The organism is Candidatus Nitrosotenuis chungbukensis, from assembly GCF_000685395.1.
GTDB classification, from domain to species: domain Archaea; phylum Thermoproteota; class Nitrososphaeria; order Nitrososphaerales; family Nitrosopumilaceae; genus Nitrosotenuis; species Nitrosotenuis chungbukensis.
Genome location: NZ_AVSQ01000015.1, coordinates 1 through 56,438 on the forward strand (window position 1 = coordinate 1; position 56,438 = coordinate 56,438).

Genomic DNA, 56,438 nt, shown 5'->3' on the forward strand with positions numbered 1-56,438 from the left:
CCTTCTGGCGTCCATTCTTAAGGTATTGAATTCAATAATGTGGAATTTAGAGATTGATCTCTGATACTAATAGACCAGTTGATCACACTGACAGATCTGTCAATAAAACTGACACGAATGTAAGCGCGACTTAATAACAATACCAACATCAGATTGTTAGTGTTAACTATTACAATGAAAAAAATTCTTCTACTACCGGTGCTCGTCGCCATGATTTCTATTGCGTTTTTCTCTATCCAAACTGTCACTGCAGCTGGTCCACTAGACCTTACCGGACTAGATAACTTTGGTATTCTTGCTAATACATATACCAACTCCATCAATCCAAATACTCTTACTGGCGATCTTGGATATACTGTACCAAACGCAACTCCACTTACAACACATAATGGTGTGACCTATGTGGGTACTGATGCTATCTATATTAACGCATTAGTAAAACAAGCCGCTCTTTATACGGCCGGCTGGAGCTCAGGACAATCTGGAGCTTGTACAACAACAACGGCTGGAGCAACTGTCTTGGATAATGTAATACCTACTGGCGGATCCATCCCTGGAACTCTAATACCTGGGGTCTATTGTATCAATGGTGCCGCTACTATAGGCACAGCAGGAATCACTCTTAGCGGAAATGGAGTTTACATCTTTAGAATAAACGGCACGTTGGGTACTACCCTCAACTCACAAGTTACACTACTCGGCGCAAATGCTAATGATGTATTCTGGCTACCAATAGGTGGAACAACACTTGCAAGTAACACTGGTTTTGCAGGTAACATAGTGACTCATGCAGCTACTACCTTGGGTGGCACTGTGACTATGAATGGAAGAATCCTGTCCAATGACGCAGTTACTACAACCGGACCAAATGTTGTAATTACAACTCCAACTGCAAGTTCAGTGCCAGTACCAACCATAATTACGAGCAACGACTGTACGTTTGACTGTTTTCCACCGACAATAGGAGTTGGCAGCAATAATGAGGACTTCGTGGATCAAGGATTTTCATATAACGGAATCACATCAGATGTTGATACATTTTCGACATCATATCCAGTATTAACAACCAAAGTTGGAGTTGTCAACAAGGCAGTTTTCAAGATATATGAGGACGGCGGACCTGACGAAGTAAGGCATCTTGAATTGGCCTTTGGTTTGGCTCCAGGACAAATATTTGGCGATAGCGAGGTTGTAGTGGAATGGGACAAGACTTGGAATGGAATAGAGACAACCAAAGTAAAGGATCCAAAAAATGCCTTGAAAGATGTTAGTGTAGTGACATCGGAAGGACCATGCAAGCCAAACTCTATCAAAAATGATTGCCTGATTGTAACGATTTACCACACATTCGAAAAACCACTTGCGTTTAACGGCGTTGCAGTGAACGTATGGGATGACAGTCGAAATGCATGGCAAAACAGACTTACTAATGGCGTCCTAATACTAGGAGACACAACCAGACCAGCTGCTAAACACGTTGTAGCCGATTCAGCAGGACATGTGAGCGTAATAACTGAATTAACTTCACACATCGCAGTTGACAAACTTGGTAAATATTGGAGTTTAGACAAGAATGGATTTTGGGTTAGCGCATTTGTAGCAGATAAGAATCCAAGCGTTTTGTCGTATTGGAGCGGTTATGATAGAAACGATCTGGTGTCATTTGCACAGATGAAGAAAGGTCAAGCATTGATAGCAAAGGGTTCATGGGACAGCTCTAAAATTCAAACCAGCCCGCTTCACATAATCGATAGAATACAAAATTTTGTCGATGATAGAGACACCATAAACTTTGACAATCTGAAGAAAAGTCAAAATCTGTTAGCAAAGAAAAAGTGGGACAGCTCTGCAATCCAAAACCAAGGGCCTGGCATAACAGACAAGACGTATACCGATAAAAGAGACACTCTGGCGTTTGAAAATCTAAAGAAAGCCCAAGCATTGAAAGCAAAGGGATACTTTGACAGCTCTGAAATTCAAAACCTAGGTACTCCAGAAAAATCTGTAAGCCCTGCAACCATGCACTGCCTTGATAACGGCGGAAAAATAAAGGTGCAAGGGACTGGCAAGTTCATGCAAAGCATCTGCGTGTTTCCAAACGGTTCACAGTGTGAAGAAGGGAAATACTTTAGAGGCGAATGCAGTCCAAAGAAGTCTCAATAATCAAGAATTTTTTATTTTTCTAAAAATTATCTAGCACAACAAACTGCCGTTTGTTTTTCTCGCTTATTAGAAAAAACAGTGATGCCTGATGATGACCAAATTATAAAATAATTATTTTTGCCATTCTGCAAAGTCATCACGTGGGAATTTAAAACAAGGTGTGGTCCCGAGTGAAGGAGTTGAACCTTCGACAACCCGGTTTCTGTGTATGCCTAGGTAGGCTGACTTCGGTTAGCCGATGGCCAACCACTACAGCCGGAAGCTCTACCAGGCTGAGCTAACTCGGGACAAAAAATGTCGGAGCATTACTATTAAATAATTATCGATGTGGCGCCGTTCCAAGTGGAAATCCACAAATCTAGTGTTTGTGTGTCTTGATGCAAGAACTGCAAAATTCATCCCCGCATTTGTCGCATGATACCAGCTGACCTGGTCTGTAGCCTGTAAAACACTTGTCGCAACTAGTGCCGTTCAACACTCAGTCACAAAACACGGATCTTTTATCTTGATCGATGATCATGGGATCAAAAAAATATTAAATAATCTAGGCAAATCAAATTCTACATGTCCGAGGCCTTGCTTGATGGGTATGCCTGTATCCCATACACGCACGACCACAAATCCATCGAAATCAAGGATTCTTGGCAGGCCTCCAAAAACGTGGAAAACATGTACTTTGTAACTGCCACCTTTTCTCAGGACAGCAAACCCTATTTCCCGTCACACGCAAACCATTATCTCCTTGTCAAATTTGCCAATGATGCAAAAATCGTCAAGGAGCTAGAAAAACGCCAGCAGGACAAAACCTCGTTTGTCTTTAACATGGACAGCGAATTTTTCGAGCGAGAGGTGGATGGAAACATGAATTTTGTATCTGTATATTATCTGGAATATTCAAAATCCGACGACGATATGACTGATCTGGCGTCTGTGGTTTCAAAGAATGATCGAGTAAAAAAAGCGTCTAGTGGGAGCATGACTGCCTATTCTAACGCGCCGCCAAAGTTTACCTTCCCATACAGCAACAGTATAGTGGTGTTAGAAGTATCTAGCCAGAAGAGCCATCAGAGCGTAAACAAGTACTGTGAACAAACGCGCCGCAACGTGTGTCGAAAGGGCATCACGATGATAAATCTCGTCGGACTCTCAATCCTTGAAAAATTAAAGTAAAAAAGATCCTAGATCCGACAAGCCGTCATAAATCTTAAATATTGAACAAAAATTGGTTTTGATATGAGTAAACCCGCAGAATTGGGATCGTTGAAAATCGGCTCATACATTCTACTGCCAGTTGGGGATCAACCGACCGGTGAGCCATGCAGAATTTCAGAATACGATACAAGCAAACCTGGAAAGCACGGAGCTGCAAAAGCAAGAATTGTAGGAGTGGGGGTTTTTGATAATCAAAAGCGTCCACATGTTGGCCCAGTTAGCATGCAGGTACACGTTCCACTGATCGACAAGAGAGGCGGTCAAATCATCTCCATCACCGGAGACCAGATACAGCTTATGGATAGCGAGACATTTGAAACAATTGATGCACAAATGATAGATGACGAAGTCCAGGGCAAACTAGAACAAGGCCAAACTGTCGAATACTGGAATGTAATGGGCAGAACTAAAATAATGCGCATCAAGTCTTAATTCGGATGCTGATGATGAGTGGAAAAGCCATCTGATTTTTGATGACGATTATGAGTATTGAGGCATCCACTCTTTAATTATACCGGACGCCAAATCCATACCAAATGAATCTTGCCGCATTGTTTTCTGGGGGAAAAGACAGCACCTATTCTGTATTTGAGGCGCAAAACAGAGGGCACGCAGTAAAATGCTTGGTGACAATACTTGCAAGTTCTGACGACAGCCATCTACTGCATCACCCAAATATCGGACTTGCCAGCCTGCAGGCAAAATCCATGAAAATCCCTCAAATCACAATTGCCGCAAAATCAAGTAACACCGAATCCGAACTTGAAAGCCTCAGAGAGGCGCTGTCCACTGCAAAAAAAGATTACCAAATTGAAGGAATCGTACACGGCGGAATACTTAGTGAGTTCCAAAAAACAAAATTCGAAGGCGTAGCAAAGGACTTGGGACTGCACGTCATATCGCCGCTCTGGAAGAAAAACCAGACGCAATACATGCACCTGCTGCTTGATTCTGGGTTTGAATTCATAATAACTTCGGTTTCTGCTGACGGCCTTGACAAATCGTGGCTCGGCAAAAAAATAACGAAGGACGATCTTGGCAAACTAGAACAGCTGTCTGAAAAACACAAGTTCAATCTGAGTTTTGAAGGTGGCGAAGCTGAAACGTTTGTAGTGAACTGTCCTCTGTTTTCAGGCCCAATCGAAATTCAGGATTCTTCAATATTCTGGGATGGATACCGAGGAAGGTTTGAAATAGTGCGTGCAAAAATAAAAGACAATGCTGGATAACCTAAAGACTAGCCTTCGTGCAGCAATCAAGAAAATCGTAAACTCTTCTGGAATAGATGAGCAGTTAATCAACGAGCTATCACGCGACGTGCAAAAGGCTTTGCTTCAAGCAGACGTAAATGTAAAACTTGTACTGCAGATAACGGAGAACCTAAAACACCGCTCGCTAAACGAGACCCCTCCGCCTGGACTGTCCAGAAAGGATCACATCGTAAAAATACTATACGATGAACTGGCAAGCCTCCTTGGCAAGGAAAACGAGTTTTCCTTCAAGCCCGGCAAGCTAAACAAGGTGCTGATGCTTGGAATCCAGGGCAGCGGAAAGACCACCATATCGTCCAAGCTGGCAAAATTCCTGACAAAACAAGGCTACAAGGTGGGAGTAATCGGGGCCGACACGTTTCGACCTGGGGCATTGGTTCAGCTCAGAACAATGTGCGAAAAGGCAAACGTCGAGGTATATGGCGAGGAAAACAACCGAGACTCGCCTGCAATTGTAAAGGCAGGACTGAAGCATTTTGAGAATTCAAATCTTGATATCATACTAATAGATACTGCGGGGCGACACAAAGAAGAAAAAGACCTGCTTGATGAAATGCGAGAGATTGGCAAAATTGCAGACCCTGATCTTGCATTGCTGGTAATTGATGGAACAATAGGGCAGCAGTGCTACAGTCAGGCAGAGTCGTTCCACAAAACGGTGCCTGTTGGCGGAATCGTAATCACAAAGCTTGACAGCTCTGCAAAGGGAGGAGGCGCACTGGCAGCGTCTGCTGCAACGGGTGCCAAGATAATGTATGTCGGAACTGGAGAGAGAATAGACGACCTGGAGATATTTTCCCCGACTAGGTTTGTCGGGAGGCTGCTTGGCATGGGGGACATACAAGCGCTGCTTGATCTTGCAAAGAGGCTTGAAAACGAGGCAGACGATGTTAGGCTCAAACGAATCTCTAGCGGGAAAATGAACATGGATGACTTTTACTATCAGCTAGAAGAGGTGACCAAGGTTGGCTCGCTAAAGGGATTTTTGGATAACATGCCGGGACTGTCTGGAATGGTAAAAGATGATCAGCTAGACCAAATGGAAGGCAGAATCTCAAAGTGGAGGTTCATCATACAGAGCATGACAAAACAGGAAAAGGCAGACCCTGATCTACTAAACGCATCTAGGATCAAAAGAATAGCGCGCGGTTCTGGCTGGCCTGAACACGAAGTAAAGGAGCTCTTGAAGAACTACAAAAATTCCAAAAGCATGATGAAGGCATCAAAAGGAAGGCAGATGCAGGGATTCCTCCGCAAAATGGGTATGGGCTAAGCGCCGTACCAGTAAATTACTAATAGCATGATTGCCGATTTTTTTCTGTGGGAAAAAACAGCAAGCCGTTTGAAGGCGTACTGCGATTATCGCAAAAAATACTAAAAGAATACGATCTGTGCGACGTGTGCCTTGGGAGGCTGTTTGCAAAAAAGCTCGGCCTTGCATCAAATAAAAAGCTGGGAGAAAAGATTCACCGCGCCCTAAAAATAAAAAGCGCAAAATGCTACGTCTGTAAAAACATCTTTGACGGCGTTAGCTCGCAGGTGGCAAAAATGCTTGACGCCTCCTCTGACTATGATTTTGCGACATTTCTTGTCGGCACCAAGCTAAAGCCGTCCATTCTTGACAGGGACGATCACATGCGCTCAAGATTTAGGCTAAGGGGAATTGACGGAATAAAGACAAACATTACTCGGGAGCTGGCAAAGCAGTTCTCTCGCAAGGCAAAAAAGAAAGCCGAGTCGTCTGAGCCGGACCTTGTCTTCATGATTGACTTTAAGGCAGACTCGTGCACCCTCCAGACAAAGCCCGTCTTTCTTTGGGGGAGGTACACAAAGTCTGAGCGTAACATCCCACAAAAACAAAAACCGTGCGCCACATGTCTTGGCAAGGGGTGCATTGACTGCAATCATCACGGCATATCTGAATTTGATAGTGTGGAGGGGCTGATGAGCAAATACCTCTTTGAGAAATTTGACGCGCTGCAAACAAAAATAACGTGGATTGGGGGCGAGGACAGCACAAGTCTGGTTCTTGGCTCGGGGCGCCCGTTCTTTGTAAAACTGCTCAATCCAAAAAAGCGCTACCTGAGGCTGCCAAAAAAAATAGTACTTGGGAAAATCACAATACATGATCTAAAGCCTATCGGCAAAACGCCGTCAGGCCCTGTACAGTTTACCTCAAAAGTAAAGCTATACATCACATGCGAAAACAAAATCGAACCAAGTTCCCTCTCAAAACTTGATCAACTTGAGAATAACACGATCGCAGTTTATGAAAAATCGGGAAGAAGAACGGAAAAACTAATCCGCAACGTGCGGTACAAGCCATCTGCTGAGAACTCTTTTTACCTTTCAATGACTGCAGGCGGGGGCCTGCCGCTCAAACGATTTGTCAGCGGCGATGATGCGTTTCCGAACATCTCGGACATTTTGGAAAACAAGTGCAGGTGCGAGACGTTTGATTTTGAGGCAGTAAAAATCACACACTGACTTGGCCTGAGTCTAAACTAACATTTTTTACACCTAGCTTGAAGAGATAATTCCGTTGGATCATCTGGTAAAAGTACGAGAGGCGCACGAAAAAGGACTTTTGCCGCAAGACATGCTTGATCTGATCAAAGAAAGATTCAATCTGGTGGAATCTGGAATAAAGAGAATCGAAGCTGCGTCTGGAACTCCTTACCCAATATCATACGTGGAGCCGTCTGCCATCTTGTCAAATTCTGGCAACATGTCATTTGAGTACGGCGTGCTTTTTGCAAGAACGCTTCCGGTGTTCTTTGAAGAAAAGTTCCAAGTCGTAATTCAGATTTCTGCACCGCTTGTGGCCTTTGGACTCAAGGGTACCATTCACGCAATACTTGCACACGAGTTTCTCCATTATCTGGAACTTGTAAGAAAGATATCTAAAATGGAACTCTTATCTGACGAAATATCTGGAAACCTTTTTGAAAATGTGTATGCCGACAGTACGCGGCTCTTTGAGCCGCGCGCAGTGTTTGACGACAAGACCCTTCTGACGCACATTACGAAAAAATTCCCGACTGGCTTTAAGGACTATAAGCTTGAGGACAAAACCGAAAAGCTCTGGATAGCACGGGGCCTGCCTGTCACAAACATCACACTTGACACAAACACGGTAAAACTTTCCGCCGAGTCATTATCAAAGGTAGTCTTGGATCCTGCACTGCTGGGAAAAATAAAAGAATTCGAAGAAAGAGAATCTAAGCTGAGAAAAAGAAAACTCTACTGATTAAATTCAGTCAGGCCGCACTTGCCGCACGTTCGTCTGTTTTTGTGCTCTGACATAAAGACGCCTTTGCCGCATCGCGAGCACAGTCTGTGAAGTCTTGTTATTTTATCGCCAGTTATCTTGTAGTATTTGTGGATTGAATCCGACGCCTTTGCCGCTGCCTTTTTTCCTGCCATTATGCTGCAGGCTCCTCTTTGGTCTCCGGAGGCGGTGCGTTTGCAGCCTTTGCCTTGTCAAGTCTTGTAAAAATAACTGGATTGACCTGTCTTTTTGCCAAACCTTCGTCGTCATATATGTAGAAGACTCCCGTGATTTCTGGTCTGCCGCTGTGGTTTTTCATGTTTATTGGAATTACCACTTTGCCGTCAAGCTTGAACTGTTTTGAAATCATGTCTACTGCCTCTAGTTTCTTGAGCTTTCCGCCAAGACCTTTGAACGTGCATGTTATCTCCCTTCTTGAGAGAAACGTGTTGTTTACATCGCTTAGTGTTTCAATCATTGACATGTATTCCAACTCGTTTTTCTTTTTCATATAAACTTTGATTGCCATGGTACTGTGTAATCTAAGAGACCTAAACCTAAGATGTCATTCCGAGGTCAACATTCAACACAACGGATCGTTTTAATCCTAAAATCAACCATATGTTCCCATTGCCTGTCAAGTCAGTGCGGCAAAACTTTGATCCTAATTCAGAACTACTATCGATGATGGAGGTATTCCGCCAGATGGTGAATCACTGCATAAGAATCGGTCTTGGAAACAACTGCTATGCGCTAAAAAGACTATCCAATCTATCATACCGCACTGCAGGATTATGACATAATGTCGTACTACAAGCTGACTGTAATCTCACAAGCATGCGGAAGACTGTCCCAGATGAAAAGGGACATCAAAAAAGGCAAAAATCCGAAATCACCGTTTGTGCAAAAACCATATCTCGTATCGTGCTATGGATTCAAGGTCAACGGAATGCTGCTATCGTTTCCAGTACGTAACAGGGAATTTGCAAACATTCTGCTAAATGAACACACAGTCAAAATTTTATCCGACCAGTCCGTCACGCCGAGATCGTTTACCATGACGCCCCAATCCATATCAATATCGATTGCCAAGGATGTTGAGCCAATCCAGACGGAATCCGCAATAGGAGTCGACAGGAACCTGAGAAACATCACATTCGGGAACGGCAAAGAAATAATCCAGGTAAACACGTCTGAGATGCTCAAAATCAAGGAAAACTATTCCCATGTCAAATCTACATGCACACGAAACGATCATAGGATCAGAAAAAAGGTTTACGGCAAACTTGGAAAAAGGCAGACAGACAGGATAAAGCAGAGAATCCACAGAATGTCAAAATCATTAGTAAACTATGCCAAGAAAAACAAAGCTGCGATAATATTTGAGGATCTAAACGGAATCAGAAAATTATACCAAAGAGGGAACGGCCAGGGAAACAGATACCGAAGAAAGCTAAACTCGTGGTCTCATTACGAACTGGAAAGGCAGGTATCATACAAGGCAGCATGGGATGGAGTTCCGTTCTATAAGGAAGACCCAAGGCGCACCAGCACGCTCTGTCCTATATGCGGAGGGGGACTCCAAGGGGACAGGCAGAGACATCGGGATTTGTGGTGCGGTATTTGCAAGCGATGGTACGACAGGGATGTCGTTGCCGCAATGAATATCGCCTGCAAGGGGTTGCACAGGTTTTGCAATCCTCAAGGTGATGCAGGTGAAGCGATGAGGGGGAACCTGAATCCAGCAATCCTCAGAGTCGATGTGTCAAAGTTGGTCACGGACTGGAGCGATGCGTGCATTGTTCAGGTCTCATAGATTACACAGAACCAGAAGGGATTTAAGAAAAAAGACCCGCCGACAAACTGTGGACAGATTCATGCTGCATTTGAAAAACACTAGATTTGTACCAGAAGACTCGGGTCATTTGCTTGCAAAGGCAAGGCAAGTCTGCGTTGGGACAAATACCGTGATCCGAGACTCGCGGGTTTCAAGCAAGTATGTTGAATTTGATGTCTCCATTGACAAGTCAAAGCTGGACGAATTGGTGTCTCACCTAAATCCGATTGCCCCACTAGATCACGCAAAACACGTAGTGGAAGAGCACATGGAAAAAGAAGACGCAATCAAGCTTGGAATTTCATATTTTAATGACGAGCGCTTTTGGGAGTGCCACGAGGTCCTCGAAGGCGTGTGGAAAAAATGCTACGAGGGGGAACGCGACCTAGTCCAGGGGATAATCCTGGTTGCGGCCGCACTCGTCCATTATCAAAAGTTCGAAAATAACATCTGCCTTTCAGTGCTAGGCCGGGGGCTGGACAAGCTTGCCAAGTCAAGTGGGATGTATCACGGCATAGACATAGATGCGCTAAGAAACAAGGTCCAAATGATAATAAACTCTGGAAAAATTTCGCGATTTACTATTTGATTAGCTGTATGGCAGTCTTCAACACCTGGGCCCCCTCTAAAAGCCCGATGCTTCCTATCTTTGCATTCATTTCGGTATATCTGATGCTTCCGTCCTTTTTTACCGAGTCTCCGGAAACAAGAACCGGCACTGGATCATCACTGTGCCCTTTGTTGATGCACGGTGTGGAGTGATCAGCTGACACCACGACTGCCACCTTGCCAGTGTCTATGTTGTCCAGAATTGTCCCAAAGAATCTCCTGTCTATCTCCTCGATGTTTTTCATTTTCCCAATTGCGTCCCCGTCATGACCAAATTCGTCGGGGCCCTTGAGGTGCACGTATATGGCGTTTTCAGTTTCCATCGCCCTTGCCGCGACCTGCGCCTTTTCCTCATAGTCTGTCAGCCCGCCTGCGTTAAACGTCTTCATTTTTAGAATTTCCGCAATTCCGATTTCAACTGGCATGTCAACGATGCATGAAAATCTCATGGAATACAGGTCGTTTATTGGAACTACCTTCGGGTAGTGGTTTCCGGCGTCGCGCAAAAGGATGCTGTTTAGCAACTTTTTTCCATCCTGTTTTCTCTTCTGGTTGGTCGCACTTTCCTTCATTATTTTCAGGGACTGCTCTGTGAACTCGTTTACCAGTGTTGCGGTAAGTGCCGCATTTGGAATGTCTTTTAGCGGCAGGCAGCGTTCTATCTTAAAGTAATCCCCGACTGCCTTTGCAATTCCCATTCCGTCAACACGCGCATATGCCGGGTCGGTATTTGTGATTTCAGAAGAAAGCGACTTTCCCTCGCACCGTATTCTGACGACAACTCTGTGGCCTATTGTCGGCGCCACCACTACTGATACGCCCGGCTCTGAAAACTTTACCTTGTTTTCAATTTCCTTTGATATTGCAAGTGCGTCTTCTTTCTCTATTTTCCTTCCGGCCCTTCGGTCTACGATGATTCCAGAATCATCCAATGTGGCAAAGTTTCCTCGCAGGGCCAAATCCCCGTCCTTAAAATCAATGCCCGTTCCTATGGCCTCAATTACTCCGCGCCCCGCATATTCTGCGTGCTGGAACTTGTATCCTAGCATGTTAAAGACCGCAATGTCTGATTCTGGCGCTATTCCCTTTCCTACGGAAATCACCTCTCCCATCGCCCCGTTCTTTGTCATCTTGTCAAGGTTTGGGGTGTGGGCAAAATCAAGCGGGGTCTTTCCATTTAGATCCGGATGCGGAAGATCTCCTACTCCGTCAAGTAAAACATAGATAATTTTCACATTGCTGCCAGCTATTGTAATCCCCTTGTCTTGGTGCTGATCCAGATCACTTTAAACTTTGCATGATGTGATCGAACCCTGTTGTCAAAATCGCGATCGTTGAAAAGGTTTTAACTCGCACATATTCATAATATCGATTATGGGGAGCATGAGAAAAGACTATGTCTCAGAAAGATTTGTCATCGTCTCCCAAAATGAAGAGCAAAACGAAGAGTCAAAAAAATGCCCCTTCTGTCCTGGCAACGAAGCCATGACAAACCCGTCGCTGCTGTCCCTTGTTGCAAAGGACGGCATGCTGCAAAGACTGCAGGACAGCGAGGACAATTACGTGAAGGATTGGACAGTCAGGGTTTTTGAAAGCAAGGTCCCGGCAGTGTCAGTTTCTGCGGAAAACTCGTACTCTGACAGGCCGCTTTACAGCGAGCCGGCATACGGGTACCATTATGTCGTTGTCGCATCCGAGCGGCACAAGGATTCGCTGTCGACCATCTCGTCTGAGCAGTGGTCAAACATACTTGTGGTGATTCAGGACAGGCTCAGGTGGCTCTACACGCAAAGGGGCGTCACGTACGTGTCTATCTACATAAACAACGGAAAAGACGCCGGAAGCCTCGTATCTCATCCTCACATCAACATGGTTACGTTTTCTACGATTCCTCCGCTAATAGAGCAAGAAGCCGAATCGTCGCACAGGATTGTCAATGAAAAAGGCGCATGCCCGCTGTGCCAGACAGTAAATACCGAGACTGGGGGGCCAAGGCAAGTGCTGCAAACCGAGGGCTTTTTGGCGTTTTGCCCGTGGGCCCCGTCGTACCCGTACGAGTTTTGGATTTGTCCAAAAAAACACACGACTAGTTTTTCCAAAATAACACAAAAAGAAATCAACGATCTGTCATTGATTCTGCGAGCTACGCTTGGGGGCCTGACAAACAGCCTAAAGAACGTCTCTTACAATTTGGTTTTCCACCTGTCACCTGAAAAGAAAAACAGCAGACAGATTCACTGGCACATCGAAGTCTACCCTCTGACCTCTGCATGGTCCGGGCTGGAACGCGGATATGGGATATTTCTCAACTCAATTCCTCCAGAAAAGGCAGCAGAGCAGCTTGGCGCCGCGTGCCGAAAGGAACTTGCAGGCCTTGTCGGCATAATTTAGCATTGCGTCAGACGCGATAAAAAGCCGGCTTTCATACCGTTTATTTATCTAAAACTAGTCGTGTAGTTTGTGGCAGTTGAAAAATATCTGGCAGTTGCAAGCCTTGGGCTGTTTGTCATGTTTAGCGCGGAGATCATTACCTTTTACACTTTCCTGACTGCGCCGGTAATCGAGGTGGAGCCAGAGCCGCAAATTCTAATGTACATCTCAATTGGCGTTGCACCTGCAATGTGCATTGCGGGAACTGTCTTCATTTTGTCAAAAAGATACGGCTCAAGGCCTGTTGGCAGCATCATAATAGCCGGCGGCGTAGTCTTGCTAATTGGAATGTTTTACGCGCACACACTGATTCCAAAAATAGACAAAAACTATTTGGTGTTTGCAGTAACGACGGTGCCGCAACTGTTCATGGCAGTGTCGATCCCAATCATGGCAACTGGCGCATTTCTGCTTAGGACAAAAAAAAGACCAATCAAGGAATATTTCTAATGGTCAAACCTCATTCCGTTTGAGTGTCGCTTAAAGCCGAGCCTTTCATAAAACGGCTTGACCTTGTCATCGCAGTCCAAAATTGTCTTGTAGCATCCCTGGGCCCTGGCGTATTCTAGGGCAGCCTGCATTATTTTAAAGCCGATTCCCCTTCCCTCGTGCTCCTTTGAGACAACCACGTCCTCAATGTGCCCTACCAGCCCGCCGTCGTGGATGAATTTCTGCTCTATGAGAATTGTGGTGGATCCAACTATCCTGCCATTTAGCACTGCGACAAAAATCACGTGATCCGGGTTTGCCTTTATCTTTTTTAGGATTTCTTTTGCCTTTTCGCTGCTCAGGCTGCTTGCTGTTTTTAGGCTATCAAGTGACTCTAAAAAACCGCTGCCCAGATCACCTTCCTCGATTTTTCTAATTGTGATATCTGTCATTTGCTCTAGATCTTGCCGAGTTTTTCTCTGAATTCCTGGTATGCTTTTTTGTATGAGGCCTTGTCGCCTATGTCGATAAAGCCGTTCTTTATTATGAAGCTGTTGACCTCTTTCTTTTTTGCAAGCGCTTTTTTGATTACGTCGTCCATTCCATACGGGACGTTGCTTGGAATGAGCCCGAACACCTGGGGCTCCATCACATAGCATCCGATGTTTATGTTTGCGCTGATCTCCGGCTTTTCGTTCCACGCCGTCACCCTGCCGCTTTTTGACGTCTCGATGACGCCGTACTTTATTGTAGTCTTGTACTGGTGCAGGCTCATTGTGATAAATGATTTTTTTGCCTTGTGCTGGTTTACCATCTTTCTCAAGTTGAAATTGAAAATAGAATCGCCGTATATGCAAACAAACGTGTCGTCGATGAGTGACTCGGCAGTCTTGAGCTGGCCTGCAGTAGCAAGAGGTCTGTTTGCCACCGCATACTCTATTTTTACTCCCAGTCTGCTGCCGTCCTCGAAATAGTCCTCGATTGTTTTTCTCAGATAGCTCACACAAAGAACAATGTCTGTTATTTTGTTGCTTCTTACCCAATCTATTAGGTGTTCAAGCAGGGGCTTCTCGCCAAGTGGGAGCATCGGCTTTGGAAGAAACGTGGTGTATGGTTGCAACCTTGTGCCAAGGCCGCCGGCAAGTATTACTGCCTTCATGCCTTTAATTGAAAATATAGAGTATTTATGTTGATTTACGAAATCTTTCTGTTCGTTTTATAGAATCTTGGAAATTTTTGCCACTACTTGTTTTGGGTTTTTTCCAAATACGATTATCATTGGCTCTTTTCCGATGTCGCCAGTATGGTATATGGCGTCTGGCGCTGATCTTAAATTCCTAATGGCACGCTCCACCCCCCAGGAAATCGAAGAGTTCTCCTTGTTCTTTGTAGATGCGGGCTCGTCTGTTCTGTCATAGCTTGAAATTTTGTTTTTTGCTCTTTGAAGTTTTTCAACCGTATTTTGATCATACTTGATGTTTATCGCAGCCCTGATTTTTGGGAATTTTTTTTGCATTGTAAGGACTGCAGTTGCAACATGCTTGGAGCCGCCGTACTCCAAGTCTCCTGCAACGACTAGCCTTCTTCCGGCCTTTACGATTCTGCCTGAAACGCCCAAAACATCTGAGACTGACTTTGGGTCCTGCTTTGAATATACGAAATTTGTCTGGCACTCTGGAATCAGCCCGTACGAGTCCCTGAGATTCCCGAACTCTGCAATGGCAGAGCTCAGGTCTTTTCTAATTCTGTCATGTCCTGGATTTGTGATCTTGACTCCGCGCCCTGATTTCTGGGAGTTTTCTATGGACTGATACGTAAAGTGCTTTGCAAATTTCACCGCGCCATCAAACGTGTTTTTTGAGGCAACTGCGTACGCTAGTGCAAAAGAAAAAGTGCAGCCGCTCCCGTGGGTCTCGTAGTTTATTCTGTCTCCTGAAATGGTCCGGCCTTTCTTATTTTCAAAAATAAAGTCAGAAATTTTGTTTTTGGCAAATTTGTGGCCTGTTATCACTATTTTTTTTGCGCCAAGACTGGACAGTTTCCTTGCAGCGCGTGCAAGGTCTGACTCTTTTGCGATCCTGACTCCGGACAATGCCTCCGCCTCGGACACGTTTGGGGTAATGGCGTGGCACAACGGAATGAGCAGTTTTCTAAATGGCTCTAGTGCGGATTTTTTTAGCAAGACCCCGCCGGTTGTGGACTCTATGACTGGGTCTAGTATGATTGGAATTTTTTCCCCCCTCAGCTTTGAGTGGATGGCCCGTATCGTGTCTGAATCGTAAACCATTCCTATCGTGATGGCGTCAATCTTGAAGTCAGAAAGTATGGCATCAATTTGCATTTCAATCGTTTTTGGAGAAACCGGTTCGACCCCTAAAAACTTGGCAGAGTTTTGACTCGTTATTGCGGTAATTGCGCTAAAACAGTTCACTCCAAGTGCCGATGCCGCCCTGACGTCTCCCTGAACTCCTGCACCCGATGACGGATCAGATCCCCCAATTGAGAGTATGTTCACGGTATGTCTAGGCAAGTATGTCGTAATAGTGTTTTTGCAAAATTATCCGTTCCAATGATTTTCTATTTAATGAAATTCCCAAGCGCTGATTGCTTTTCTGCTATTGTTTAAATCTGGATACGGCGTACTAGAACGCATGGGAACGCAAATGAGTGCTGCAAGACGTGGCATGATAACTGACGAGATGAAACAAGTTGCTCGCGATGAGGATGTCTCACTTGACTGGCTACGATCAAAAATTGCAAGCGGCTCTATCATAATCCCAAGCAATAATGTCCGGCCGCAAAAGGTACACCGCGTCGGAATAGGAAAGGGGCTGAAAACAAAGGTAAACGTGAACATTGGCACGTCTACACTCAAGGTGGACCTGAACGAGGAAATCGAAAAGGCCCAAGTTGCAGTAAAGCATCATGCTGATACCATAATGGACCTAAGTGATGGCGGTGACGTTGGCGCAATAAGGAGGGCATTGCTTGAGGCGGCGCCGATAACGTTTGGCACGGTCCCGATTTACGAGGCATACAACCACGGAGTTGAAAAGCACAAAAACCCGCTGGACATAACGGAGGACGACTTTCTAAACGCGTTTGAAAACAATGCAAAGGACGGCGTCGATTACACCACGATTCACTCTGGCATATCAAAGGAAATAGCAAAAAGAATTCTCAAGGTGCAGCGATACGGGGGAGTGGTAAGCAAGGGCGGGACAATCACTGCCGCATGGATGCTAAAATACGACAAGGAAAACCCCTACATTACTCATTATGATTATCTGATGGAAATTGCAAAAAAATACGACGTTACGTTTAGTCTTGGCGACGCGCTAAGGCCTGGCTCAATTCTTGACTCTCACGACGAACTCCAAGTCCAAGAAATGATAAACATATCGAGGCTGACAAAGCAGGCGCATGAAAAAGACATCCAAGTGATGGTTGAAGGACCTGGGCACGTGCCGCTAAACGAGGTAGCCGCAAATGTAAGGCTTGCCAAGTCTCTGATTGGCGATGTTCCGTACTATGTACTAGGACCGCTTGTCACCGATATTGCGTCAGGCTATGATCACATTTCAAGCGCTATAGGAGCTGCGATTGCGGCAAGCGAGGGGGTTGACCTACTGTGCTATCTTACACCTGCCGAACACCTGGCCCTTCCAAACGCGGCAGAGGTGCGGGCAGGACTTGTTGCGTATAGGATTGCAGCGCATGCTGGCGACCTGGTGAAACTAAGGGAAAAGGCCATAGTCTGGGACATGAAAATGACAGAGGCCAGGCGCACACTTGACTGGGAAAGACAGATAGCGCTGTCAATAGATCCAGAAGAAGCAGCTAGGATCCACAACCGAACCGGACAGCGGGACGGAAACAACGTCCCGTGTACGATGTGCGGAGGCGCATGCGTCTATGTGATGCTGCCTCAGCAAAGAAAGTATGTAAAAGAAAACGAGAACCTACAGCAGGTTGAATAACACGTCAGACAATCTAGGGACTGTCTCGTACCTGTGAATTTCCTGAGGCTCTATCCACACGTATGACGAGTTCTCCCAGTTTAGCGAAATTTTTTGCTCCCTTGTCGAAAACAGAAACGGAAACACCGTCCACTGGTGATCCGGGTACTGCGGCGAAGAGATTGTCATTTCCCGGCCTGCCTTTAACAGCTGGATCTGGCTGCTTTCTATGCCTATCTCCTCAAAAATTTCGATTTCTGCCCGCCTGAGTGGCTCTTCTCCCTTCTCGATAATTCCGCTTACTGCCCCCCAGAGGCCCCTCATGCTCTTTACGCGCTCGCTTCTCTTTAGGAGAAGAAGTTTATCGCTGCTTGTTACAAACGATGTTACAATTTTTGTGGAACGCATGACTGGTTATTTTTCAATTGCGTTTATCATCACGTTGAGCTTTTTGTAAGAGTCTTCCAAGTTTACGTTCTTTGCCAGTCCTTGTTGGACCGTTCTGATGTAGTTTGTAATGTCTTCTGACTTGTTCTCCTGTATGTCTGTTAGCAGTCTTCCTATGTCCTTCCATAGCTCCTCTGCGGCCCTTCTGATTTCTGGATTTGCGATTATTGTTTCAATTAGCTCAGTAGACTCTGTCATTATGCTTTCTGCCAGTATTTTTTGGATCTTAAAAGTAGTGCCGGACATTCGCTCTGTCAGTGAAATCTTGTCGTCCTTTGCAAGTATGTTTGCAAATGCCAAGTTGACAAGATGCGTTAATCCCAAAATGATTGCAATCTTTTTGTCGTGCTCGATTGCATCAATTGTGACAAAGTTAGCTCCTTCGAAAAGCGTTTTTACCAAATTAAGCTCTTTTTTTGCATCCTTGATTGGAATTGAAATTATGTTCTGACCCTTGATCTTCTTTGCTCCTGGGCCGAACATCGGATGGATGCAAACCGGGTTTATCTTTGCCGGAATTTTGAGCAGGGCTGCGGCCGTCTTTGCCTTTTGTGAAGAGATCTCGATTAGATATGATCCGCGCTTCATCTCCTTTGCAATTAGTCTGATTATTTCTGGAGTGCGTCTAGTTGGCGTGCACAACAAAACGATGTCTGCACTCAAAACTGCGCCAACGAGGGATTCTGACTTTTTCACCGTCTTGTCAGTTATCGGCACCTCGGAATCATAGCCCATCACCTGATGGCCATTTGAGGTAAAATACTTGGCAAACCACTGCCCCATCTTGCCTCCAGCTCCGATTATTGTGATACTTTCTTTCATTTTGACTTGTTCAGAACCTCATCTAATATCTTCATTCCGTCCATTAGTTTCTTTTCGTCCTGGCAGGCAGAAATGCGGATAAATCCCTTATAATTGCCAAATCCGTCGCCTGGGGCGACTGCAACCCCGTGATCAAGTAACAGGTTGGAGAACTCTACCCCGTCAAACCCCTGCTTGTTTACCCTTGCAAATAGATACATCGCGCCGTCCGGGACGGCAAACTCCAAACCCATCTTCCTTGCCTCGTTGACCACGGTGTCGATTTTTGATCTAACGTTTTTTGCATTTGGTGTGACGTCTGCATCAAGTGCCTTTAATGCCGCATACTGGATCGGCTCTGCCACGTTTGTCAAACAAAGGGCCTGAAGCTTTGCCATTTTTTCAATTATCTTTGGGTCAGCTACGGCGTACCCGATTCTAAACCCTGTCATTGCGTGGGACTTTGAAAACGACTGCGTTACGATGCTTTTCTTGTATCTGTATGACAGAACGCTCTTCCAGTCTGAAAATGAATACGATGAGTAAATTTCATCGCTTAGCACGTAGAGATCATTTTTTTCTGCAATTCTGATTATTTCCTCCTGGAGTTTTGGGGGGAGAATTTTTCCCGTAGGATTGTTTGGGTAGTTTAGGATGATCATCTTTGTGTTTTCGTTTATTGTCTTTTCAATCTGTGAGACGGTCGGCTCCCACCTGGACTCTAGCGTTGTCGGAATGGTTCTGACCTTGACTCCTGCATTTATTGCGCAGTCCCTGTATGCTGGCCATGCCGGCTCTATTACGATCATCTCATCACCCGGGTTGAGGAGTGTGTTGATTGCAAGATAAATTGAAAATCGAGCGCCAGGTGACACCAGTATGTTTTCAGGCGTTATCGCCGCTCCGAATTTTTCTGTCGCGTACTTTGCAAGCGCTGATCTGAACTGCGGTATGCCAGCTGCCGGCCCGTACCTTACAAACCCCTTGTCAAATGCCTCGCCTAGGGCGTCCCTGACTGTTTTTGGCGGAGCAAAGTCTGGCTCGCCTACCTCCATGTGAATTATTTTTTTCCCCTGCTGCTCGAGGCTTTTTGCTTTCAAAAACACCGTGAGGTGTGTCTGCTTCCCGTCTGACTGGACTTTTATGGACTCGTTTAAGAGAAAGTTTAGGAGTTTTTTCCCAAGCGATTCGTCAAGCCCCGTGCGCTTGCAAAACTCGCTTACCTCCTTTCTGAGCTGCTCCTCTCTGGCTTCGTCAGTTACGTTAAGCCCGCTGCTCTTTTTTAGTTCGCCAATCTGCTTTGCGATGTCGGTTCTTTCTTTTAGAAGCGTGAGCATCTCCAGTGTGATGCTGTCTATTTTGTTTCGTAACTGATCTATGTTTGACATTTTACAGTGTTGGTTTTATGAAACCGCCCAAGAGTGCATGATCTGCAAGTACTAGTGAAACAAGTGAATCTACTACCGGCGGCGCTCGCGGGACCACGCATGGATCGTGCCTCCCGTGTACCTGTAGCGTGACTGGCCTTTTTGTCTTGATGTCAATAGTGGTTTGTTTTTTTGCAATCGACGATGCCGGCTTGAACGCGACTCTCATGACAATCGGCATCCCGTTTGACAGCCCTCCTAGTATTCCGCCTGCGTTGTTTGTCTTTGTGACTATCTTGCCGCCCCTGACGATGTAGGGATCGTTGTTTTCTGAGCCAAACAGCTCGGAGCCTGCAAAGCCTGAGCCAAACTCGACTCCTTTTACGGACGGGATGGAAAAGATTGCCTTGCTGATGTCTGACTCTAAAGAGCCAAAGATTGGCTCGCCTAGGCCAACTGGTATGTTGACTGTCGTTGATTCTATCACTCCGCCTAGCGAGTCGCTGTTTTTTCTCGCATCTAGGATTGCCTTTTTCATTTTTTCTGCAGTTTTTTTATTGGGGCACCTGACCTCGTTGTCATAAATCTGGCTTTTCATTTTTGCCTCAAATTTTTCAGTCATTGATATTTTGCCTATCTTTACCGTGTAGGAATTGGTCTCGACTCCAAGCGTGACTTTGAGCAGCTTTCTTGCAATTGCTCCGCCCATGACGTGGGTCGCAGTAAGCCTTCCTGAAAATCTGCCGCCGCCCCTGTGATCATTGAATTTGTTGTATTTTACAAAAGCAGGATAATCAGAATGTCCCGGCCTGAGCTTTGTCGTTAGCTCATCATACGCCCTTGAATTCTGATCCTGGTTCCAAATTATCATTGTGATTGGCGCGCCAGTGGTGTACCCTCTAAAAACGCCAGAAATTATCTCCACCTTGTCTCCCTCCTTTCTTTGTGTGGATACAAGCGACTGCCCCGGCTTTCTGTAGTCGAGCATTTTTTGAATGTCTTTTTCCTGTATCTCAAGTCCTGCCGGACACCCGTCTAACACTGCGCCTACGCATTTTCCATGACTCTCACCAAAACTAGTCAGAACAAGTCTCTGACCGATGGAACTGCCAGACATCAAATAAAAACCACCATCTGAAGCATATAACCCTTATACAGTTGTGATTTTTGCCCCGACATGATTCATGTCGGAAATAAAGCTTGGATAAGACACGTCGACTGACTCTGGGTTGGAAACCGTGCAGTCCCCAACATACATTCCTGCTATGCAAAACGCCATGAACAGCCGGTGGTCATCCTCTGAATTTAGCTTTGCACCGCTTACTTTGTCTGGGGGGCCTAGGATCAAACCGTCTTCTTTTTCGGTAACCTTGATTCCAATCTTTTGCAGTTCGCGCGCCAGGATGGCGATTCTGTCAGTTTCCTTGTATCTTGCGTGCTTGACATTGTACAATTCTATTGGGAATCCTGACTTGAGCGCAAGTATTGAAAGCGGTGGCAAAAGATCAGGAGTGTTTGAGAGGTCAAATCTGCCGCCAAGCAGCCTCTCGGGGGCCTTTACCTTGATTGTGTTGTTGTGCATTGAGATGTTTACTCCGAGTTTTTCTAACATGTCAATTATCGCCTCGTCCCCCTGCGCCAAATCTCCAATTGAAATCTTGACTGTGAACCCGTCCCCTACTAGCACCGCAGCTGACAACAGTAACGCGACACTTGAAAAGTCAGACGGAATGGTCACCGTTCCATGCTTGTATTCCTGAGGCTCGATCCTGTATTTTTTGTACGGCTCGATTACTTCGACTTCTACTCCGAATTTTTTCATAGTTGAAATGGTTGCATCAAGATATGGCTTTGATACCAGATCAGAACTGATGTTTACCGTAATTCCGATTTCAGTTCGTGGAGCCACGATGAAAAGGGCAGATATGAACTGGCTTGAAATGTTGCCTGGAATTGTTATTTCTCCGCCCTTGATTTTTCCGATTACTGTAAGTGGGGGCCTGCCGTCATTTGATTCGCATTTTGCCCCGAGCGACTCTAGTGCGTCTGTCAGCTGCTTCATGGGTCTTTTCCTAAGGCTCTCGTCTCCAGTTAGAATTGTTTTCCCGTCGCGCACTGCAGAAATCGCGGCGGCGATTCTTATCGTCGTTCCAGAATTTGACGCGTCAAGTGTAAGGTCTTCGCTATCAAACTTGTCTATTCCCTTTACTTTGAGATTGCTTCCGGCCTCTTGAATTTCCGCGCCAAGACTTTTGCAGATTTCAATTGTGGCGTTTGTATCCCTTGATCGTAACACGTTTTTGATGATGCTTTTTCCGTTTACAAGCGACGCCAAAAATATTGCCCTGTGCGTATAGCTTTTGTTTGGGGGGCACACGAGTACGCCGCTTAATTTTGATTTTTCTACCTTACAGTTCATGGGCATCTGCCTTTTTGTTGTTTATTTCAGAAACGAATATCTTTCCTTCGAGTTCTGAGAAGACCTTTTTAATGTTTGACGTCTTGTCTTTTTTTACTATTGCTGCAATGGCCGGCCCGTTTCCGGAAACCGATGCGCCAAGTGCCCCGTTTTCAACTAAATTTGAGATTATTTTTGGATCCGAGTTCAGTATTGTGGACGTGGCAAGCCCGTTTAGCACCATTGCGTTCCAGTAGTCGCCGTCTTTTGCAAAATTCCATGCCTTTTCAAAGACCTCCTTGATGCTTCTTAGGTTTTTGACGTTTCCCCGTTTGCGCGACTTTGGGACAAACACGACTGCCACAAGGTTGGTTGGTGTCTTCTGCATTTTTATGATTCGTCGCTTGTAGTTGTCGGTGACTACGGTTCCTCCAAAGTAACAGGCGCACGCATCGTCGTACGCGCCAGTTATGCTGACCTTTGTGGCAATTGACGCCTCCACCCCTGGAATCAAGACCTGACTGTCGCTAAACTTTGATCTGAACATCTTGTTGCATGCAAGTGACACCACAGACGAAATGGCACTTGAGCTCTTCAGCCCATACCCTGTCGGGATTTCCGATCTTAGGGAAATTTGTATTTTATTTTTCTCAAGATCTTTTTTTGGAACCGTGTACTCTACTACCTTGCTGATGAGCCTTGAGCTCATGTTGTGATTGTCGACTTCGATTTCTATTCCGTGTCCGTCAGAGGCTTCTACTGTTGCCTCCACCTTTGCCGCAATGCCAAGCGTTGCGCCCTTTCCGGTGGCAATTGCGTTTACTATCGAGACTGCGCCGTGAACTGTTGCCTTTACCTGCGCCATCAGAATCCCCCAAGCAAAACTCTTCTCATTGCGTCATATGGTGCCCCTACCTTGTGCCATATCTCAAATGCAAGGCATGCCTGTCCTAGCAGCATCTCGTATCCGTAGATGACTGTGGCCGATTTCTTCTTGCTTTGCGTGATAAGATCCGTATTCATTGGCATGTACACTATATCGTATACGACACTCTGTGAATTTATGGCATTAGTTGAAATCGGGCTTGGCTCGTTTTTTAGGCCAACTGCGGTTGCGTTAACTATGAACTTGTAATTTCCTGCGTTTTGCCCTGCCTCCTCTAGTGTGATTTCGTTTGACTCTGCCCCCAAACTGGCTGCAAATTTTGCTAGTTCCTGCCCTTTCTCCTTTGTTCTGTTTGCAATTGTTATCCTGCGGGCCTTTTCCTTTGCAAATCCTGCTGCTATTGCCCTTGCGGCCCCGCCTGCACCGAGAAGCAAAACATCCTCCCCTTTTATCGCAATGTTTCTTTTCTTGATTGGCTCCAAGAACCCGTCCATGTCCGTATTGTATCCGACCAGCCTGTCATTTTCGTTTGTGACAGTGTTTGCGGCGCCAATTATCTTGCATTCCTCGCTTGACTCGTCAAGATACTTCATCATCTCTATTTTGTGCGGTATGGTTACATTAAATCCTGAAATCTTGATCTGCTTGAGTGACTCTATTCCCTCTTTTAGCTCGCCCCTTGGAACCCTGTATGCGATGTATGTGCAGTCCATGCCAAGTGCCTTGAACGCGGCATTGTGGATGTTTGGGGAAAGTGAGTGATCTATTGGATCACCAATCACTGCGAAAGTCTTTGTCATCTTTATTTTTGCAGACGTATGATTGATTTAACTTCATCTACACTGAACTGACCTGGAGCAACTGGCTTTCCAAGTGAGACATACGTAAAAGGGCTGCCAAGGGCCATGCACAAAATGCGCGACACTCTTCCGTAATCGCCCATCGAAAACGCAATCAGTTCTGCGTCTTGCTTTCTGTAAAGTGACAGTACGGTTGTTGCGTCGCTAATTGAGTTTGCCATGGTTACTATCTTTATGCTCTTTGAGAGTTTTTTCATCTTTTGCATTCTGGCGTGCAGTGTGGAAAAACTTGGAGTCTTTTTGAAGTCGTGCCAAGACACAAGAACGCGGGTTCCGGTCTTTCTTACATATTCTAGCAGGGATTTGTTTTTTGAAATCGCTGAGAACTCCAAGTCCAGCAGGTACGGTCTGTACTCTGCAATTAGTTTTAGAATCGATATTCTGTTTTGCTCCGTTCCGTCAAACTTGCCGCCCTCCGATCTCGGCCTGAGCGTGCATACGCATCGCTTGAGGTGACTTTGTACAAGGTGCAGTGCCTCTGGAACCTGCTCCGGCCTCAGAAAGTCAAGTCTGATTTCGGCATAATCTGATTTTTGCAGTGCCCGCCTTAGGGTGGAGTGGATCTTTTTCGGGGTTGTCTCGGCTATGCTGACGCACGTTTTGTATGCCATTTCTATTTTTCAAGAATGTACTCGTCGGAGACTTCCATGCCAAAATGTCTTCCAGTTGCCGATTTTGCATGAACCATGACGATGTCGCCTTTTTTTAGATGGGTGACTGAAACTAGGTGCCCTCCAGGCTTTACAAATCTGATGGTCTCTGCATCCTGAGCTATTATTCCGCCCACCTCGTCGCCAATCTGCGCCTTTATCATTAGCATCGGCCTTCTCTCGATCTTTGAGCGGCCGACAGTTGCGCGCCTTGCCTTTCCCTTGGAATCTAAAATCAGGACCTCTGAGCCCGTCTCAAGTTCTGATAGGTACTTTGTGGTGCCGTCTGGCGCGATGGTGTAGCAGTGGACTGCCCCCGCATTTACTCGGAACGGTCGCGGTGATGTAAACGATGATCCTACGGATTCGTTGTGAACCAAAAACAAAAAGTTTGACCTGCTGCCAATTAGCATCCCCTCGCCTCTGTGCAGCATTGATGCGGTATCGACGCACACCCGCTCGCCGTCCCCTACCTCTTTTATGTCAATTATCTTTGCCTCTTGTAGCTCAAAACTGCTGCTCCCAAGATACACCAGTGCCTCTCTTGCCTCGTTGATTGAGCTTGCCTCAAATATCACGCCGTCTACGCCTATTTCTAAAATGGAGAACATCTTTCTTACCTCCTCCGGGCTTCGGGCAGTCGCGTAAATCTCGGTGTGGATTTTATGCAGTTTTGCAATAATGTTTTCTAGCGGAATTATTTTCCAGTCCTTTACCTCTATTATGACAAAGTCAAGTCCCTTCTTTGCCTCGTCAAGAATTTTTTCTATGTCTGTGTTTGACAGCACCGTGAATTTTTTTCCGACCTTTTTGCCCTTTGGTTTGGGCGAGTCCTTTTCAAGAACAACGTATTTTGCGCTTTGCGATGGGTATATCGACACAAGCTTTGATTTTCCGAGAAGTTTTGGATCCAAGTACACTGTTTTGATTCCCTCGCTTTCAAGTGATGCCAAAAACTTGCCAAGGTGAGACTTGGAAACCTTTGGTAAGATTACCAGTTCCTTACTTTTTTCCAATTTGCTTCTCTGCTTCTTTTGCCGACTCATTTCTGAAAATGATTCCAGCCAGTGCCTTGACCATTTGTTCTGGCGCATTATGAGCAAAAATGTTGCGGCCGTACGTCACCCCTTTCGCTCCTGCCTTCATCGCGTCCTCCGTCATTTGCAAAACGTCTGAGTCTGTCTTTGCCTTTGGACCACCCGCGATTACTACTGGAACTGGAATCGCCTTTACTATTTTTGAAAATGAATCGATATCGCCAGTGTATAGCGTCTTTACAATGTCCGCTCCAAGCTCCGCGCCAATTCTTGCAACGTGGCCTACTATCTCCGGGTCGTGTGGGTTCTTGACGTTCTCCCCTCTTGGATACATCATTGCAAGCAGTGGGACTTGCCACTTGTGGCATTCTTCTGAAATCTTTCCAAGCTGCTCTAGCATTTCTGGCTCTTCTTTTCCTCCTACGTTGATGTGAAGTGATACTCCGTCTGCCCCAAGCCTTAGCGCTTCTTCCACGCTGCCTGTCAGCATCTTTCTGTTTGGAGACATTGAAAGAGACGTGCTTGCAGAATAATGAACTAAAATGCCAATGCGCAATGATTTTGGTAGCGACTTTATGATTCCCTTGTTTATTATGATGCTAGTCAACCCGTGGTGCTCGCATTTTTGAATTACATCTGATGGGTTTTCTAATCCCTCTACTGGGCCGCTTGAAATCCCGTGGTCCATCGGAATGCAAAGCATCTTGCCCTTGCGCAAAATCCTGTCCATTCTTATCTGGAATCCGCTGACCATATCGGATCTCCCCAATGTGCCCTAATTAAAAATAACGTGCTGTGATCAATCTTGGAATTGAGTGCCAGCATCAAAAAAACCCGTCAGGATTAAATAATATTGAAAAGCCAATAAAATCAGATCCCTTGAGCCAAATCACTGAGCAAATCTATTCAAGCGATGTTGGCGATATTTTAGAAAATTCGTTGCGCAATATCCAACCGTCCTTTGATGACACCCTGAGACTGCTAAAGTCAGAAGACGTGCACTTGATGGGCATGGTTGCAGGACACATCACACAAAAAAAGTTTGGGAAAAAGGCATCATTTGTGAACAATATCATTTTGAATTATACAAACGTCTGCATAACTGACTGCAAGTTTTGCGCATTTTACCGCTCTCCTGGGGATGCCGAGTCCTACACTTTGTCACTTGACCAAATTGAGGCTCGTGTAAAGACATCGTGGGATCTCTTCAAGATTAGGCAAGTGCTGATTCAGGGAGGACACAACCCGAACCTTGGAATTGAATACTATGAGGACGCATTTAGAATGATTAGGAAAAAATTCCCGGAAATAGGGGTGCACGGACTATCTGCATCCGAAATTGACATGATATCTAGGATAGAAAAGACATCGACAAAAGAAGTCCTCTCAAGACTCAAGGACGCAGGACTGCAATCAATTCCGGGAGCCGGCGCAGAGATTCTAGTTGACAGTGTAAAAGACGTGATCAGCCCAAAAAAGATCACAAGCAATGAGTGGCTTAGAATAATGGAAGAGGCGCACTCGCTCGGACTGCCGGCCTCTGCAACTATGATGTATGGCCACGTCGAGTCGCTAAGCGATATCGCAAAGCACTTTGAGAAAATTGTAAAACTGCAGGAAAAGACCAAAGGGTTCATGGCGTTCATTCCTTGGAGCTTTGAGCCAAACAACACCCTGATGCAAAAAGAAAACCTTGTACTGTATGGAGTTGGAGGAATGCATCTTTTGAAAATGATTGCAATATCGCGACTTGTCTTTAACGGCCTGATTCCTCACATCCAGTCGTCTTGGCTTACAAACGGCGTTGGCATGGCACAGATAGCACTGCAGTACGGCGCAGATGATTTTGGAGGAACTCTGATAGGCGAAGAAGTGGTGTCCTGTACAGGTGCGCGCTCAACTGAGCTAACCGGGCAGAAAATCATCGATGCGATTCATCAGATTGGGTACCAAGTAGAAGAGCGCGACAATTTCTACAACCCAGTTCAGATGCACTAGAGCCCGTAACTGGACCATCTGGAATCGACAAGTTTCTTTGTTGTCTCGTCCACTTCGACTTTTTCCTGGATTTCCCGCTCGAATCCTTCCTCTTTTGTCTTTTGCGTGGCATCGATTCCCATCTTTGAGCCAAGGTTCACAAGCGGGGACGCTGGGTCAAGCGTATCTGTTGGAGTGTTGTTGATGATTACTGTGTCGCGTGCAGGGTCTGAGCGCGTCGTTATTGCCCAAATCACATCGTCCATGCTGTGAACGTTGACGTCCTCGTCTACTACGACAAAAATTTTGGTCAGCGCAAGCTGCCCAAGACCCCAAAGCCCCATCATGACTTTTTTTGCCTGTCCTGGATATCGCTTTTTGATTGAAATGATTGCCATCCCCTGGAACCATCCTGCTGCTGGCATTGCAAAGTCTACCACCTCTGGCTGGAACATTCGGATCAGGGGGAGAAACGACTGCTCTATCACCTTGCCGATGTATGCATCCTCTAAAATGGGCTTGCCGACAACCGTTGTGAGGTAGACTGGCTTTTGCCTTCTCATCATCCCAGTCAGGGTAAATGTCGGGTATGGCTCCCTTGGGGTATAGTATCCCGTATGATCCCCAAATGGGCCTTCCTCTCTTATGTCGTTTGGATCCACATACCCTTCCAGAATAATTTCTGCATTTGCGGGAACCTCAAGATCAATAGTCTTGCACTTTACTGTCTTGATTCCCTTTTGGCGAGTGATTCCTGCAAAGAGATACTTGTCTAGGCCCTCTGGGACTGGCGCTATTGCGGAAAAGACAGTAGCCGGATCCGCCCCAATTATTATTGCAACCTCGATTCTTTCTCCTTTTTCTTTTGAAATGTCGTGGTGATGCGCTCCGCGTTTGTGCTTTTGCCAGTGCATCAGCGCGTGTTTGTCGTCTACTATCTGCATCCTGTATACCCCGAGGTTTCTAATTCCCGTCTCGGGATGTTTTGTTGCGACAAGGCCCAGCGTTATGAACCGGCCGGCATCCTTGTGCCACGTCTTTAGAATTGGAATTTTGCCAAACGATGGGGACTCGTCAACGACCTCTGTCACGGGTCCGCTTTTTTCGAGCTTTGGGAAAATTTCCCCCATCTTTGATAACTCTGGAAGTTTTTTTAGCTTGTTTAGTATTCCTGTCGGGATTTCCATTTTTGTCATGTCTACGATTCTCTGCCCTATTTCAGTAAAGTCTGACATCTCCAGACCTATCTGCAGCCTCTTCATAGAACCAAACGCGTTTGCCAAGACTGGCATGTCGTAATTTTTTACATTCTCAAATAATATCGCAGGACCGTTTGCATACATTGTCCTCCTTAGGATTTCTGCAATTTCTAAATCTGCATCAACCTGTGTCTTGATTCGTTTTAGCTCCCCTGCATCCTCCAGTGCTTTGATGAACTCTGCTGTGTCCTCTATTGTCACACCTGCTGGTCTGTCCAAATATTGTATAAAGCTTGACTAGGCAGATACCTACACAATGTCTGACAAAGGCATTTTAATTGCAGGGGCTAAATCCTGATAGTTGAGCACGGAAAAGTGTGTTGTTTGCAAGGGCGGCGGGACAATTGAACTTCTTGGCGCGCAGTGCCCTTTTTGCAATGGGACAGGCGAGTACACAAAGACTGGGGAGAGCTATCTAAAGTCGCACATCTGCCAGTGCATTTTTTTGGACAGAAAAACATGCCCTCTTTGCGGAAAAAAATGCCATCATGATACGCCGAACAAGCCGAAAATTCTGATTGGACCTGTCTAGAATAATTTTAGATCATTGGATTGGTGGGAGCTCTGATCTTTTTCCATGTCCGCCTGAGCCGAACTTGCAGTAAAAGCAAAGGTCTGACTGCATATGTGTCAGCTTTTCAAGCTGGATTGCGCCAATCTTTAGCGCAATCTTTGTCAGAATCTTGTATTTTAGAGGCATTGATGGTATGACCTCTTCCATGTACACCTTGTAGTGCTCTGGGCAAAACTTGAGCGTGACTCTTGCGGACTCTTTGCTTGACTGGTTTACAGTCTTTGCAAAGTTAATCTGCTCCCTGATGTATTCGTGTTTTGGACACGGGCAGTCCTTTCCTCCAGGATGCTTGTATGCAGGTGTGTTCTTCCAGTCAAAGTCTGGAAATTCTCGCTCAAAATCGTCCAACGCATGGTATAGTCTCATGCATCTATTAAATTTGATCCAGTGTCAAAGCCGGGATTTACCCAAATGTAAATAAACCCCGCTTCTTGTGTTAGTTCAAATGTCTAGTGCTAAACCCACTAAAAAGGATCTAGAAACCAAGATTGCTGAATTGGAAGAAAAACTTACCAAATTAGCAAGTCAGCTTGAAGCAAAGCCTGTAACTACACCTCCGCCAGCGCCAAAGCCAGCACCGACAACAACTGCACCGCCGCCAAAACCAGCTCCGGCACCTGCCTCACCAAAAGGCTCACTGCCAGCAGGATTCAAACCGGCGCCAGCACCAGCACCAAAGCAAGAGGCTCCAAAACCAGCACCAAAACCTGAAGCTCAGGCAGCTACGGAATTGGCCATATGGGAACAATGGAAGCTTGCACCAATGACAGACACACACGCATACAAGGCAAAGGTAACTGGATACATACCGGCACCAAACCGATACTATGCATCACTTCACACGACAAACGTTGATGTTCCTACATCTGACTGGAACTTGCAAAAAGTCAAAATCACGGGATACACTCAGCCTTCAAACAAGTACTTTGCAACAAGACAGCGAATGGCATACCATCCTGCAAACAAATCGTTCACAGGCTATGGCGCCCGATTGACAGGAACTGCAGCACAAACAACAACTGCACCTCCACCAAAGCCGGCACCAAAACCAAACCCAACACGTGGCAGCTTGCCAAAAGGTTTCTAACGAATTTCCAATTTTATTATCTATTTTTCATTTAGTCTAGTCTGATCGCTGTATCCAAATTTGGAAACTTGGAATTTCGGCAATCCTGTGGCGTTTTTTGCAATAATTCCAAAATTGTGGGAAAATAATTCAATTGTTATCCTGCATCAGAACAAAATGTAAATAAACTATTATTGTATCAGGAAATTCACATGGCTGGAACTAAAGCTAATAAAAAAGATCTTGAAAATAAAATTGCCGAGCTAGAAGAAAAGCTCACAAAACTAGCAGCACAGTTTGAAACCAAATCTACACCTCCGCCAGCGCCAAAGCCAGCACCGACAACAACTGCACCGCCGCCAAAACCAGCTCCGGCACCTGCCTCACCAAAAGGCTCACTGCCAGCAGGATTCAAACCGGCGCCAGCACCAGCACCAAAGCAAGAGGCTCCAAAACCAGCACCAAAACCTGAAGCTCAGGCAGCTACGGAATTGGCCATATGGGAACAATGGAAGCTTGCACCAATGACAGACACACACGCATACAAGGCAAAGGTAACTGGATACATACCGGCACCAAACCGATACTATGCATCACTTCACACGACAAACGTTGATGTTCCTACATCTGACTGGAACTTGCAAAAAGTCAAAATCACGGGATACACTCAGCCTTCAAACAAGTACTTTGCAACAAGACAGCGAATGGCATACCATCCTGCAAACAAATCGTTCACAGGCTATGGCGCCCGATTGACAGGAACTGCAGCACAAACAACAACTGCACCTCCACCAAAGCCGGCACCAAAACCAGAGACAAAACCAACAACACAAATTTCAGAAACAGAGGCACAACAAAGATCAAGAAAAGCACAGCTAGAGGCATATGAACAAGAATACCTGGCAAGAGTGCAGCAAGCTGAAAAACAAAGACAGGAAAAACCGGCACCAAAACCAGCAGGATCTACAAGAGGATCTCTTCCAAAAGGATTTGAGCCAAAACCAGTAGAGGCACCAAAGCCAAAACCAAACACTGGCTCAATGCCAAAAGGTTGGAAACCCTCCTAGAACTTTTTCTTTCTTTTCTAATTTGTTAATATCTGCAGGACTTCGTCTGCATGACCCTTTGGTTTTACAGCTGGGAACGCTTTGAAAATTTTGCCCTTTTCATCTACCAAAAAGGTGCTCCTCTGAACGCCCATGTACTCTTTTCCCATGAACTGTTTTTTTCCCCAGACTCCGAATTTTTTGCAGACCTCTGCCTCTGGGTCTGATAATAACACATATGGGATGTTCATCTTGTCGACAAATTTCTTGTGCGACTCCACATCGTCTGTGCTGATTCCGATGATTTCTATTCCGTGCTTTTGAAATTTCTTGTATTCTTTGGAAAACTCGTCTGCCTCTATCGTGCAGCCAGGCGTAAAGTCCCTTGGATAAAAGTAAATCACATGTTTTTTTCCTTTGAAATCAGATGATTTTACGCGCTTGCCGTCTGCGTCGTCCAGCTCAAACTTTGGCTCTTGATCGCCTTCTGTGATCATGATTTGCTGTATTTCAATCCATAATTAATTATTTTGAACTGTTTTGCCTCAAAATTGACCCGCATATTTTATATTGAAAGCAAAAAGGCATTTTCTTAATGGTAAACGGAAGATCCTGGTTTGCAGAGTCTATTGCAACATTTTGTCTAGTGTTCTTTGGACCACTGTCTGTCGTGATGGCAGCAGCTGCATTTGGAACAGGCCTTACAATCGAGGGAATTATCATGATTTCAATAGGACACGGAGCCGCAATAGGCTTGATGGTATATGCATTTGGCCACGTGTCTGGTGCGCACATCAACCCAGCAGTCACCATAGCCATGCTGGTAACAAGAAGAATTGGAATCAAAGATGGAATCGGATATATCGTATTTCAGATAATTGGCGCAATAATTGCCGCATTCTCGCTAAAAACTATCTTGCCAGAACTTGGGGCCAAGGTTAACTATGGAACGCAGGGCGGACCTAGTGCACTATTGAACAATTCTGCAATGTCTGGTTTTGCAGTGGAAGTAATCTTGACCTTTTTCCTAGTTACTGTCATATTCATGACTGCAGTCCACAAAAAAGCAGCTGCTGGAATGCACGGGATTGCCATAGGCGGCATGATATTTCTGCTGCACCTAGTTGGCGTCCCGCTGACTGGCGCATCGATGAATCCTGCAAGAACCCTGGGTCCTGCGATAGCATCCGGCTACTGGGACTTTCACTGGATTTACTGGGCAGGACCGATAATTGGCGCAATAATTGCAGGACTGATTATGAATTATGTCTTTGTCAAAAAGGCAGAAACAGAGAAATCCGCTTAGATTTTTCAAACTACAAACACTTTTAAAAATTTGATTTAGTCTGGTTTATGGGCTCGTTGCACAGCTTGGATAGTGCGAATGCTTGCGGAGCATTAGGTCGAGGGTTCGAGTCCCTTCGGGCCCGTTTCTTTAGTGGTTCTTAAATTGGATTCCTACGTAATAGGAGTAAAAAATGACCATAAACGAATCCGAACCAATGGGAATGTTCTTGTATGCTCTAAAGAGCCCAGTCTCTAAACAACGGTATCAAAAAAGGCTGGAAAATTTCTTTGATTTTCTGGAATTACAAGGAAGTACCGAAGACAAGGCAAAAACGCTCATTTTGCAAATCAATGAGCACGGCCTTACTTGGCTAACTGCCAAAACCATGAATTATCTCAATTATCACAAAGAGAGGGCAGAACGGGGCGAAATCTCTGATGCTACAGTTCGCAACTATTACAAACCGCTAAAACTCTTTTTGGAGATGAATGATGTTATTCTTCAATGGAAAAAAATAACCCGTGGGTTGCCGCGTGGCAGAAGATATGCGTCTGATCGAGCCCCAACAATAGATGAAATTCAAAAACTAGTGGAATATCCAGACCGAAGAATTAGGGCGATTGTCTTTACAATGTGTTCCAGCGGAATAAGGCTTGGCGCGTGGGATTATCTGAAATGGAAGGATATTACTCCTATATCACAAAATGATAAGATCATAGCTGCAAAGATTGTGGTTTATTCTGGTGATTCAGAACAATATTTTTCATTCATTTCCCCAGAAGCATATTCTGAATTGAAAAAATGGATTGACTTTAGATCCGAGTCTGGAGAAACAATAACTGGCGATTCTTGGCTAATGAGAGATTTGTGGAATATAGAAAAATTTGCACGAGGTATGGTGACTGCCTCAAAAAAACTAAAAGCATCAGGTGTCAAACGTCTAATCGAACGAGCACTCAAGGCTCAGGGAATTAGAAAAACTCTACCTGCCGGCCAGAAAAGATACGAATTCCAAGCGGATCATGGATTTAGAAAATTCTTCAAGACTCATACTGAACAAGTCATGAAACCAATCAACGTTGAGGTTTTGATGGGTCATTCCACTGGAATTTCTGACAGCTATTATCGTCCAAATGAGAACGAACTTCTAAAGGACTATCTTGGAGCAATACCTGAGATTACCATATCCAAAGAAAATAGAATGACTACTGATGCTGAAAAACTTCGAGTGAATAGCTCTGGAATTGAGGAAAACAAGAACGAAATCGCACAACTAAAGGAAGAAATTCGAAAAATCAAACTCAAAAACGAAATTAGTGCACTCATGAAAGAAAGTATGATTGAATGGGCAGAAAAACACCCTGATAAAATCACTCCACTGCAAGTAGCAAAAACTGATTGTGTAAAATTAAGAAATCTTGATGAAATAGTGGAGCATTATTTGATAGCACACGACGGTGATATTTCTGGCCTAAGAGAAAGATTTGCTAATGCCAGAATCCACATAAAAGAAAACTAGTCTTAAGATACTTTCAAATTTTAAGCGGTTATCAAATCTATCATAACTGTGTCCGACCTCACATGAGTTTAGAGGGAAAAACGCCTAGTGAGAAAGCAGGTATTGGGATTAAGGGAAATAACAAATGGATCACAGTGATTCAGAATGCTCAAGCCGAAATTCGTTAAAATTTACTCAAAATCCATCTAAACATTTTGTTACTAATGTTTAGTTGGCTTCAAATCTTGATGAATTTTATTGAATATTCACAGTTAGAGTGTTGTAAAACTGTCAACACGTTAATCTATATTTTTCATTTAGGTTTAAAATCATTCATAATCATCAGGAAATTTTTAAAATCTGGAAATACTAAAGACAAGATAGAAATGAAAAAAGAATCTCATAGCGAAATAAACATTTTGTTACTAATGTTTAGATTACCGCAAAATCGTTGATAAAAATCTGATTTTCGTTTTAATAATAAATACAAGCGATCAAATTCATCAAAAAACAAGAGAATCTTTTTTAATATTAAAACACGATTTTTATCAATGAAAGTTGCAATCGAAGCCAATCAAAATCATATTTGGTTGGAAGAATGGATAAATCAGCAAATAGACGGCAAAAATGTCAAGGACATCAAACTGACTTGTGGTACTGATGACAATAAAAAATTGACGTATTCTGCCATGATAATGTTCAATGATTAAAGACTAAGATCTACATTACCAACTGAGGATAACGCCTAGTAAATCGACCTAAGAATGAACAGTGTCATTATTTGGGTTCTTTATTTCTTAATGTGATGTTTGCACATTGGGTAGTTACAACAGCTCTTAACACAGATCCTAAATCAGAGTCTTTGTCGAATTTTGGTGAATATGCACCAGTTACTCTTTTTGGCATCAGATATTCTTGTAAAGCCTGTTTCGCAGATTTTGGTTTTGTAGAATCAAAAACCGCAAAAGCAAATCCGTTACCTGCATGGTCAGAACTAGCTTTGGTTATCAATGAAAAACAAGGAATATCAGTCAAACCATCTCCAATGTAAATCATGTTTGAGAGGGGTATCCGTCTAGATGTTACAGGAACATCTTTGTTAACAAGATATGCGTTTTCTTTCACCTCGTCTTGTGTTATACCTTTATTAATTTCAAAAATATAACGTGTTTTCTCCGTAAAAGTGATTGCACGTTTTACATATTTCAAATAATCATCTTCAGTGTCCCCAGCAAGATCACATCCATATACAGATGTGAAGTTATTTTTTACCACATCACTACCTATGATTATTTCTCTTAATCCGCCCGATATAATGTAAAATTCTATGTCGATGTCTTTATACTGTTTTACCTTTTCTTTAAGTTCTGTAAAAACTTCTGGAATCCCTTTAGAAAATTTATCGTCAAATGTTTTACCAAATGCTCGAAGATCCTTATTTGTTAGTTTTCCAAAAGGTTTACCTTCCCCTATGTTATTCAAAATTAATTTTAGGTAGGCATGAGTGGGATCATAGCCTTCTAGAAGAAGTTGTTTTACATCTTCTCCCCAAAATTTTTCATGATCTATTCCATATTTTTTCAAAAGTTCAGTAGCTGTATCAGGAACTAATGTATCGTCATAATCAAAAATTACACCTATTTTAGAACCGACCATCAGTTCTATAGAGAAATTGTTCTATTTAAAAAAGCACTAAACAAAAAATTAGTTAGTCTTCTTAGAAGACTCAAGTCGAGTAGTTAGCTTTAACAAATCTTCTGTTATAGCATTCCACTCTTTAGGCGTAAGATCTTTTTCATTGCTTGCCATGACCGATTTAATCTGATTAGGTATCTGAATTGTAATAAGGATTCTTGAGTCAAAAAATGTTACAGTTACGTAACAAGAATTAACACTGGGATTTTTACTCTCTTGATCGCTAGATGTATTTTTACAATCCTGACCATCAACCGAAGGTAACAGTTTGATTTCAACCGATAAGGGAACAGCACCTAAAATAATAATAGATAATAGTTTGCTGTGCCATACGTTGTTTTCAGTTTATTTTTTGGTGTTTTTCTAATTGCTTTTTATTTTCCTCTAACTCATCCATTAATTCATCGCCAAAGTCAAAATCAACAGAACCGTTTATTGCAAATTCGATTGCAGCTTTAACAAAATCACTAATTGATTCTCCTAACAAATTACAACGCTCTCTTAACTCCTCATGAAGTTCTGTCGGTATACGTGAAGATACAGTTCTAGACACTTGTTTACACCTGTTTACGATATGAATCAAAATGATTTAAGATTGGATAAGTGAGCGAGTCTATTTGGATTCGCACTATGGCTATCATCAATTGAATATTGCTACGGATGACATTAATAATTACGTTACATTCTGTGACTATAATTCACCGGAATCTTTTTCAGTTTTGTCTTATCTTAATTTTTAATGACATGGTTAAGTGAGATCCTTTTCCCTTTAGCAATAGCTTATGTTGGTGTAATGTCTATAGGGGGAGAAATTATTTTGAGGGGATATTTATCACGAAATCTTATTGCTAATAAACCGATAGAGATACAACTTGAGCTGATCAAATGGAAGGCAAAGGCTGAGGAAACATCATTTGTTCTAACTGGATTTGCAATTGTTTCACTCGTTTTCATAATTTCAACATTTCAAAAAAATCTCGGTGATGTAGAGCACATCATATTATTTTTTTCATTAGCCTTTATTTTCGAAGTAATTTCTGCTTTTATACATCATGATTTTGAAAAAGAAAGAGCAGGTTACCACGGAACTGTCTTTCAATATGGTGGCATTCTAGCAATTCTCTGTGGCTTTTTAACATATTTTGATAAAGTAATGCCATGGTCTAGTGGCATGTATGTGATTTACATTGTGGGAATAATTGTATTTATTGGGCTGACGTTTAGAGAAGTAAATGTCTGGCAAAGGGCAGCTATGACAACCGATGAGACTTGACTGCATCGAACTCTTTATTTTCCTAAATCCTTAAGTTTATACAAAATTTAGAGAATTATTGAATGCATTTAGATTTTCAATTGGAATTATTCTTTTGTTAGTTGCTATTGGGATGTTTTTCTATATTGAAGACATCAAAGATGACCGAGTAGGATTCTTTGGAACCACGACAGTTGAAAACATAACACAAATGTGCAATGCAGGATGGGGAGATGCCTTTAATCTGACCGGTCAATGTCTGAAGATTCAACTATTCTATTATTCTCCATGGATCTCTGGATTTTTTGGAATAATTTTATTGGCAAAAGCGGGCCCATACAGAGGGTATAGTGGACATGGAGGATATGGAAGCCATAATCGACGCATAAGATTAAGACCAAAAACAAAGAAAAGACTTGTCATAATCATTTCTGCAAGTATTGTAATCGTAGTTGGAATTTACATGTATGGAAATTATGACATTACTATTGGCAATCAAAAAATTGATGACATAATACCGCCAGAATCTGTTGAAAAAACTCTTAAATCAATATCTGATAACATGCCTGTGAAAATAAAAGAAAGACCATAAAGAATACAAGTTTTTGTTAATGCATGATGGTATATCCTTATGAAGCAAGGTTGTGTTCACAAATGGATTTAGAAAAAATCTTTATGCTTCCAAGTAAATCTTATCGTGTTGGGAATATTTGACAGATCTAAAGGAACCCGAGATTATAATATCCGTAAATTAGAAAAACAAAAACGTGAAGATGCTAAAGAATTAAAAAAATTAGAAGAACGAAGAGCAAAAATAAAGCAAGATGAAACAGCTAACAAAACCAATCTTTTTGGAAGAATTTTCAGCAGAAATCAACAAAGAGACAATTCTACTACTGTCGGATATCCTAATGATGGTATTTCTGAAAATATTGAAGAATATGTATCTGAATCTGAAGATCCATACCAAGTCATCGGCGTAAGTAAAAATGATACTTTCGAGAAAATTTCTGAAGTCTATAAAAAACTTCAAAAAGAATATCTGGATATTGACCTTCGTAATAAAACTCCAGACGAAAGAAAAAGCATTAACACCATTCTAATTAAGATAGATCGAGCATATGCCAAAATCAGGAGCTCACATCATGCGAGTTTGAATAGACAACATAATTTAACAAGAGTCGATTCAAGAAGTGTAAAATTTAATTCTGAAGAAGAGCGAATATTGAATTCTACAGATCCTTTTCAAATATTGAATGTACTTCCAAACTCTACGAAAGATCAAATCAAGAAAAACTACAAAGAATTACAATTAAAATACAAACTAACTGGAATGATGAATAAATCCGAAGACGAGATATTGCGACTTACGAATCTACTCAAAAAGATAAACTGGGCTTATACCGAAATTAAAAAAATCGGCGGCTTTGGTTAAAACATGAAGGTATTAGGAATAGATCTAGGTACGAGCAGTTCCTCTGCTGCCATCATGTTGGATGGAGAAATCAAGATTATTCCTTCCTCGGAAAAAAAGACAACGACTGTCAAACCATTTCCATCTGTAGTGACTTTTTTTGAGGATGGTAGTTGTCTGATAGGAGAGTCTGCACTAGAGCAATCCCTCTACAATCCTAGAGGTACAGTGTTTAATGCAAAAAGACTTATTGGCTCTTATAATCGAGTTGAAGTCTTTGGCAAACAACATTTGCCACAATTCATCTCGGCATTAATCTTGATGAAGATCAAACTAAATGCTGAAAAGTTTCTTGGTGAACAGGTGACAAAGGCGGTAGTGACAGTTCCAGCATATTTCAACGACGCACAAAGACAAGCTACTCGAGATGCAGGAAAGATAGCTGGATTAGATGTCATACATATACTGACTGAGCCAGTTGCAGCAGCCATTGCATACGGTGCCAAAGTACTCAAGGGAAGAATGAAAATTTTGGTATTTGATATGGGTGCTGGAACACTAGATGTATCGATTATAGAATTTTCTGATGGATTATTCGAGGTTTTAGCTACATCTGGAAATACTACTTTAGGTGGCATTGATATGGACAGAGAAATTGAGCTTTTCCTCATAAATGAAACACGGAAGCAAAATGGTGAATTTACAAAACTTGACGACGAAATAATCGAAATTCAAATAAAAAAACTAGCAGAAGAAATAAAGATCAAATTAGCCTCAATTGACTTTGTTGAAATTAATCAAATATTCTCAAACTCCAATCTTGAGTATAGACTCACTACAAAAATAACACAGACACAGTTTAAGAAAATGATTGAAGGTATTTTAGAAAAATCTGAATCATGTGTTTACGATGCTCTCAAAGGGGCAAAACTAACTCCCGATGAGATTGACAAAGTAATTCTTGTTGGAGGACCAACAAAGCTACCAATAATCAAAGAACTATTGACAAATGTCATCCGAGTGCCAGAAGAGGGAGTTGACCCATACTTTGTTGTAGCCAGTGGTGCTGCAATAGAAGGTGCAATCTTGGGGGATGAGAGAAATTTACCAATCCTTTATCAGGGAATTACAATTGTTAATGTGACTCCTCTTGATCTTGGCACGGATGTGGGGAAAAATACTCCTAACTACAGAATTAAACTCATGATTCCGAAAAACACTCCATATCCAACTGAATATACCGAACGATTTTATGTCAAGCCTTCAGTTGACAAATGTCCAGTTGAGATCTGGCAGGGGGATTTTGATAAAAACCCCAGTTTTCACGGTAATGCCAAACTTGGCGAATTCATGTTGGAAGGACTAACACCCATGGATGAAAAGTATGTTGATGTAACATACAATCTTGATGCTGATGGGATTCTTCGAGTAACTGCAAAAGAAATCATATCTAAGATAAAAAAGGAACTTCTAATTACCAGAATGGGAGATCAAATCACACCACCTCCCGAACTTGAATATTATGAGAAAGAAGTCATAAAAACTGAAAATCGTCATCGAAGAGACATTCTAAGTCCATACGAAATCCCAGTTTCTAGATATGATGAAATATTGTCCAATACTGAAAGTAACGAGTATAGTTGGATGTGTGAATGTCTTAGCGATGCAAAAAACATCATAAACACACATCATGGTTTTGATTGCACTGATTTTTTCAGAAACTCGTCTTTTATCTTGTTTTTACAACTAGACAAACAATACACATATGCGTACATAGGAATGACTGGCGGACCTGTTTATCACATTGGAATTCATAATGCCTTGAGTGAATATAATGAAAGAAACAAACGAATGCTTACAATAGTTTTGGTACATGAGTTATTACACGCTATTCATCCTGACTGGGGTCATGATAGAATAAATCCAGAAGAGAGAAGGTTGGCAAACCTAGCAAACCATTATGATGCTTTACATGAAATGGAAATTTTATTTTTGAGTGGAAAAATGGCGATGTGCAATAATCATTATGGAGAATCAGGAAAATGCATTCAAATTCATTGTAGATAATAGAATGAATCAAACTAATTACGCGGCCCCTCGTGGGAATCTACTTTTGCTGCTGTTTCACACTTTTAGAGTCAAATCCATCTCCTGTTTTGTATTGACAAATAGTGGAACCTAAAATAGAACTATGTGGTATGAATCCAGATAGATTCGCACTTTACAAAGCTGGAACCTTTAGGATTAGAAATGTAACCTTTTATTGTAATTATGTTTTATAGATGAAGTGGCACAAAACCGTCTCTGCTTTTTCAGGAATCGATCAGATCACCACATACAAGAAAGCAGGCGTTAATTTTTTATAGATTATTAATTGTGATTCCATCAAAATCGATTTCGAGGCATAATTACTACTGTGATGTTATGGAAATTAATCGTTCTAGATGATAAATAAATGATTTTTTTAACTAATGAGCTCTAAATCCGCTGTGTCTAGACTTATTCAAAAATTGATTTCGTTGAGAAACCATTTTGATAAAACTATGACTGAAATTGAGAAACAACATCCTGATTGGAATGAAAAAGACACACGGTTATCCGTATATGGTAGAACCATTAACGTCATTAATTCTGTTTTATTTAGTGTGATGTTCAAAGAAGAAGAACTTGTAAATCCTGCTTGGTTCAAAAAAGTCTTTTCTGATGAATTAACACTTAAAGAACATGGATATTATTTGGCAAATTATACCTCGTTCTTACGATTATCTTATGTTACAATACTGTTTTCTGCATTTGAGGTTTTTTTCCGAGATATTTTAAGAGTAGTTTATCCAAACTATTCTAAAAATGATAACATTGGTACAATAATACAATTCATTCTTAATGATAATGATCTCTCAAAATATTGTCATGTTTTTGACATTCTTCGTATTTTAAGAAATTCATTGCATAATGGAGGCATTTATAATGAAAGAAAGGGGAAAACAATTTTTTACACTGGTAAACAATATGTTTTTAAAAAAAATCAAATTATCTCTGTAAATTGGGAATTATTAATTGAAATCATTTTTGATGTTGAATCTTGTCTTGCCCAACTAATCTGCTCAGAAAAAATTTCATCCAAAAGCGAAATCCATGATTTTACTGATTAGATTTACTTGTATGGGATATGTATTGATCGTTAGTAATCTAACTGAATCAGCTAATTTGGAAGGTGTAATTCTAATTGGTAAAACTGAGATTGAAAACCTTCTAGATTTGATTGAAGGTGGAAATAATGATCTTGCCAGAGAATACATTGCAAGAGAAAGAATAATTTTCTAGCAACACACTGATAAAAAAATTAACAATTGTTAATTAGCTGATTGAATATCTTCATTAGATGTCAAATGTGGAAAAAAGTTCTAGTCCTTGGTTGACTCAAGATAAGTTCGAGGATTTTTTACAAGCGGTTCCACTAATTACTGAATTACAGACTAAGAAAAAAATTACCAAGCCATATTGGCCACTTTCCCCAGAAGAATTTCAAATGTTGTATAAAATGACATATTATTGTGCGTTAGGAATAGTTGAAACTTTGGAATTGGTTGCATCGGATATTGATTTAGAGAAAAAAATTGTGAACATACGAAAAGAGGGAGGTAAGTTGGAACAAGCAACTATCCCACCAATCATAGCAGATGAAATTAAACAGTATTTGAAAACGCATAAGAAAAGATTGTTTGTGGTAAATAGGGATAGTCCGTGGAGATATGCTATAGCTGCAGCCAAGATTGCTAAATTAAATTTTTATGAAGAAAAAAAGATAAAATCTGTTCACGGCATGTCCTTTCTTTTTTTCAAAAAATCTTGGGAACAACAAATGGTCCATGATGGGTTTCCTGCAAAATTAATTGCAATCAAAATGAGAAAGAAATCGCTGTTATCTAAAAAATGGTCAGCAGTGGACATCAATCAATTAATAGATTTAGAGGGAGAAAAATACCCTGCCAAGAAAAAAGGAGTGGTTGTTTTACTTGATGCATTGGGAATTAAGGGGATATGGAAAAGTAATAGTCCGACTAATGTTCAAAAAAATTGGAACGCTGTTATTGCTAAATGTAGATTATTGACTAATGATTTAAAATCAGATGATATTTCTCCAACTCTTAATGCATTTTCTGATACGGTAATAATCACTGTAACTGGTTCTGATATGAAAAATCTCATAACTAAGACTGCTGAAGCACTAATTCACATAATGGGATTTGCAATTAGGCAAAATATTTTTTTCAGAGGTTGTATTAGTATTGGAGATTTTTTTCCTGATCCTAACATTGTTATTGGAAAAGCAATTGATGATGCGGCACAATATTATCAGATGCCAGAATGGATTGGAGTTTCAATTACCCCCAGCTCTCATAAATCTATATCTTCTATCAATTCTATCCTAGATGAACAAAAATTATTTGTTGAATATGATATTCCATTAAAGAATACTATTGAGAAACATGGTTTAGCTTTGAATTGGCCAAATGATTTTGCGAATATGGATGAAAAACTAGAAAATTCTACAGAAGAACCTAGTCAGACATTAATTGAATTAGTGGAGAATAACATAGAAAATTCTGACGACATAACAGTATCTTTCAAATGGCATAACACATTAAATTTCATAAAACGATGATTTCAAATTAATTATTGAATTTACAACTAATCAGCAATGAATCGTTTTGAATCAAAAACAATATCTGTACACGTATCAGGTTTGCTGGTCTGTAATCTCGTAGTAATTACAGTATTGTAATAGTAATTAGAACTCTACAGAGCTGGAACCTTTAGGATTCGTACGTGATTTTTTTGTAAAACTCTTTCAGATATCATATGTGTTAGCAAATTTATCATGTTTTATTGGTTATCAGTTTCATCATTTCTGGGAATTAAAAATCCAGATTCAAAACCTCTCTGTGGGTTAAATGAAAAAACCGCCAAAGGTATTTTATCATCAGTTTGTTGTCTTAATCTCTTCAACTCTTTTACAATTTTTTCTTGTTGATATTCTTTTGTTGCGTGAGGAGTAACCATAAATGTCATCCACAAAGAATTAGATGTGAATGTAAATTGTTCATCTTTTTGGAGAATTCCTGACATTCTAATAGTAGCTAATATTGATATATGCAGTTTATCAGATTCTTCTTTTGACAAATCTGCTATTTTGTCTGCAATCTGCCTTGTACTCCATTTATTAAACTGATTTTTTGCTTTGTCAAGATTCGGGTTATCAATAGCTGGTCTGATTATTTCCTCCACTAAACCTATTACCGATTCTGGCATTTTCTCCATCTTCTTTTTTCTTAGTAAATCTTTTTCTACTATCATAGAACGAAGTGTATTAGATTCAAGAAATTTCTTAGGATCTTTTTTTATTACACCAATCAGCCTTTTTTGAGCAACTTCAGGGGTTGGACCAGATGAACTATAAAGAGCAAGCGAGGCTCTATCTAAAAGAAATTGAGTGAATCCTCCATCATTGATTGATTGATAGTTTGTAATTTTTCCATTTTTTTTGATAATTGTTCCACTCCATCCATCTAAGGATGTGGGGTGTATAGATGTCACAAAAATCATCCAAGGAAGTTTTACATATACAAATACTCTTTTATCATCTGTAACTATTGTAAAATCCACAGAATGAAGTGTATACCAATGAAATTTTGGATCTATCGTTGAATTTTTGTTATCATCTACATAGTCTAGGAATACAAGATGATTTTCATATTTATCAATAGATTCTTCTGTTCCATTTAGGTATTCTCTCCAATGAACTTCTGCTTTATCTACAAATGAGTTTAAATGAGAATTGGGGTTTTCTTCCTTGAAATCTTCTCCTATGATCTTCAAGGCTCTCCAGCTTAATGAAATAATAAATTTTTCAAAATTTTCATCATAATCGAATGTTCTAATTTTGTCATTGTGGAAAGGGAAAAAGATGTTATCTGCAAAATATTTCTCTAACTTTGAAAACTTTTCTTCACAGTTCCCACAAAGTAAATGGAGTTTAGTAATGTCTTGAACACGTTTTGCACCATCTTCAGCACTAACTAAATAACCAGTACCTGTTTCTTTAATCCATTTTCCAACAAATTTTGGAATAATGTGACTTTCTCTTAATGTACCTTCTTGCAAACATAATGCACATGTGGAGATTTCAGACATATCATCAAGAAGTAATTATAATATAATAAATATCAAAATATCTATTGGATCTTAAAGTATACTTTCTAAGGATAGTCCATCACCATCCTATAGAAAAATAGACTTTAAACCGCAGATTTTACAGAATTCGTTTATGCGGTACAATGAAGAATATGAGGAATTTCGTAAGGATGTGGAACAGATCCAAAGAGGAGAAATGGAACCTGATAGTTGGTTAATATATCAAGATAAACCTCTAATTCAAGTTGATGACAAGGATTTGCTTGCAATCATTAAAGGTTACAAAGCTATTCGACTCAGAGATTTTTTTAATAGGCATGATACAGAAGTAGAATCATTTTTCATTAATTTTCTAGAGGTTACTGCATTTATTGATGCAGAAAGAATTTGGAGTTTTATTCGGATTGATGAGGATTTTCTTCTATCTCTTGAAAAACACAAAGCCATTAGATTTGGAAATCCTGATAACTTTAAAGAATTACCCATTCATGAAATTTCTGATCTGGAAAGTATCCGACGCAATTGGAATTTTTATCGAAATGATGATGAATGGTTTAAAAGTCAAAAAGATAATTCTTTTTAAACGAAACTGACGAATGTGGAACCTAAAATAGAACTATGTGGGCATGAATCCATTTCGTTCCGCACATTTATCAAAAATTAATAATCAGTATTGCATACACTAACTAGGATCTAATTTTCAGAAAACCGCTAGTAGCACACAGACCTTCGGGCCCGTTTTAACTGTCAGTCCGAATCTTACAGGACTCAACCCTTCAGAGATTCAGACAGTAGCCAATTCAAACTAGATTATCGGATCCATAATAATTACGGTTTTGTATAAAATAAGAACAGATGGAGAGTTTTCTACCATGAGTTTCACGGTACATTTTACCGGATAGTTTCCCGTGTCTACATATTCATGTTGTACTTGTTTTCCGGGTTTCCCAGGTTTTCCGTCGCCAAAGTCCCAAAAAACATCATAAACCTTAGATTCTCCCAGTTGGCCAATATTTGCTAAAAAAGTTAATTTCCTTTTTGTTGCGTATGCCCCGTCAGGTATGCCTGGATGATTATCATCCTTTGGTTGAATATCTATTGAACCGGAAATATCATTTGAACAAACAAGCACATTAAAGTCCTGTGTATCGATATACTTGACATCCCCATTAAAACCACTAATCTCAACTTTTCCTCGGTATGAGGATGATCTTGCTTTTTCGTATCTGAACCAGTGATTTAAGTTCTTAGGCGTCCACTTAGTAATCTGTTCATCTCCAGATGAGTATCTTTCTTGATCTCCTGTTAATGTAGTTGAAAGAGATATCCCTACATGATTCTTCTTGTATATGATGGCTGCCGTCTGAGACACACGGAATTTCGGTTTTTGTGGATATACGGTGATTGGGACAGTATTACTCGATCCAATTACAGATAATTTTCCATCAGGTCCTATTATTACTATGTCCACACGAACATTATGAGAGCCTTCTGAAAAGTCATCATAATTATAAATGAGATTATGGACTGGACCAATAACTTTTTTCCCAAAATGCCACATCTTTAACGGCTTAATATTAACGCCCGTCAGATAGAATCCAAACATTGGCTTAGGCAAATAAGCAGTGGTGGAACTTTCTTGAAGGTGTAGTTGAGACATGTATAGTGAATTGTTCTACTAGATTAAAAAGAAATCCATAAGGTTGCCGATTAAATACAAATTTGTTTTCCATTACATGATATGTGAGAATGTGGTTGGACGTTGAAGATTTCGTACCTTCCTTTCAAAAATATGAAGATTAGATTAAAGAATCGGTAGAATGCTTTGAGTTATTTATACTCAAACTTTTTGAATTAATTTTGTTTAATGTTACAATACTTGTCTGTTTGATGCTTTTGATAATTCTCGCTATTCCTACATCTACTTATTCACAGAAGATATGGGTCTAATATCTTGACTGAATGATTTCAAATCTACTCCCAAATCATCAAAAATAAAAAAATTAGAAAGGAGTTTTGTAGCTACTCCGATGAGCTTACTGCATGTTTTGTGCACGAGACATGCTGAACTTGCACTGACTGTTCCTCAGAGAACCTTCGGGCCCGTTTTAACTGTCAGTCCGAGTTCCACTTGCTTCATTTTCTTAACCTCTACAGCAGAGACAAAAACTCGTCTCTTGTCATGTCTGCATCTTCGATTATGGCATTTAACGTACCCCTTGCGATTTCTTTATGGTTTGGTATTGTGAGTCTTCGAAAAGGCGCCTTGTTATTTCTTAATATGATATGGCTTCCAGTTTGATGATCTGTATAATATCCTAATTTTGATAATATTTTGATTAGTTTTGATGCAGATATGACTGGAAGTTTAGACATTGATTTCTACCAACTCCTCATCTACTGGAGGAATCGGCTCACCGTGTTTTTTCAGGCTTTGAAGATAGCCTTCTATTGCATCTTTGATGTTGCTCAACGCTTCGTTTCTTGTCTTTCCCTGTGAGATGCAGCCTGGTAATGCTGGACATTTTACAACATACATTTCATCTTCGTCTTTTTGCAGTGTTATTCTGTACTTCATCTGAGTCAGATACGGTGTTTTCTTATTTAAGCCCTCTTAAGCTTACGGATGAAATCTGACGAACAATTTCTAGGGTGCGAGTAAATTTTTACCTGCACCCCCTCGGGCCCGTTTTAACTGTCAGTCCGAGCCCTGCTGATTTTTGATGACAATTTTGAATAAATAAATTCTGATCTGGATAAAAAAGAAAGAATGATTATGGTGTTAAAACACTAACACCTAATCCACTTGTACATGCTGTTTCTGGATCAATTACAAAACCTACTGCACCATCTACATCAGATATAGAAAATGGAAGATCAGATTGTTTTGCATTGATGCTTATTGTGTCACCTTTAATTGAAATTCCAGCAGTTGGTGTGGAGTCAATCGATGCAACACAAAAGTCAGCAGAGCCTGCTCCACCTGTGAGTGTAGCAGCATGTGTATGCCATGAATCTGGATTTTGATTAGAGTCTCTTCCTAATGTTGGGTGGATTGTAGCAACAAATACTTTACCCGTATTTAGATCAACCCAAGCGATTCCAGCTACTGTGTGTGAGCTAATGAAGCTTGTTGATTTTCTTGGAATGTCGCCGCCAGTAGTCGCACTAAGTTTTGCTAGATTGCTATTTTGTGAATCTGCAGAGTAGGCACTAACTACTAGATAAGACGGGCCGGGTATTGTAGCCATGGCAGTGTTGAGTCCTACGAGCGAGACTACAACGATTGCGATTAAAGCTCCAATCATTTGTTTGGAAGTCATTATGTTTGAAACACTGTTGTAATTTATAATGTTTATAAAATTTTCTTGGAAAATTTCAAATTAATTATATAACCTTTCTCTAGATAGTCTCTGCATTTTTATTAAAAACAATATCAGTTAAATGTCAATTACGATGTGATTGGAAGATCCATTGTAAATGTAGTCTGATTATTCTTTACCGGTGTTGTTCCATAATACTGCTCCACGATATTTTTGCAAGTAATGGCCCACGACCAGTTTCTTTTTGCTTTGTTGTGAAAAGTGGCTCAAAAATCTTTATCTGGTTATCTTCTGGATGCTGGACTTGTTGATTTTTGATGACAGTTTTGCCGTTTGGCAATGTCCCGAGGTACTGCTGACCTTAGTGTTTTTTATTAAATTGATTTTGTGTAATGATCAAAATCAGGCTGGGAATTATGCCCATTTGCTCAACTAATTACAAATGCACATTCTATATGAATTAGATAAATTTTAATTCAAATAATGAGTACTTTTTATATTATACTGTGGTATAGAGTGGTATACTATGGAACAAAGCACAATAAAGCTTTCTAAAAAAATCAAAAATGATCTCAGAAAGCAAATGAATCACCCTGGAGAAACCTATGAATCAGTAATTGCCAGACTCTTAAAAATTACCCAGGAAGACGATATCCTGAGCAAGGCAGTAATCAAAAACATTGAGGAAGGTATTGCCGATATCAAAGCAGGGCGTGTGTATACCTCAGAACAAGTCAAAAAGAAATTAGGATTAAAATAGAATGACATGGCAAGTCATTTGGTCTGAGAAATCTGTCAAACAATTAGAAAAAATTGATACAAAAAACGTACAAAAGATTTATGATTCGGTATTAGACTGCGTAGAAGATCCGTTCAAAGCAATAACCAGACTAACAAACTCACCGTTTTACCGATTACGGGTAGGTAATTACAGAGTTATTCTGGATTTACAGCAAAGCAAAATGATAATCTTTGTCATAGAAACTGATCATAGGGGAAAAATTTACAAGAAATACCGGTAAAGTGTGAAAATTGATTCTCTTTATTTACAAAACCTGGGGAATCAATTATTGGACAAAACTCCTTTAAAGAATAGAACTGCCTCTAGTCCAAATTGTTAATATCTCTTCGGGCCCGTTTTAACTGTCAGTCCGAGTCCCGAACCGAAAATCAGTTAGCTCTCACAACCTATGCCGTCTTTATCTCCATCAAACCTGTGTGGGTCTGGTGGCAATACTCTAAAATTCCTATATGAAGTTTCGCCACAATTCAAGTCAGGTGGATAAGGAGGAATACAAACATCGGGATAGGAAGGATCACATTTGTTTTCTTTTGTAGGTGTGGGTACTGGCGTTGGTGTGGTGGATGGTTGGCTAACCTTTGGTACTTGTTGTTTTATTTCTGGAGATTTCATCTCACAACCGTATTTTTTAGCCCATGCTTCTCCTGAAAACTCGCTTGTTGAGCAATATTGAGTCAAAATGTTTGCATGTCCGTTGTATAGCAATTCAGAATTGAGCAATTTTCCATCACAATACGCTTTTCCAAGCAATCTACCATATGCGTCGTATGGTTGCATGTCGTCCTGATCAATAACTACAGTTGAGCCTATTGGGCACAATTTCTTTGTAAATTCTGATGCCTCAAAAAACCCCGCCTCACCTATCTCAGGGGTGTTTGTCAAAGAAAGTCTAACCTTGTATCCTTGGATGTATATTGTATCTCCATCTACAATTCTTTCAACTCTGGCAGATAGGCACAGGCCATTGCCAAGGCAGGACAACTTTGGTTGTTGTATTGTTTGTTCGCTCACAGTTAGAATTTTTTTGTCAATAAGATATTGAATTGCACTAAGAAATTCCTTATCGGTGATTTTGTCTTCAACCCAAAACTTTGCCGTGTTCTTTATCCATGATGGAATTAGCACTTCTTCACTAAAAGCGAATAGAGATGAACCGATAGTGATTCCTACTGCTAAGAATAATGTGGAAATTAGAATATCCTTCCGCATTGGTTTTTGAACAGTTAATTTCCTTATAATGATTCTTCAATAAATCCTGATTAACTCCTTTGACTATTTTAAATAAAAAATTTAGAAAAGATTTTTGTAGCTACTCCGATGATCTTACTGCATGTTTTGTTAACGAGACCTGCCGGACTTGCGCTGACTGTTCCTCGGAGAACCTGGGCCAGTTTCTTTAGTGGTTCTGCCCTATATTCGACGTCTGTTCATACTGATCATACGTCATCATATGCGATTACGTCAACATACAAAACTGATGGCTTTTGTTAGAAGCGGATGTAGCATATCCCATCGGGGGATATTGGGTGTAGAGTCTGCAATATTTCTAATAGCGGTCATGATAATATCGGCAGCTTTGGCAGTTGTAGTTGTGAACATGGGTTTGTCTACAACACAAAATACAAAAACTGTATCACAATCCGGGTTGAATAGTGCAGGCAGCGGATTACAACTCTCAGGTATCGTAACTGGAACTGGCTGCACGTCCAGCTCAAAAGGATGCTCAACACCATACTTGAATGCAACTGTTGTCCCGTTTAAGATAGTGCCTGGTGGTAATTCTATGAATCTGCAACTTTCGTCTGCTTCTGTAAAGTACAGTAGTAACTCCAAGTCGTTTGATAATATCTACGAAGGACAGTTACCTGCTAGCACTACATATGTTGATGCAACAGAGGCGTTCACCGCAGCTGGCGCCGCAGGAATCACTGGATTTACTAACGGCGTTACAAATCCTGTGACCAAGTCATTACCGTCTCAAACAGTTGCAATTGTTTATTGGACTGTTAGTAAAAACACTGATGCTGTGTTAGATACAGACGAACGTGTAGAGCTTGCAATCGCATATGGCGCTGACGATAGGCCTACAACACAGGACCGAATCCGAGTAGAAATTATTACTCCGACAGGTGCAACACTTACTGTAGAAAGATATGTTCCGGACATAGTCAATACTGTGGTAAACCTAAATTAAAAAACAAGTATTTTGCGAATGCCGATCCCTTCAAATTTAACAAAATGCGGAATACTGCGCTAACTATCAGCAAGAGATCCACGAAGAATCCCTCTTTGAATTTAAATCGTTTGAATATGGAAGAAAACAGAATCTGTGTTTTATACTAAAACTCATTTTCACGTTAACCTGTGGCACAGTATATGATCCTGAAATCACATCTATCTCATAATTTTTTTAAACTTAAAACTTCATTAGTGATTAACGCTTTTTCATTAAAATGGGTCTGAGTATCGCAATTGCAGGCGGCATAGCGTCAATTGCACTGTTTGCTGTGTTATTCAGTTATAGCTTCATTGGTAATTCAATTTATAGTGATTATTTGTCGAGATCAGAATCCGTAAAAACTGATGACTCTATCTCAAAAACTATTATAGATATCAAATATCAAAACGCGACGTCTGGAAGTAGTTTTGTTAGTTTCAGCTTGGCAGAAAATGGAACTGAAAAACTGTGGAGTTTTGATAAATTTACAATACTCGTTACATATGATGCCGATATCGGTGGAATCTCGACATCAACAACAGAAGAATTCATCTACAACAGTGCACAGGCTTTTGCACAGTCTGGATTCAGTACTGGCAGTCTGCAATTTGCAAGGCCAAATTCGGATGTCTCACCGGGAAATTGGGAGGATGCGTCGGGAGGAGATAATGACACATTTCTGTATGATGAGATCAACGAGTCTGTAAGAAACGACGTTAATTATGCGCGATCCTTGAGTCTAATCCCGCCTGTTACCACGACTGATATCTGGACTGCCGGATTATCAAGTGTAATTGATCCTGAAACATCAAGCAATCACATAGTTAGCTATGTTTACAGAAAGAGTGGTAGCACATCCGATATAGATATTACAACCCGATTAATGCAGGGTGTGACTCTCATAGATAGTTGGAAACATAGCACCGTTGCTTCATCTTTTACGCTGGCACAACATACCCTGAATGCTACGGCAGCTAACTCCATTACAGATTATTCTAATCTAAGACTCGAGTTTACCGCAACAGCGCGCAACGTTGGTCTTGGAACATCTGGTGATATTTCTTGGGCACAGCTTCAGGTTCCTCCACAACCTGGCGCAGTTTATGATTGTTCTAGTACAAGCATTTCTTCTGGCCAGTGGACGATAGATAGAATTACCTCTGATAATTTGGATCCTAAGATACTAAACAGCGGCGAGCTTGGAAAAGTTTGCATAAAACTAACAAATAATGTTATTTCAGGGGGAAATGTGAAAATTGTAATTTCTACAGATAATGGTAAAACCGATACGCAGTCATTGACTGTGTAATGAATTTGTCTATCTTTTTCACCGAAAATCATGCTGATAGAATCTGAAATTAGTCCAATATTGTTACCAATCCCCTCGGGCCCGTTTTAACTTAGTCCGAATCACATGAAGCTCAAATCTCAACTCATTCACAAAAAAATATTAGAAATAATAAAAAGAAATGAAGGAAAAGACATTAAACTTTAACTACATAACTTAGAAGACATAGTTGGTTCCTACACTGTTCTGAATTAGTGCAGTTGGCATTCTTTTGGCTATTTCATTTGTAACTTTCAAACCTGAACAATGACAGGGAATAATGAATTTTGGTTTATGTTTTTCCAACTCATCAACTGTTTTGGGAATTATCTGTTCGAAGATTCCACCTGTCAGGTGCATTCCACCCATAACCGCATAGATTCTATCTTCATCGGTTAGTTTCTTTGCATAGTTCAAGGTGTTTACTATTCCAGCATGCCCGCAACCTGTAACGATCACAAGTCCCTTGTCTTTTATGTTCAAAATAATGGCTTGATCATCTTTGATTAGCGGATCCGATTCCATTTTTCCATCCTTTTCTGAATAGTGATCGGGAAGTCCGTTTTCAAAATTATTGGTTCTTGGAATTTCACCAGTAACAAGAATACGATCATCGATCCACAAGCTAGGATGGTTTTTTTCAACGATTTGATATCCTGCCTGAACAAGAAGGGGTTTATTCGGTGTCGGCAAATTCAGTATCTTGCCGTCTGGAAATTTGAATAACCTGCTTCTGAATGCATGTTCGTGAGCAATCAATGGAATACTTTGTGCCGTCATTTTTTTTCTGATCATTAGTAAACCGCCTGCATGATCAACATGTCCATGACTTAGGATCACTGCTTCACAATAGGACAAATCAAAGTCTAATGCGTCAACATTGTAATTGGCAGTCCACGGGCTTTGACCTGAATCAAACAGTATTCGGCGCTTTGTTCCGCTAATTTCGAGTGTCACAGATACCGAAAAACCATGTTCTGCTATTGGTGGTCGTTCATACCAACTCTCCCTCATGGATGGACGGTGTGCCACTTGGGTGTTTGCTAACAGTAAATCTACCTGATTATCAACCAGACAAGTAACTTCAACTCTATCTGTCTCCCTCAATATCACATCTGCTATTATCCTCATTCTGATATTAAATGGCAACAAGGTTCTCACAGTTGAAAACTAAAATTGACCTGGATATTTTGCGTTAGATTCAGTATACAAAATTCTGAAAGGCGAAATTAACAATAAACTCTAATTGTGTTTAGGAAATCTGATGGGTTCAAACTCATTGCAGTCAGCACCTTTATCAAAAATTAATAATCAGTATAACACACTAACTAGGATCTAACTTTCAGAAAACCGCTAGCAGCACCAGACCTTCGGACTCAAACCTCGAGAACGATGTGTGATCTGGGTTAGGATTTGTAGGAGAATGTTTAAGATAAGTACGAAGGTATTGGCAGTACAATAAGAATCGCGGTAGCAATTACGGTTATGGTAACTGTTATGCATAGAAGAATCTGGCTGGCCTTCTTGTTAGGCGTTCTACTAATTACACCGTCAAGAAATAATGCACTTGAATAAATTACTGATAAAAATACATAATCGCTTGCATTTTTATTGGCTTTACGTGCTTTCTCTAATTCCAAGACTGCCTTCTCTTCAAACTGTTGAGCCAGCAAAACATGTGTTTTGCTGTATTCTTTCATGGTAAATGGAGATGCTGGGGCATCTGGGTTTTTCAAAGGATCAGTTTGAAGCCACATATCTACTGCTGCCCTCATCTCTGGGCTAAATCGTTCATAGTAGAAATTACTGAGGCTCTGCTCATCTACAATTAATGCATCATAATATCGATTGAATAAGGGCATCTGAGACATATTACCGCCCTTGTTTTAACTCCTCATTTGAAGTCTCTATACTATACTTACTCACATTCGAAAGAAAAAATTCTTGTTGTGCATCCCATTGAGCGGCCGCGTAATAACTATACGCGAGCGCAATCATAATGACTCCTAACATTAATACCGAAATAATATCGATCCTGTTTTTGATTCTTTTTTATTGCTAATATGTATCGTCGGTACTTTTTTTATTCATAGTTTTAGTTAGATGTGTGTTTTGCATCGTAGGCCAAAAATAATACTAGAATTGTTGGCAGTGGATTGGGATTTAAAAAGCGTCAATGATGGAAAGCTGATTGATTCTCAGCAGATTCAAATTTTATTAACAAACTTCAATAAAGACGATTATGGAATAACTGCATGGTATTCTCAAAGGAAGAGGCAAAGAAAATAGGTGACGAATTAGGAATAGACTGGTCAAAAATTGACTTTGAACAATTCCAAATGGGTCTGGAAGTTGAGCTGGAACATGGAAAAACAAACCCAAAAACAAACGTGACCAATAATGATCCAATTCTAACCGGTAAGATTGCATGGGCACATCTGAATGAATTGCCTGACTACTATACTAGACTTAAGAAAATCGAAGATGAATAATATCAAATAAAATATAGAAAATAATTTAAATTTTTAAAATAAAAAATTGGAAGGAGTTTTGTAGCTACTCCGATTATCTTGCTGCATGTTCTGTTCACGAGACCTGCCGAACTTGCGCTGGCTATTCCTCAGGGGATCTTTGGGCCCGCTTAATCCGTTAGTCCAAATCTTACCTGATTTGCCTTCCAAATTTCGATCTATTTGGATTTGAATGCATTATCCACGCAGTCCTGAATTCAAAAGAATGGAATAGCATCCAAGACCGCAGTCTTCACATATTGGCTTGAGTGATTCTTTTTCAGCACTGCCAATGCAACATGGGTGCTTTTCTCGTCCACGATGATCTAAAGAAAGAATCCCCCAGGTGGGGCAATCAATCGGAGTAGTGCCTCTTCCTCCCCAACTCTTCCTCATCAATTCCAAGTTTTTTGGTGGGTTTACAACATAGTCTTTGTATTCTTTTTGCAGATCTAGAATCTCATCTATTACCTTGTTTCGGACATCACCAAATGGAAGCCAGAGCGGATCTTCTTTCATAAATGGGGTGTGGAACTGAAATCCAATCTTGTTAGAATAATCGTGCCAATCCTCAATCACATCTCGTATGGTGTGGTAGTTTTGCGAATTTACAGTCATTGAAATCCAAATATCTTTCCATGCTTTTTCCCCGTTTTTTTTCACGTAATCAAGCACATTCTTTCTAGTTCTGTTCCACGCGCCATCACCGCGAATTTTATCGTGGACTGGCTGATTCCCATCAACTGATACCCAGTAAAAATACGTCTCCGGATAATGTGGAATTGGATATGTGCCGTTTGTAACAACACACACTCTCTTTGGGAATTCTTTTACAAACAATTCAACTATGTCTGGCCTCATCATTGGCTCACCGCCAACCAGAGTGATCACAAATATGTGCTGTTTTTTGAACTTTTCATCAATTATCTTTTTCCAGTCTTTGACGGTGAGTTCCGTATCCTCCTTTCTGTTTAGCCACCAATAACAATGTGTACAGTGCAAATTACAAACATTGATGATGTCAACTGAACCAAAAATCGGACTGCGCTTATTGAAGATCTTATAGCCAAGATATTTTTTCAATAATTGGTAATATTGTGGTGTCTCTTGTATGATCTGTAAAGGACCTCTTCCCATTATTTCCAATTATGATCTGACCAGTATGCTATGGGTCGCTTTCTATACTTAAACCATATTTTTAAGAAAATAGATTAATTTTATTGCGGAAATAAAATAAAGAAAGGAGTTTTGTAGCTACTCCGATTATCTTGCTGCATGTTCTGTTCACGAGACCTGCCGAACTTGCGCTGACTATTCATCGGGGACCCTTCAGGCCCGCTTAATCTGTTAATCCAAACCTTACCTGG

At 41.4% G+C, this 56,438-nt stretch carries 63 protein-coding genes and 2 tRNA genes; 34 read left to right on the forward strand and 31 right to left on the reverse strand.

Annotated features, from left to right (window positions below; genetic code table 11):
- Positions 1-174 precede the first annotated feature (174 nt).
- The gene (locus NKMY2_RS10230; RefSeq protein ID WP_052347523.1) at positions 175-2,163 is read left to right on the forward strand and encodes an ice-binding family protein; all 1,989 of its coding nucleotides are present in this window, start codon (positions 175-177) and stop codon (positions 2,161-2,163) included.
- A gap of 161 nt (positions 2,164-2,324) precedes the next feature.
- Here the strand turns inward: NKMY2_RS10230 and NKMY2_RS04880 are convergent.
- A tRNA-Tyr gene (locus NKMY2_RS04880) sits at positions 2,325-2,450 on the reverse strand.
- Between the two features lie 277 nt (positions 2,451-2,727).
- Between NKMY2_RS04880 and NKMY2_RS04885 the strand changes: the two genes are divergently transcribed.
- The 6 genes from NKMY2_RS04885 to NKMY2_RS04910 all read left to right on the forward strand — a co-directional run bounded on the left by NKMY2_RS04885 (position 2,728) and on the right by NKMY2_RS04910 (position 7,896).
- Complete coding sequence (locus tag NKMY2_RS04885) at positions 2,728-3,333, forward strand: hypothetical protein (protein ID WP_042685394.1); 606 nt, start codon at positions 2,728-2,730, stop codon at positions 3,331-3,333.
- A 63-nt stretch (positions 3,334-3,396) separates the two neighbouring features.
- Complete coding sequence (locus tag NKMY2_RS04890; RefSeq protein ID WP_042685395.1) at positions 3,397-3,807, forward strand: translation initiation factor IF-5A; 411 nt, start codon at positions 3,397-3,399, stop codon at positions 3,805-3,807.
- A 104-nt stretch (positions 3,808-3,911) separates the two neighbouring features.
- Positions 3,912-4,604: a diphthine--ammonia ligase gene (locus NKMY2_RS04895; protein ID WP_042685396.1), complete on the forward strand. Its 693-nt coding sequence runs from the start codon at positions 3,912-3,914 to the stop codon at positions 4,602-4,604.
- Entirely contained in the window at positions 4,594-5,919 is a 1,326-nt protein-coding gene (locus tag NKMY2_RS04900) for a signal recognition particle receptor subunit alpha (protein WP_042685397.1), read from the forward strand. The genes NKMY2_RS04895 and NKMY2_RS04900 overlap by 11 nt, the downstream gene beginning before the upstream one ends.
- A 47-nt stretch (positions 5,920-5,966) precedes the next feature.
- Positions 5,967-7,133 carry a tRNA pseudouridine(54/55) synthase Pus10 gene (locus NKMY2_RS04905; RefSeq protein ID WP_042685398.1) on the forward strand — a complete coding sequence of 389 codons (1,167 nt, stop codon included), beginning with the start codon at positions 5,967-5,969 and terminating at the stop codon, positions 7,131-7,133.
- A gap of 55 nt (positions 7,134-7,188) precedes the next feature.
- Entirely contained in the window at positions 7,189-7,896 is a 708-nt protein-coding gene (locus NKMY2_RS04910; protein ID WP_042685404.1) for a hypothetical protein, read from the forward strand.
- Here the strand turns inward: NKMY2_RS04910 and NKMY2_RS04915 are convergent.
- Complete coding sequence (locus tag NKMY2_RS04915; protein WP_042685408.1) at positions 7,890-8,072, reverse strand: 30S ribosomal protein S27ae; 183 nt, start codon at positions 8,070-8,072, stop codon at positions 7,890-7,892. The two genes, NKMY2_RS04910 and NKMY2_RS04915, sit on opposite strands and share 7 nt — an antisense overlap.
- Entirely contained in the window at positions 8,072-8,401 is a 330-nt protein-coding gene (locus tag NKMY2_RS04920) for an eS24 family ribosomal protein (protein ID WP_052347547.1), read from the reverse strand. Before NKMY2_RS04920 ends, NKMY2_RS04915 begins: the two co-directional genes overlap by 1 nt.
- Positions 8,402-8,547: 146 nt before the next feature.
- Between NKMY2_RS04920 and NKMY2_RS10745 the strand changes: the two genes are divergently transcribed.
- The 3 genes from NKMY2_RS10745 to NKMY2_RS04930 are packed head-to-tail and all read left to right on the forward strand — an operon-like array spanning position 8,548 to position 10,343.
- Positions 8,548-8,715: a hypothetical protein gene (locus NKMY2_RS10745; protein ID WP_157832449.1), complete on the forward strand. Its 168-nt coding sequence runs from the start codon at positions 8,548-8,550 to the stop codon at positions 8,713-8,715.
- Between the two features lie 4 nt (positions 8,716-8,719).
- Entirely contained in the window at positions 8,720-9,733 is a 1,014-nt protein-coding gene (locus NKMY2_RS04925) for an RNA-guided endonuclease TnpB family protein (protein WP_042685409.1), read from the forward strand.
- Positions 9,734-9,782: 49 nt separating this feature from the next.
- Entirely contained in the window at positions 9,783-10,343 is a 561-nt protein-coding gene (locus NKMY2_RS04930) for a DUF309 domain-containing protein (RefSeq protein WP_042685412.1), read from the forward strand.
- On the opposite strand, the gene NKMY2_RS04935 is transcribed toward NKMY2_RS04930, so the two are convergent.
- Entirely contained in the window at positions 10,336-11,598 is a 1,263-nt protein-coding gene (locus NKMY2_RS04935) for a BPG-independent phosphoglycerate mutase family protein (RefSeq protein ID WP_420887347.1), read from the reverse strand. The genes NKMY2_RS04930 and NKMY2_RS04935 overlap by 8 nt on opposite strands.
- 139 nt (positions 11,599-11,737) lie before the next feature.
- Between NKMY2_RS04935 and NKMY2_RS04940 the strand changes: the two genes are divergently transcribed.
- Together NKMY2_RS04940 and NKMY2_RS04945 are read left to right on the forward strand one after the other, a co-directional pair.
- Positions 11,738-12,754: a galactose-1-phosphate uridylyltransferase gene (locus tag NKMY2_RS04940; protein WP_042685415.1), complete on the forward strand. Its 1,017-nt coding sequence runs from the start codon at positions 11,738-11,740 to the stop codon at positions 12,752-12,754.
- Positions 12,755-12,823: 69 nt separating this feature from the next.
- Positions 12,824-13,243 carry a hypothetical protein gene (locus NKMY2_RS04945; protein ID WP_042685418.1) on the forward strand — a complete coding sequence of 140 codons (420 nt, stop codon included), beginning with the start codon at positions 12,824-12,826 and terminating at the stop codon, positions 13,241-13,243.
- On the opposite strand, the gene NKMY2_RS04950 is transcribed toward NKMY2_RS04945, so the two are convergent.
- From NKMY2_RS04950 to thiD, 3 genes are read right to left on the reverse strand one after another with little or no spacing between them, the layout of a single operon-like run.
- A complete protein-coding gene (locus NKMY2_RS04950) occupies positions 13,240-13,674 on the reverse strand; it encodes a GNAT family N-acetyltransferase (protein ID WP_042685421.1) in 435 nt (144 codons plus the stop codon). The two genes, NKMY2_RS04945 and NKMY2_RS04950, sit on opposite strands and share 4 nt — an antisense overlap.
- Positions 13,675-13,679: 5 nt before the next feature.
- Positions 13,680-14,381 carry a nucleotidyltransferase family protein gene (locus tag NKMY2_RS04955; RefSeq protein WP_042685423.1) on the reverse strand — a complete coding sequence of 234 codons (702 nt, stop codon included), beginning with the start codon at positions 14,379-14,381 and terminating at the stop codon, positions 13,680-13,682.
- Between the two features lie 57 nt (positions 14,382-14,438).
- Entirely contained in the window at positions 14,439-15,737 is a 1,299-nt protein-coding gene (gene thiD, locus NKMY2_RS04960; RefSeq protein WP_042685862.1) for a bifunctional hydroxymethylpyrimidine kinase/phosphomethylpyrimidine kinase, read from the reverse strand.
- A gap of 136 nt (positions 15,738-15,873) precedes the next feature.
- Here thiD and thiC point away from each other — a divergent pair, with 136 nt between their 5' ends.
- Entirely contained in the window at positions 15,874-17,202 is a 1,329-nt protein-coding gene (gene thiC / locus NKMY2_RS04965) for a phosphomethylpyrimidine synthase ThiC (RefSeq protein ID WP_042685867.1), read from the forward strand.
- Here thiC and NKMY2_RS04970 read toward each other — a convergent pair.
- Genes NKMY2_RS04970 through NKMY2_RS05015 form a run of 10 tightly spaced genes read right to left on the reverse strand, consistent with a single transcriptional unit; the run spans position 17,185 to position 26,381 of the window.
- The gene (locus tag NKMY2_RS04970) at positions 17,185-17,589 is read right to left on the reverse strand and encodes an NUDIX domain-containing protein (protein WP_042685425.1); all 405 of its coding nucleotides are present in this window, start codon (positions 17,587-17,589) and stop codon (positions 17,185-17,187) included. The genes thiC and NKMY2_RS04970 overlap by 18 nt on opposite strands.
- Before the next feature lie 6 nt (positions 17,590-17,595).
- Positions 17,596-18,450, reverse strand: coding sequence for a prephenate dehydrogenase (locus tag NKMY2_RS04975; RefSeq protein WP_042685427.1), 855 nt, complete (start codon positions 18,448-18,450; stop codon positions 17,596-17,598).
- A complete protein-coding gene (locus NKMY2_RS04980; RefSeq protein ID WP_177316516.1) occupies positions 18,447-19,817 on the reverse strand; it encodes an aminotransferase class I/II-fold pyridoxal phosphate-dependent enzyme in 1,371 nt (456 codons plus the stop codon). Before NKMY2_RS04980 ends, NKMY2_RS04975 begins: the two co-directional genes overlap by 4 nt.
- Before the next feature lies 1 nt (position 19,818).
- A complete protein-coding gene (gene aroC, locus NKMY2_RS04985) occupies positions 19,819-20,913 on the reverse strand; it encodes a chorismate synthase (protein ID WP_177316517.1) in 1,095 nt (364 codons plus the stop codon).
- A 33-nt stretch (positions 20,914-20,946) separates the two neighbouring features.
- Positions 20,947-22,215: a 3-phosphoshikimate 1-carboxyvinyltransferase gene (aroA, locus tag NKMY2_RS04990; protein ID WP_042685433.1), complete on the reverse strand. Its 1,269-nt coding sequence runs from the start codon at positions 22,213-22,215 to the stop codon at positions 20,947-20,949.
- On the reverse strand, positions 22,205-23,059 hold the full coding sequence (locus tag NKMY2_RS04995) for a shikimate kinase (RefSeq protein WP_042685436.1): 855 nt from the start codon (positions 23,057-23,059) through the stop codon (positions 22,205-22,207). Before NKMY2_RS04995 ends, aroA begins: the two co-directional genes overlap by 11 nt.
- Positions 23,059-23,880 carry a shikimate dehydrogenase gene (gene aroE, locus NKMY2_RS05000; RefSeq protein WP_042685437.1) on the reverse strand — a complete coding sequence of 274 codons (822 nt, stop codon included), beginning with the start codon at positions 23,878-23,880 and terminating at the stop codon, positions 23,059-23,061. The genes NKMY2_RS04995 and aroE overlap by 1 nt, the downstream gene beginning before the upstream one ends.
- Before the next feature lie 2 nt (positions 23,881-23,882).
- Positions 23,883-24,551, reverse strand: a complete 669-nt coding sequence (gene aroD, locus NKMY2_RS05005; RefSeq protein ID WP_042685441.1) for a type I 3-dehydroquinate dehydratase — start codon at positions 24,549-24,551, stop codon at positions 23,883-23,885.
- Positions 24,552-24,553: 2 nt separating this feature from the next.
- Positions 24,554-25,606 (reverse strand): 3-dehydroquinate synthase II domain-containing protein, encoded by a 1,053-nt coding sequence (locus tag NKMY2_RS05010; RefSeq protein ID WP_042685874.1) that lies wholly within the window; start codon positions 25,604-25,606, stop codon positions 24,554-24,556.
- Positions 25,593-26,381 carry a 2-amino-3,7-dideoxy-D-threo-hept-6-ulosonate synthase gene (locus tag NKMY2_RS05015; RefSeq protein WP_042685444.1) on the reverse strand — a complete coding sequence of 263 codons (789 nt, stop codon included), beginning with the start codon at positions 26,379-26,381 and terminating at the stop codon, positions 25,593-25,595. Before NKMY2_RS05015 ends, NKMY2_RS05010 begins: the two co-directional genes overlap by 14 nt.
- 125 nt (positions 26,382-26,506) lie before the next feature.
- Here NKMY2_RS05015 and mqnC point away from each other — a divergent pair, with 125 nt between their 5' ends.
- Positions 26,507-27,625 carry a cyclic dehypoxanthinyl futalosine synthase gene (mqnC, locus tag NKMY2_RS05020; RefSeq protein ID WP_042685877.1) on the forward strand — a complete coding sequence of 373 codons (1,119 nt, stop codon included), beginning with the start codon at positions 26,507-26,509 and terminating at the stop codon, positions 27,623-27,625.
- Here the strand turns inward: mqnC and NKMY2_RS05025 are convergent.
- Positions 27,622-29,064: a menaquinone biosynthesis decarboxylase gene (locus tag NKMY2_RS05025; protein WP_042685880.1), complete on the reverse strand. Its 1,443-nt coding sequence runs from the start codon at positions 29,062-29,064 to the stop codon at positions 27,622-27,624. The genes mqnC and NKMY2_RS05025 overlap by 4 nt on opposite strands.
- A 100-nt stretch (positions 29,065-29,164) precedes the next feature.
- Between NKMY2_RS05025 and NKMY2_RS05030 the strand changes: the two genes are divergently transcribed.
- Positions 29,165-29,395 carry a hypothetical protein gene (locus NKMY2_RS05030; RefSeq protein WP_042685447.1) on the forward strand — a complete coding sequence of 77 codons (231 nt, stop codon included), beginning with the start codon at positions 29,165-29,167 and terminating at the stop codon, positions 29,393-29,395.
- A gap of 12 nt (positions 29,396-29,407) precedes the next feature.
- Here the strand turns inward: NKMY2_RS05030 and NKMY2_RS05035 are convergent, their stop codons facing one another.
- A complete protein-coding gene (locus NKMY2_RS05035) occupies positions 29,408-29,785 on the reverse strand; it encodes a hypothetical protein (protein WP_042685451.1) in 378 nt (125 codons plus the stop codon).
- Between the two features lie 97 nt (positions 29,786-29,882).
- Here NKMY2_RS05035 and NKMY2_RS05040 point away from each other — a divergent pair, with 97 nt between their 5' ends.
- Together NKMY2_RS05040 and NKMY2_RS05045 are read left to right on the forward strand one after the other, a co-directional pair.
- Positions 29,883-30,524 (forward strand): hypothetical protein, encoded by a 642-nt coding sequence (locus NKMY2_RS05040; RefSeq protein WP_042685882.1) that lies wholly within the window; start codon positions 29,883-29,885, stop codon positions 30,522-30,524.
- 191 nt (positions 30,525-30,715) lie between these two features.
- Positions 30,716-31,570: a hypothetical protein gene (locus NKMY2_RS05045; RefSeq protein WP_042685884.1), complete on the forward strand. Its 855-nt coding sequence runs from the start codon at positions 30,716-30,718 to the stop codon at positions 31,568-31,570.
- 17 nt (positions 31,571-31,587) lie between these two features.
- On the opposite strand, the gene bcp is transcribed toward NKMY2_RS05045, so the two are convergent.
- Positions 31,588-32,046, reverse strand: a complete 459-nt coding sequence (bcp, locus tag NKMY2_RS05050) for a thioredoxin-dependent thiol peroxidase (protein ID WP_042685454.1) — start codon at positions 32,044-32,046, stop codon at positions 31,588-31,590.
- Between the two features lie 98 nt (positions 32,047-32,144).
- Here bcp and NKMY2_RS05055 point away from each other — a divergent pair, with 98 nt between their 5' ends.
- The 4 genes from NKMY2_RS05055 to NKMY2_RS10750 all read left to right on the forward strand — a co-directional run bounded on the left by NKMY2_RS05055 (position 32,145) and on the right by NKMY2_RS10750 (position 35,045).
- Positions 32,145-32,855, forward strand: a complete 711-nt coding sequence (locus tag NKMY2_RS05055) for an MIP/aquaporin family protein (RefSeq protein WP_042685456.1) — start codon at positions 32,145-32,147, stop codon at positions 32,853-32,855.
- Positions 32,856-32,904: 49 nt separating this feature from the next.
- Positions 32,905-32,979: transfer RNA gene (locus NKMY2_RS05060), tRNA-Arg, on the forward strand.
- 48 nt (positions 32,980-33,027) lie between these two features.
- Positions 33,028-34,356: a site-specific integrase gene (locus tag NKMY2_RS05065; RefSeq protein WP_042685458.1), complete on the forward strand. Its 1,329-nt coding sequence runs from the start codon at positions 33,028-33,030 to the stop codon at positions 34,354-34,356.
- 530 nt (positions 34,357-34,886) lie between these two features.
- The gene (locus NKMY2_RS10750) at positions 34,887-35,045 is read left to right on the forward strand and encodes a hypothetical protein (protein WP_157832450.1); all 159 of its coding nucleotides are present in this window, start codon (positions 34,887-34,889) and stop codon (positions 35,043-35,045) included.
- Positions 35,046-35,112: 67 nt separating this feature from the next.
- Here the strand turns inward: NKMY2_RS10750 and NKMY2_RS05075 are convergent, their stop codons facing one another.
- Together NKMY2_RS05075 and NKMY2_RS05080 are read right to left on the reverse strand one after the other, a co-directional pair.
- Positions 35,113-35,991, reverse strand: coding sequence for an HAD family hydrolase (locus NKMY2_RS05075; RefSeq protein ID WP_042685461.1), 879 nt, complete (start codon positions 35,989-35,991; stop codon positions 35,113-35,115).
- 379 nt (positions 35,992-36,370) lie between these two features.
- Positions 36,371-36,583: a YlcI/YnfO family protein gene (locus tag NKMY2_RS05080; RefSeq protein ID WP_042685465.1), complete on the reverse strand. Its 213-nt coding sequence runs from the start codon at positions 36,581-36,583 to the stop codon at positions 36,371-36,373.
- A 186-nt stretch (positions 36,584-36,769) separates the two neighbouring features.
- Here NKMY2_RS05080 and NKMY2_RS05085 point away from each other — a divergent pair, with 186 nt between their 5' ends.
- From NKMY2_RS05085 to NKMY2_RS05110, 7 genes are all read left to right on the forward strand, one after another.
- On the forward strand, positions 36,770-37,303 hold the full coding sequence (locus NKMY2_RS05085) for a hypothetical protein (RefSeq protein WP_042685467.1): 534 nt from the start codon (positions 36,770-36,772) through the stop codon (positions 37,301-37,303).
- Positions 37,304-37,361: 58 nt separating this feature from the next.
- Entirely contained in the window at positions 37,362-37,874 is a 513-nt protein-coding gene (locus tag NKMY2_RS05090) for a hypothetical protein (protein ID WP_042685469.1), read from the forward strand.
- Between the two features lie 108 nt (positions 37,875-37,982).
- Positions 37,983-38,717 carry a J domain-containing protein gene (locus NKMY2_RS05095; protein WP_042685470.1) on the forward strand — a complete coding sequence of 245 codons (735 nt, stop codon included), beginning with the start codon at positions 37,983-37,985 and terminating at the stop codon, positions 38,715-38,717.
- 3 nt (positions 38,718-38,720) lie between these two features.
- The gene (locus NKMY2_RS05100) at positions 38,721-40,763 is read left to right on the forward strand and encodes an Hsp70 family protein (protein WP_052347525.1); all 2,043 of its coding nucleotides are present in this window, start codon (positions 38,721-38,723) and stop codon (positions 40,761-40,763) included.
- 476 nt (positions 40,764-41,239) lie between these two features.
- Positions 41,240-41,848, forward strand: coding sequence for a hypothetical protein (locus NKMY2_RS05105; protein WP_157832451.1), 609 nt, complete (start codon positions 41,240-41,242; stop codon positions 41,846-41,848).
- A gap of 22 nt (positions 41,849-41,870) precedes the next feature.
- Complete coding sequence (locus NKMY2_RS10755) at positions 41,871-42,020, forward strand: hypothetical protein (RefSeq protein WP_157832452.1); 150 nt, start codon at positions 41,871-41,873, stop codon at positions 42,018-42,020.
- Between the two features lie 58 nt (positions 42,021-42,078).
- Positions 42,079-43,362 carry a site-specific integrase gene (locus tag NKMY2_RS05110; RefSeq protein WP_042685472.1) on the forward strand — a complete coding sequence of 428 codons (1,284 nt, stop codon included), beginning with the start codon at positions 42,079-42,081 and terminating at the stop codon, positions 43,360-43,362.
- Positions 43,363-43,583: 221 nt separating this feature from the next.
- On the opposite strand, the gene NKMY2_RS10235 is transcribed toward NKMY2_RS05110, so the two are convergent.
- The gene (locus tag NKMY2_RS10235; protein WP_157832453.1) at positions 43,584-44,891 is read right to left on the reverse strand and encodes a hypothetical protein; all 1,308 of its coding nucleotides are present in this window, start codon (positions 44,889-44,891) and stop codon (positions 43,584-43,586) included.
- A 133-nt stretch (positions 44,892-45,024) separates the two neighbouring features.
- On the opposite strand from NKMY2_RS10235, the gene NKMY2_RS05120 reads away from it, so the two are divergent.
- On the forward strand, positions 45,025-45,474 hold the full coding sequence (locus NKMY2_RS05120) for a hypothetical protein (RefSeq protein WP_042685475.1): 450 nt from the start codon (positions 45,025-45,027) through the stop codon (positions 45,472-45,474).
- Positions 45,475-45,696: 222 nt separating this feature from the next.
- Here the strand turns inward: NKMY2_RS05120 and NKMY2_RS05125 are convergent, their stop codons facing one another.
- The 4 genes from NKMY2_RS05125 to NKMY2_RS05140 all read right to left on the reverse strand — a co-directional run bounded on the left by NKMY2_RS05125 (position 45,697) and on the right by NKMY2_RS05140 (position 48,214).
- Positions 45,697-46,551, reverse strand: coding sequence for a PKD domain-containing protein (locus NKMY2_RS05125; RefSeq protein WP_042685478.1), 855 nt, complete (start codon positions 46,549-46,551; stop codon positions 45,697-45,699).
- Positions 46,552-47,042: 491 nt separating this feature from the next.
- On the reverse strand, positions 47,043-47,267 hold the full coding sequence (locus tag NKMY2_RS05130; RefSeq protein ID WP_042685482.1) for a type II toxin-antitoxin system HicA family toxin: 225 nt from the start codon (positions 47,265-47,267) through the stop codon (positions 47,043-47,045).
- Positions 47,260-47,469 (reverse strand): type II toxin-antitoxin system HicB family antitoxin, encoded by a 210-nt coding sequence (locus NKMY2_RS05135; protein WP_042685485.1) that lies wholly within the window; start codon positions 47,467-47,469, stop codon positions 47,260-47,262. The genes NKMY2_RS05130 and NKMY2_RS05135 overlap by 8 nt, the downstream gene beginning before the upstream one ends.
- A 196-nt stretch (positions 47,470-47,665) precedes the next feature.
- The gene (locus tag NKMY2_RS05140; RefSeq protein ID WP_042685488.1) at positions 47,666-48,214 is read right to left on the reverse strand and encodes a hypothetical protein; all 549 of its coding nucleotides are present in this window, start codon (positions 48,212-48,214) and stop codon (positions 47,666-47,668) included.
- 526 nt (positions 48,215-48,740) lie between these two features.
- Here NKMY2_RS05140 and NKMY2_RS05145 point away from each other — a divergent pair.
- Together NKMY2_RS05145 and NKMY2_RS05150 are read left to right on the forward strand one after the other, a co-directional pair.
- Entirely contained in the window at positions 48,741-48,974 is a 234-nt protein-coding gene (locus NKMY2_RS05145) for a hypothetical protein (RefSeq protein ID WP_042685491.1), read from the forward strand.
- 1 nt (position 48,975) lies between these two features.
- Complete coding sequence (locus tag NKMY2_RS05150; protein WP_042685494.1) at positions 48,976-49,236, forward strand: type II toxin-antitoxin system RelE family toxin; 261 nt, start codon at positions 48,976-48,978, stop codon at positions 49,234-49,236.
- A gap of 152 nt (positions 49,237-49,388) precedes the next feature.
- Here the strand turns inward: NKMY2_RS05150 and NKMY2_RS05155 are convergent, their stop codons facing one another.
- Entirely contained in the window at positions 49,389-50,225 is an 837-nt protein-coding gene (locus NKMY2_RS05155; protein WP_081781876.1) for a thermonuclease family protein, read from the reverse strand.
- 268 nt (positions 50,226-50,493) lie between these two features.
- Between NKMY2_RS05155 and NKMY2_RS05160 the strand changes: the two genes are divergently transcribed.
- Both NKMY2_RS05160 and NKMY2_RS05165 read left to right on the forward strand, forming a co-directional pair.
- The gene (locus NKMY2_RS05160) at positions 50,494-51,210 is read left to right on the forward strand and encodes a hypothetical protein (RefSeq protein ID WP_042685496.1); all 717 of its coding nucleotides are present in this window, start codon (positions 50,494-50,496) and stop codon (positions 51,208-51,210) included.
- 361 nt (positions 51,211-51,571) lie between these two features.
- The gene (locus NKMY2_RS05165) at positions 51,572-52,543 is read left to right on the forward strand and encodes a hypothetical protein (protein ID WP_157832454.1); all 972 of its coding nucleotides are present in this window, start codon (positions 51,572-51,574) and stop codon (positions 52,541-52,543) included.
- 195 nt (positions 52,544-52,738) lie between these two features.
- Here the strand turns inward: NKMY2_RS05165 and NKMY2_RS05170 are convergent, their stop codons facing one another.
- Positions 52,739-53,692, reverse strand: a complete 954-nt coding sequence (locus NKMY2_RS05170) for an MBL fold metallo-hydrolase (RefSeq protein ID WP_076613396.1) — start codon at positions 53,690-53,692, stop codon at positions 52,739-52,741.
- A gap of 296 nt (positions 53,693-53,988) precedes the next feature.
- Entirely contained in the window at positions 53,989-54,423 is a 435-nt protein-coding gene (locus NKMY2_RS05175; protein WP_157832455.1) for a hypothetical protein, read from the reverse strand.
- Positions 54,424-54,816: 393 nt separating this feature from the next.
- On the opposite strand from NKMY2_RS05175, the gene NKMY2_RS05180 reads away from it, so the two are divergent.
- Positions 54,817-55,053: a DUF5661 family protein gene (locus tag NKMY2_RS05180; RefSeq protein WP_042685503.1), complete on the forward strand. Its 237-nt coding sequence runs from the start codon at positions 54,817-54,819 to the stop codon at positions 55,051-55,053.
- Positions 55,054-55,269: 216 nt separating this feature from the next.
- Here NKMY2_RS05180 and NKMY2_RS05185 read toward each other — a convergent pair whose 3' ends face one another.
- On the reverse strand, positions 55,270-56,208 hold the full coding sequence (locus NKMY2_RS05185) for a radical SAM protein (protein WP_238549774.1): 939 nt from the start codon (positions 56,206-56,208) through the stop codon (positions 55,270-55,272).
- Positions 56,209-56,438 lie beyond the last annotated feature (230 nt).

Bases quoted from the DNA above. Each gene is read 5' to 3' on its own strand.
- NKMY2_RS04975 (WP_042685427.1), bottom strand. From the start codon at position 18,450: ATGAAAGAAAGTATCACAATAATCGGAGCTGGAGGCAAGATGGGGCAG.
- NKMY2_RS04895 (WP_042685396.1), top strand. From the start codon at position 3,912: ATGAATCTTGCCGCATTGTTTTCTGGGGGAAAAGACAGCACCTATTCT.
- NKMY2_RS05045 (WP_042685884.1), top strand. From the start codon at position 30,716: ATGGCTGGAACTAAAGCTAATAAAAAAGATCTTGAAAATAAAATTGCC.
- NKMY2_RS05185 (WP_238549774.1), bottom strand. From the start codon at position 56,208: ATGGGAAGAGGTCCTTTACAGATCATACAAGAGACACCACAATATTAC.
- aroC (WP_177316517.1), bottom strand. From the start codon at position 20,913: ATGTCTGGCAGTTCCATCGGTCAGAGACTTGTTCTGACTAGTTTTGGT.
- aroD (WP_042685441.1), bottom strand. From the start codon at position 24,551: ATGGCATACAAAACGTGCGTCAGCATAGCCGAGACAACCCCGAAAAAG.
- NKMY2_RS05160 (WP_042685496.1), top strand. From the start codon at position 50,494: ATGGCTTTTGTTAGAAGCGGATGTAGCATATCCCATCGGGGGATATTG.
- NKMY2_RS05075 (WP_042685461.1), bottom strand. From the start codon at position 35,991: ATGGTCGGTTCTAAAATAGGTGTAATTTTTGATTATGACGATACATTA.
- NKMY2_RS05100 (WP_052347525.1), top strand. From the start codon at position 38,721: ATGAAGGTATTAGGAATAGATCTAGGTACGAGCAGTTCCTCTGCTGCC.
- NKMY2_RS05065 (WP_042685458.1), top strand. From the start codon at position 33,028: ATGACCATAAACGAATCCGAACCAATGGGAATGTTCTTGTATGCTCTA.
- NKMY2_RS05130 (WP_042685482.1), bottom strand. From the start codon at position 47,267: ATGTCTAAACTTCCAGTCATATCTGCATCAAAACTAATCAAAATATTA.
- NKMY2_RS10230 (WP_052347523.1), top strand. From the start codon at position 175: ATGAAAAAAATTCTTCTACTACCGGTGCTCGTCGCCATGATTTCTATT.
- NKMY2_RS04900 (WP_042685397.1), top strand. From the start codon at position 4,594: ATGCTGGATAACCTAAAGACTAGCCTTCGTGCAGCAATCAAGAAAATC.
- NKMY2_RS04955 (WP_042685423.1), bottom strand. From the start codon at position 14,381: ATGAAGGCAGTAATACTTGCCGGCGGCCTTGGCACAAGGTTGCAACCA.
- NKMY2_RS05125 (WP_042685478.1), bottom strand. From the start codon at position 46,551: ATGTCTCAACTACACCTTCAAGAAAGTTCCACCACTGCTTATTTGCCT.
- NKMY2_RS04970 (WP_042685425.1), bottom strand. From the start codon at position 17,589: ATGCGTTCCACAAAAATTGTAACATCGTTTGTAACAAGCAGCGATAAA.
- NKMY2_RS05140 (WP_042685488.1), bottom strand. From the start codon at position 48,214: ATGACTTCCAAACAAATGATTGGAGCTTTAATCGCAATCGTTGTAGTC.
- NKMY2_RS05135 (WP_042685485.1), bottom strand. From the start codon at position 47,469: ATGAAGTACAGAATAACACTGCAAAAAGACGAAGATGAAATGTATGTT.
- aroE (WP_042685437.1), bottom strand. From the start codon at position 23,880: ATGACAAAGACTTTCGCAGTGATTGGTGATCCAATAGATCACTCACTT.
- NKMY2_RS04885 (WP_042685394.1), top strand. From the start codon at position 2,728: ATGTCCGAGGCCTTGCTTGATGGGTATGCCTGTATCCCATACACGCAC.
- NKMY2_RS05015 (WP_042685444.1), bottom strand. From the start codon at position 26,381: ATGGTCAGCGGATTCCAGATAAGAATGGACAGGATTTTGCGCAAGGGC.
- NKMY2_RS05175 (WP_157832455.1), bottom strand. From the start codon at position 54,423: ATGCCCTTATTCAATCGATATTATGATGCATTAATTGTAGATGAGCAG.
- aroA (WP_042685433.1), bottom strand. From the start codon at position 22,215: ATGAACTGTAAGGTAGAAAAATCAAAATTAAGCGGCGTACTCGTGTGC.
- NKMY2_RS04925 (WP_042685409.1), top strand. From the start codon at position 8,720: ATGTCGTACTACAAGCTGACTGTAATCTCACAAGCATGCGGAAGACTG.
- NKMY2_RS05145 (WP_042685491.1), top strand. From the start codon at position 48,741: ATGGAACAAAGCACAATAAAGCTTTCTAAAAAAATCAAAAATGATCTC.
- NKMY2_RS04995 (WP_042685436.1), bottom strand. From the start codon at position 23,059: ATGGCGCAGGTAAAGGCAACAGTTCACGGCGCAGTCTCGATAGTAAAC.
- NKMY2_RS04950 (WP_042685421.1), bottom strand. From the start codon at position 13,674: ATGACAGATATCACAATTAGAAAAATCGAGGAAGGTGATCTGGGCAGC.
- NKMY2_RS04890 (WP_042685395.1), top strand. From the start codon at position 3,397: ATGAGTAAACCCGCAGAATTGGGATCGTTGAAAATCGGCTCATACATT.
- bcp (WP_042685454.1), bottom strand. From the start codon at position 32,046: ATGATCACAGAAGGCGATCAAGAGCCAAAGTTTGAGCTGGACGACGCA.
- NKMY2_RS10750 (WP_157832450.1), top strand. From the start codon at position 34,887: ATGAAAGTTGCAATCGAAGCCAATCAAAATCATATTTGGTTGGAAGAA.
- NKMY2_RS05150 (WP_042685494.1), top strand. From the start codon at position 48,976: ATGACATGGCAAGTCATTTGGTCTGAGAAATCTGTCAAACAATTAGAA.
- NKMY2_RS04940 (WP_042685415.1), top strand. From the start codon at position 11,738: ATGGGGAGCATGAGAAAAGACTATGTCTCAGAAAGATTTGTCATCGTC.
- NKMY2_RS05180 (WP_042685503.1), top strand. From the start codon at position 54,817: ATGGTATTCTCAAAGGAAGAGGCAAAGAAAATAGGTGACGAATTAGGA.
- NKMY2_RS05105 (WP_157832451.1), top strand. From the start codon at position 41,240: ATGACTGAAATTGAGAAACAACATCCTGATTGGAATGAAAAAGACACA.
- NKMY2_RS04920 (WP_052347547.1), bottom strand. From the start codon at position 8,401: ATGTCAATGATTGAAACACTAAGCGATGTAAACAACACGTTTCTCTCA.
- NKMY2_RS05055 (WP_042685456.1), top strand. From the start codon at position 32,145: ATGGTAAACGGAAGATCCTGGTTTGCAGAGTCTATTGCAACATTTTGT.
- NKMY2_RS04915 (WP_042685408.1), bottom strand. From the start codon at position 8,072: ATGGCAGGAAAAAAGGCAGCGGCAAAGGCGTCGGATTCAATCCACAAA.
- NKMY2_RS05040 (WP_042685882.1), top strand. From the start codon at position 29,883: ATGTCTAGTGCTAAACCCACTAAAAAGGATCTAGAAACCAAGATTGCT.
- NKMY2_RS04980 (WP_177316516.1), bottom strand. From the start codon at position 19,817: ATGTCAAACATAGATCAGTTACGAAACAAAATAGACAGCATCACACTG.
- NKMY2_RS05155 (WP_081781876.1), bottom strand. From the start codon at position 50,225: ATGCGGAAGGATATTCTAATTTCCACATTATTCTTAGCAGTAGGAATC.
- NKMY2_RS05085 (WP_042685467.1), top strand. From the start codon at position 36,770: ATGACATGGTTAAGTGAGATCCTTTTCCCTTTAGCAATAGCTTATGTT.
- NKMY2_RS05170 (WP_076613396.1), bottom strand. From the start codon at position 53,692: ATGAGGATAATAGCAGATGTGATATTGAGGGAGACAGATAGAGTTGAA.
- thiC (WP_042685867.1), top strand. From the start codon at position 15,874: ATGGGAACGCAAATGAGTGCTGCAAGACGTGGCATGATAACTGACGAG.
- NKMY2_RS05120 (WP_042685475.1), top strand. From the start codon at position 45,025: ATGCGGTACAATGAAGAATATGAGGAATTTCGTAAGGATGTGGAACAG.
- NKMY2_RS05110 (WP_042685472.1), top strand. From the start codon at position 42,079: ATGTCAAATGTGGAAAAAAGTTCTAGTCCTTGGTTGACTCAAGATAAG.
- NKMY2_RS10235 (WP_157832453.1), bottom strand. From the start codon at position 44,891: ATGTCTGAAATCTCCACATGTGCATTATGTTTGCAAGAAGGTACATTA.